This window comes from Vagococcus intermedius, assembly GCF_029144185.1.
GTDB classification, from domain to species: domain Bacteria; phylum Bacillota; class Bacilli; order Lactobacillales; family Vagococcaceae; genus Vagococcus_D; species Vagococcus_D intermedius.
The window spans coordinates 865,072-922,742 of the sequence record NZ_CP110232.1; the positions used below are offsets into that span (position 1 = coordinate 865,072).

Consider the following 57,671-nt stretch of genomic DNA (forward strand, 5'->3'; position numbering starts at 1 on the left):
CTAAAAAAATATTATGATAGAGATAAGGCAATGAAGTTAAGGCCTTATGACTATCATAGTAGAAAAGATTACTTTACTAACTATGGTAGAAATACCTTAGATATATACCTAACCTAATATGGAAGGGTAAAACTCAAAACCTAAAGGAGAGAATTAAACATGTCAATTATTACAGACGTTTACGCTCGCGAAGTCTTAGACTCACGTGGTAACCCAACAATCGAAGTAGAAGTATACACAGAAAGCGGAGCTTTTGGTCGCGGAATGGTACCTTCAGGTGCTTCAACTGGTGAATACGAAGCAGTAGAATTACGCGATGGCGATAAAGGCCGTTATTTAGGTAAAGGTGTTTCTAAAGCAGTTGACAACGTAAACAATGTCATCGCTGAAGCTATCATCGGATTCGATGTTAGAGATCAAATGGATATCGATAAATTAATGATCGAATTAGATGGTACTCCAAACAAAGCTAAATTAGGTGCTAATGCTATTTTAGGTGTATCTATTGCCTGTGCTCGTGCAGCAGCAGACTTCTTAGAAATGCCTTTATACCACTACTTAGGTGGATTCAATACTAAAGTATTACCAACTCCAATGATGAACATCATCAATGGTGGGTCACATGCTGATAACAGCGTTGATTTCCAAGAGTTCATGATTTTACCTGTAGGTGCTCCTACATTTAAAGAAGCATTAAGAATGGGTGCTGAAATCTTCCATAACTTAGCTGCTGTTTTAAAATCAAAAGGCCACAGTACTGCTGTAGGTGATGAAGGTGGATTCGCTCCTAACTTAGGTTCAAACGAAGAAGCTTTAGAAGTAATTATCGAAGCAATCGAAAAAGCTGGTTACAAACCTGGCGATGACGTTCGTTTAGGTATGGACGTTGCATCATCAGAATTCTATAACAGAGAAACTGGTTTATATGAATTAGCATCAGAAGGCCGTAACTTGACATCAGAAGAGATGGTTGCTTTGTATGAAGACTTATGTTCTAAATACCCAATCATTTCTATCGAAGATGGCTTAGATGAAAACGACTGGGAAGGTTTCAAACACTTAACAGAAAAATTAGGTAAAACAGTTCAATTAGTTGGGGATGATTTATTCGTAACTAATACTGAAAAATTATCTCGTGGTATCGAAGAAGGTATCGCTAACTCAATCTTAATTAAAGTTAACCAAATTGGTACGTTAACAGAAACATTTGAAGCAATTGAAATGGCTAAAGAAGCTGGTTACACTGCGGTTGTTTCTCACCGTTCAGGTGAAACAGAAGATGCGACTATCGCTGACATTGCTGTTGCAACAAATGCTGGTCAAATCAAAACTGGTTCTGCTAGCCGTACTGACCGTATTGCTAAATACAACCAATTATTAAGAATTGAAGACCAATTAGGCGAAACTGCTCAATATAAAGGTCTACAAGCTTTCTACAACTTAAGAAACAAATAAACTATTATAAAAATAACCTGACTAGTCAATCTAGTCGGGTTATTTTTTTATACTGTTAAAAAATAATAAGGCGTGTAAAATAAGAGGTAGTTTATAAAAATGAGGGGAAGGAAGATTAATAGTGACAAACTATCTATTTAAACCAGAAAAAGTAGTAGAGACAGATTTAATTATCCAAAACTATTGTCAGTCAATCAAGCCAACAGATAAAAAATACCGAGAATTAGCGAGCTCTTATTGTAATAATTTAGCTGTCCCACCAGGTGCTCTGGGACAATTAGAGAAAACATATCAAAAAATATATGGGATTGGTCGAGGCAAGGTCAATGTAGACAAACCTGGCGTCTTAGTCTATGTTTCGGATAATGGTATTTGTGAGTCTGGTGTGAGTAGTAATCCAGTTTCAACTACTTATCAAGTAGGAAAAAATATGCTAGAAGGCAGAGCTATCATTAATTTACTAACGAAACAAACTGGTAGCAAACTAGAAGTAGTTGATATAGGCTGTTTGACAGATATATCTGAACAGTGTGAATTTAAAGTTGGCTATAGTACAAAGAATTTTGACAAAGAGCCAGCGATGTCAAGATTGGAGGCAGGTAGAGCACTAATAGCTGGTATAAATAAAACAGAAGAAATAATTAAACAAGGTTGGAATATAGTAGGGACCGGGGAAATGGGCGTAGGTAATACCACGACCTCAGCAGCTGTCATCACTCTCTTATTGGATAGTGAGTTGGAGGAAGTCATTGGCTTAGGTGCAGGGCTAAATGAGGAAGGGGTTAGGAGAAAGCAAAAGATACTTCAAAAAGCGTTGGTGTATCATCAGCCCTTTAAAGATGGGATGGATGTCGCTAGAAAAGTAGGGGGATATGATATTTTAGCTATTGCTGGTACTTTTATCGCCTGTTCGAAGCACCAAGTTCCGTGTGTCGTAGATGGTGTTATCTCGATGGCTGGTTTATTAGTAGCCTTGACCTTTTCTGAGGCTGTTCTGGACTATACCTTTGTCTCACATGTCTCAATGGAACCAGGCTACCAATTGGCAATTAAAAAATTAGGCTTAGAGCCTTTATTTCACTTTGAAATGAGATTAGGTGAAGGCTCAGGTTGTCCTTTCTTCTTTCAGTTTATTCAAACAGCATGTTATACGATTCAGAATATGAGTAGTTTTAAAGAAGCAGGGTTAAATATCAAAGATTATGTAGATGTGAGAGACAAATATTAAAAAATAATGGGGAATAAACTAGAAATAGATAACATCACGTTCAATATTATCTATAATAGTTATTAACGATTGAATAACTAATTTTAAAATAAAATGGTTAATGTAATAGGTGTCCATGACATAAAGATAACTTTATATTTGTGAAATATTTTTAAAAATTAAAAATAAGATAAACATCGTTTGGACTGCTAAATTCTCCAAATAAGAATACGATAAGATTCTGTCTTTCTTAATAAGAAAGCTATTTTTAAAGACTAGGATTGTGATATAATGAGCGTGAAAAGAGAAGTTGTCGTTAGCGTCAACTTATTCTTTTAACTCAAAAAGAAAACGCTTTCTTTTTGAGCTCGAATCATAGATAGAGATACGGTAGGCAGTGACAGTTTAGTTTTCGATAGTGAGGGTGAGCGGATGGATTATAAAGTGATGGGGACTGCTGGGCATATTGATCACGGAAAAACGACTCTAATCAAAGCGTTAACAGGTATTCAAACGGATACAACTAAAGAAGAACAAAAAAGAGGGTTATCTATTAATTTAGGTTTTGCGTATCTAACTTTAAATCACGATAATAAGTTAGGGATTATTGATGTTCCAGGTCATGAAAAATTCGTAAAAAATATGTTAGCAGGCGTTGCGGGCATTGATTTTGTTTTACTTGTTGTTGATATTAATGAAGGTGTTATGCCTCAAACTAGAGAGCATATTGCTATTTTAAGCTTATTAGGTATTAAGGATTTTATTGTTGCTATTACTAAAACAGAAACAGTCGACAGTGAGTTTCGTGACATGCTAGTAGATGATATTAAGCAAGATTTACTGAGCTTAATTCCACAAGCAGCACCTTTTATTTTGACAGATGCTGTGACTGGCCTTGGTATACCTTTATTGACAAGGGAGATAATCAAGTTTATGCAAGTGATTAGGCCTGAGAAGAGCCACAGTTTGCCACGTTTAAATGTCGATCGTTCTTTTTCAATAAATGGTTTTGGGACAGTTGTGACAGGGACGTTAATCGATGGAAGGCTGAGTGTAGGTGATGAGGTCATTATTTATCCATCGGAAAAAAAGTGTAAGATTCGTTCTCTTCAAGTACACGAAGAACCTTGTGAGACAGTCTATCCAGGGCAACGAACAGCCTTAAATCTAACTAAAGTGAAGGTTAAGGATATTGGACGAGGTGATATTCTGACTAAAAAAAATAATATTGAACCAACTTGGATGTTAGATGTTAAAGTCCGTTGTTTAAATAATGATAAGTTTGCTTTAAAACTATGGGACCGTGTACATGTCCATATCGGAACGAAAGAGGTGATTGCCCGAGTTGTTCCTTTAGGCGTAGAAGCAATCCATGCCGAGGAGGAAGGATTTATTCAATTACGTTTAGAGGAGAAAGTCGCAGTCAAACAAGGGGATCGTTTGGTTTTAAGATCCTATTCACCTGTCACAACGATTGCTGGCGGAGTTGTTTTAGAGGCAAACCCAGCCAAGCATCGTCGTTTCAATGAACAAATATTAGCCAGTTTAGAGATAAAAGAGAGCGGTAAATTAGCAGATATTGTGCGAGATGTTTTGAAAAATCATACAAAATGGGTTTTAACATTAAAAGAAATTGCTAGTGAGCTAAATAAAAGCGGAATCTTGATTCAAGAAGCTTTGGGTGAGTTAATAGAACAAGATGAAATCAAGGTAATCGGTCCCGGTTTTATTACGACAACTCATTTCGAAGAAGGTAGTCAGATGATTTTGAAGCTAACAAGTGACTATCATACTGATAATCCCTTTAGTCCTGGGATACCTAAAGAAGAGTTTCGAGAAAAAATCCCTATGCTTAAATTAAAAGAGCTAGAAGAAATAATGGGGAAGTTAATTAAAGATGGTAAGATAGTACGTCAAGATGAATTTATAAAAATCAGAGAGTTCGAAGTGACCTGCACAGAGGATTTAAGAAATGAAAGAGTTGCTTTAGAGGACTTGATTTTAAAGCAAGGGTTACTTCCCCAGCCTTACGAAGAACTCGTAACCTTTTCTAAAAATGCCGAAGATATTCTAAATTCAATGTCTAATGACCAACTTATTTACCTTAATCAAACTATTGTTATCCATCGTCAAGTGTATGAACAAGCACTGAATCAAATTACTTTATTTTTAAAAGATAATACAACGATTACAATCGGAGATTTTAGAGATTTAATGGGCTCGAGTCGTAAGTATTCGATTTTATTTTTAGAATACCTAGACAAACAACATATTACTAAGCGTCAAGGTGAAGGGCGAATTTTAATTTAATCCAAGAGGAAAGGGATGTTTAAGATGATGAGTTATCAACTATTGACTGTTCAGTTTGACTGATACCGGTCCTCAATTGAACAGGTTTGTTCTAAATTGAAGCTTATGAATCTGAGACAACATTCAAATATAATTAACAGAGTTAGGTCTATTCCAAATTAAACATGTCATGTCTATTTTAGACATAAGTGTTTTTGGTTAGAACTAGCTCTAGTTAGCGTGGGGTGAACTAATGCTTATTGTGACAAATAATCCAATGATTACTAGTGATATGACAAATGTTCCAATTAGATTTAAAGAGATAGAGTACGTTCAAGTCTTATCACTTGTTAGAGCACTGATAGTTGATGAAAAAATGATATTGGTAACTCATCCGTTGAGTGGCAGTATTAAACCAAATGAAACAAAATATAAATCGATTATTCTAGAAGAATCAAAACAAAGAATGATTGATTTGGCTAGTTTGGAGATGATAGAGTCTGCTCAAGCGGTTTATGACAAATTCAATGAAATCCATCAAAGACCTAACTGGTCAGAAAAAATTTTAAAGGATTTTGCTTGGATTGACTTCTATATTATGCAAAGTACGTGCCAACGGATTGGTATAGCGCTTTAATTATTACGTCATTAAGGGAGGTGATGCGAGGAACTGTGAGGCAACTAGGTTAATGCAAGATCAATTTTTTAGCTTTAAAAATTGAAATGGGGTGAAGGAATGAAGTTAGAATTAGGAAACATCAAAATCAATGAAGTGGTACTTTCAGAATTCTCAAATATTGCATCAAATAGTCTTTCAATTAATGAAAAAGAAATTCAAACCATCGTTCTAGAAGATGATCGAATTGAAAGTTGTCACATTGAAATCGCTAATCCTGGTAAAAGTATTAGAATGACACCAGTTAAAGATGTCATCGAGCCACGGTGCAAAGTGAACTCGGCAAGTGGCGTGTTTCCAGGTGTTATTAATAAAGTATCGCTTGTTGGAAGTGGTCGAACACATGTCTTAAAAGGATGTGCTGTTACAACTATTGGTAAAATTGTTGGCTTTCAAGAAGGAATTATTGATATGACTGGACCAGGTGCAGAGAAAACACCTTTTTCAGAGTTGATAAATATTTGTTTGGTATTAGAACCAAAAGAAAATTTAGAACCTCATAGTTATGAAGAGGCAGCACGATTAGCAGGCTTGAGAGTAGCTGATTTTTTAGGGCGTTTAGGGCATGATATCGAACCAGATGACATCATTACTTATGAAACATTACCAATTTTTGAACAGGTCGCCCAATACCCAGATTTACCTAAAGTAGGTTATGTTTATATGTTACAAACACAAGGATTATTACATGATACATATGTTTACGGTGCCGATATGAAGCATGTCATTCCAACTATTCTGTATCCAACAGAGGTGATGGATGGGGCAGTTTTAAGTGGTAATTGTGTATCAGCCTGTGATAAAAATACAACCTATCACCACTTAAATAATCCAGTGATTGAAGACCTATATAATAAGCACGGCAAAGAGTTAAACTTTGTTGGCGTTATTATTACAAACGAAACAGTTTACCTTGCCGACAAGGAGCGTTCTAGTGATATGGTGGCAAAATTGACTGATTACCTAGGCTTAGATGGTGTGATTATTACACAAGAAGGTTTTGGCAATCCTGATACTGATTTGATTATGAATTGTAAAAAAGTCGAAGAAAAAGGAATTAAAACAGTTATTGTGACCGATGAATATGCAGGACGTGACGGTGCTAGTCAGTCCTTAGCTGATGCAGATAAACTTGCTACAGCAGTCGTGACAGGGGGAAATGCTAATGAAACAATTATTTTACCTCCAATGGAACGTCTAATCGGACAAACAGATTATGTTAATTCGATTGCTGGAGGTTTTGACGGCAGTTTAAAAGAAGATGGTAGTATTGAAGTTGAAATACAAGCAATTACAGGTGCGACAAATGAAATGGGATTTAATAAAATGTCAGCAAAAGGTAATTAATTATTGAGGAGGAAATTGATATGTCATTAGATAATAAAAAGGTCTTAGTAATCGGAGATCGTGATGGTATTCCAGGTTTAGCAGTAGAAGAATGTTTGAAAGGGACAAGTGCAGAGGTCGTTTTTTCATCAACAGAGTGCTTTGTCTGAACGGCTGCTGGGGCCATGGACTTGGAAAACCAAAAAAGAGTAAAAGAAGCCGCTGAAAAATATGGAGCAGAGAATGTTGCCGTATTAATTGGTGCCGCAGAATATGAAGCCGCTGGTCTAGCTGCTGAAACTGTGACAAACGGAGATCCTACGTATGCCGGACCTTTAACAAATGTTCAACTAGGCTTATCCGTCTATCATGTGCTGGAGTCTGAGTTTAAAGACTTTGTTGATGCAGATAAGTACGAGGAACAAATTGGTATGATGGAGATGGTGTTGGAGGTGGATGAAATAGTCGAAGAAGTGTCTGGCATTCGTGAAGAATTCGGGAAATTTGACTAAGGATAGTTATTTAATCATTTTATGAGATAAAAAGTCTAAAAGGAGGTTATTATGGCTAAATTTAGAGTAGTACATTATATCAACCAATTTTATGCCGGAATTGGTGGTGAAGAATTTGCAAATAAAGAACCCTTTAAAAAAGCAGAAATTATTGGTCCTGGTTTAGCATTTACCGCAGCCTTAGATGATGATATTGAAATAGTTGGAACGGTTGTATGTGGTGATAGTTATTTTGGAGAAAATATGGACAGTGCTTTGAAAATAGTATTAGAAATGATTCAATCCTTTGAACCGGATTTAGTAATTGCTGGTCCAGCTTTTAATGCAGGTCGATATGGTGTTGCTTGTGGTGCAGTAGGAAAAGGCGTCATGGAAGAATTAAAGATTCCTGTAGTAACGGGTATGTATGAAGAAAATCCCGGTTTAGATATTTATAAAAAGGACGCTTATATTGTCCCTGTTGGAAAATCTGCTGCGGCTATGCGTAAGTCAGTCAAATCAATGACACACTTGATTGATAAATTAGCTAAAGGTGAAGTCGTTGATCCGATAATAGATGGCTATCATGTACGACACCGTAAAAATTATCAAGCGGAAGAACGTGGCTCAAAAAGAGCGGTTGATATGTTACTACAAAAGTTAAAAGGTGAAGAATTTGTAACAGAATTTCCGATGCCAGAGTTTGATAATGTTGACCCAGCTGAGGCAGTTAAAGATTTAGCAACCGCTAAAATTGCATTAGTTACCTCAGGGGGGATTGTTCCTAAAGGGAATCCTGATCATATTGAATCGTCAAGCGCTTCAAAATATGGTGAATACGATATAACAGGAGTTGAAGATTTAACCGAGGATACTTATGAAACAGCTCATGGTGGCTATGATCCGGGATTTGCCAATAAAGATGCTGATCGTGTTTTGCCAGTTGATGTGTTACGCCAGTTTGTAAAAGAAGGAAGAATTGGTAGCTTACATAATTATTTTTATACAACGGTTGGCAATGGGACATCAGTTGCTAATTCTAAAAAATATGCAGCTGAATATGCGCAAAAATTAGTGTCTGCAGGAGTTCAAGCAGTTATCTTAACTTCAACCTGAGGGACCTGTACTCGTTGCGGTGCAACAATGGTAAAAGAAATTGAAAAAACAGGAATCACAGTTGTTCATATGTGTACAGTTGTCCCAATTTCATTAACAGTCGGTGCTAATAGAATTGTGCCAACCATAGCGATTCCACATCCTTTAGGTAATCCTAGTTTAAGTGCAGAAGAAGAGTATAAATTGCGTTATAGTTTAGTTGAAAAAGCACTAACTGCTTTAGAAACCCCGATTACAGAGCAAACAGTTTTTGAATAATAGAAGAACAAAGCCTACTATTACTAGTAGGCTTATAGTCTAAAATAAAAAATCCTGAAAAGAGGCTTAAAATATGGCTGAGATATATGATGTCATCATCATTGGCGGCGGCCCTGCAGGTTTAACAGCTGCCTTGTACAATGCACGAGCTAGGTTAAAGACCTTAGTATTAGAAAAAACAAAATTAGGTGGACAAATTGCTTTAACACATGAAATTGCTAATTTCCCAGGTGCAGTAAAAGGAGCAGGGGAAGAGCCATCAGGTGCTGAGCTGATTGCACGTATGACAGAGCAAGCACAACGTTTTGGTGCTGAAATTATTATTGGCAAAGAAGTGACTGATTTGTTGTTAGAAGGAAGTTTGAAACGTGTGAGTTGTTCAGACGGTACAATATTTCAAACAAGAAGCATTATTTGTGCTAACGGGGCAGTACCAAGAGAAATTGGTTGTCCAGGTGAAATAGAATTTAAAGGTAAGGGTGTTTCTTATTGTGCCACCTGTGATGGTGCTTTTTTTGAAGAGTTGGAAGTTTACGTCGTTGGCGGAGGTAATTCAGCTGTAGAAGAAGCCTTATTTTTAACTAGTTTCGCTAGAAAAGTGACACTCATTCAAAATTTAGATAAATTAACCGCTTCGGCGATTGCAATCGAACAAGCAAAAGCAAATGATAAAATACATTACATGTACCATACCGTAGTAGAGGCAATAAGTGGCGATGGTCTAGTGGAAGCTATGACTCTTAGGAATACTGAAACAAATGAAACATTTGTAGTGGAAGCTGACGATGAAGATGGAACATTTGGTATTTTTGTTTTCATTGGCTATGTTCCAACGACCGCACTCTATGAAGGAATGCTCGATTTAACAGATCAAGGATATATTGTCACAAACGACTTATTAGAAACAAGTATTTCTGGAGTTTTTGTGGCAGGGGATATTCGACCGAAACTATTGAGACAAGTCATTACGGCAAGTGGAGATGGTGCTACTGCAGCATTTTCAGCACAACGTTATTTAGAGACAAATGAATTAAATTAATAATTATAAGGAGGAATCAGAATGTTAGAACTTACATTGGAGTTATTTGAAACAGAGGTTATTGATTCTGAAAAACCAGTACTAATTGATTGGTGGGGAGAGACTTGCGAGACTTGTATCGCCTTAATGCCGATGGTTGAAGAGATGTCTGAACGATATGGCGATAGATTAAAATTTACTAAATTTAATACTTCTCAAAAAGGAGTTCGCCGTTTTTGTATTAAACATAAAATTATGGGATTGCCGGTGATTACAATTTATCAAGCAGGTGAAAAAGTAGCAGAATTGACTAAAGAAGATATTACGAGAGATAGTTTAGAAGAGTTGATTAAAAAATATATCTAGTATTATTAGATAAAAGCTGTTAGTAATAGGGAAGGCTAGAGTTTATCTTCTAGCCTTTTATCTAATGAGGAGGAATATTCATGAATTATGCAACATTAAAAGGTGCGAGCTACGTTTTAGTTCATACACCGGATATGGTTGAAAAAAATGGGACAACTCAAACGACAGAGAAGATAGTTAATCCAGATAGTGATTATTTAAAGAATTTCAATACCCATTTAAGAAGTTATGATGATGTCATTAATTATGCTCCTAATCAAACTTATATTGGAAACTTACCTCCTAAAAATTTAAAAGAATTACCTCAGCCTTGGATTAATACGCCTTATAAAGGAACAAGATATGGTAAGTTAGGTGAAATTATGCCCCAACATGAATTTTATGGTGTGATGCAAATTTGTGATGTGTTCGAATTAGTTCATTTGGAAAAAGAATTTGCGAGTAATGTTAGAAATGCTTTAGCAACAGAAGGCCTCTTCTTAGATGATTTAGACAAAATCAAAGAAGGAGTTACTGTTATGTGGTTAGAAGAACAATTAAAAGAAAACCACGCAGAAGGCTTGTATTTAAATAGTAAATTAGTAGGCTGTGTTTTAAGGGCACACGAGATTGATCTTAATTTGACTGCACATACTATGCTAGAAAATTTGGTGGTAAAAGCTAGTGGAGTAATTGCTCTTCGTCATCTTATTAAAACTAAAGGGATTAATCCAGAAGATATTGATTATGTTATCGAATGTAGCGAAGAAGCTTGTGGTGATATGAATCAGCGAGGTGGAGGGAACTTTGCTAAGGCAATTGCTGAATCAGCCGGCTGTTTGAATGCAACGGGTTCTGATTTACGAGGATTTTGTGCAGCCCCGACGCATGCTTTAATTACGGCAGCGTCACATGTCAGTTCAGGTACGTTTAAAAATGTGGTTATTTTAGCAGGTGGAGCGACGGCTAAATTGGGAATGAACGGAAAATCACATATCGGTAAAGGCTTACCTATACTAGAAGATGTATTAGGTGCATTTGCTGTTTTAGTCGGCGAAAATGACGGCCTTCATCCGGTTTTACGCTCTGATTTGGTAGGTCGTCACACTGTTTCTAGTGGATCCAATCCACAAGCTGTTACTACAGCTTTGGTAGCTAGACCTTTAGATAAGGCTGGTTATACCGTTCATGATATAGATGCCTATTCGGTTGAAATGCAAAATCCTGATATTACGAAACCGGCGGGTGCAGGTGATGTTCCTGAAGCTAATCTAAAAATGATAGCTGCGATTGGGGTTTTAAGGAAAGAATTAGAAAAAAAAGAATTAATGAATTTTGTTAAAGAGAAATCATTGCCAGGCTGGGCACCGACACAGGGACATATTCCAAGTGGTGTTCCTTACTTAGGTTACGCTTTAGATGATTTAATGACAGGTGATAAGACACGAGCAATGATTGTTGGAAAAGGCTCTTTATTCTTGGGGAGAATGACCAATTTGTTTGATGGTGTATCCATAATTATTGAACGAAATGACGGTAAATTCATAGAGGATAATAGACCGGATATGAAAGAAGAAGTAAAATCAGTTGTAGCGGATACTTTACGTCAATTTGCAGAAAGTCTGACTAATAAATAGGGGAGGGCTTAACATGGCTGAATTAAATAAAGTAATTAAAGAAGTATTGTTAGACTTAGCAGATTATGTTGAAATAGGACAGGCAGAACCCAAAGTCAGAATTGGGTTAACAATTGATGGAAGTGAATTAGGTTTAGCTAATATGCATCAAGCTGTCATAATGGCTTCACGTCAAACCAATTTTGATATTGTCGTGATAGGTTCAAAAGTAGATTGGCCAGAAGCTGAAACAATTGCTACTGATACCGAGCAGGCGACGTATGACAAAATGGAAGAATTGTTAGATAATGGTTATTTGTCGGCGTGCATCACCTTACACTATAATTTTCCCATTGGAGTAGCTACGGTTGGACGTATTGTCACACCAGCTTACGGTAAAGAGATGATTATAGCGACAACGACTGGTACGACTAGTACTAATCGGACTGAGGCTATGATTTTAAATACAATTAATGGTATTTCTGTCGCTAAAAGCTTAGGCATTAGGAAACCGACGGTTGGAGTGTTAAATATAGAAGGTGCTCGAGCTGTTGAACGAAGTTTACGTGAGATGACAGATCAAGGATATGCTATTAATTTTGGTCAAAGTGATCGTAGTGATGGCGGCAGTGTAATGCGTGGGAATGACATGTTAACAGGAACTGTAGACGTGATGGTATGTGATAGCCTGACAGGAAATTTAATCATGAAGTTAATGTCTGCTAACACTAGTGGAGGGAAATTTGAGACAACTGGTTATGGTTATGGCCCAGGTGTAGGATCTAATCATAATAGAAACATTTTGATTATTTCACGGGCTAGTGGCGCACCAGTTATTGCCAATGCTATGGCATATGCCTACCAGTTAGTCAAAGGAGATTTAATTAAATGTGTAGCTGCTGAATATAGGGCAGCTAACCAAGCCGGTTTAAAAAAAATTGTTGATAGCTTATCTGACAATAATGAACCTACCCAAGCTGAGGTTCTGGTACCGTCCAAAGAGATTGTCACATTTGAAATTACAGGCATTGATGTGATTGAACTGGAAGATGCCGTTCGTATTTTATGGGAAAATAACATTTATGCAGAAAGTGGTATGGGCTGTACAGGACCAGTTATTTTGCTTAATGAAAGTAATATAGTTAGAGCGACAGAATATTTAAGACAAGCTAATTTTATTAAATAGCATCATAAAAAACTACAAATTAAATTTTGTGGTTTTTTTATAGTGCTATTTAAAGTTTTTTTTATGCAAAATATGCTAGAGTATAAGTGGACATCATCTTTACATAAAGGAGTATTTATTATTATGGCTACCTCTCTAGATACTAAAAATAAAATAATTAAGACATTTGGGCAGTTGGCAACAGAACAAAAGGTTGAAAAAATAAATATAAAAGAAATAACAGAATTTTGTGAGTGCAATCGTCAAACATTTTATTATCATTTTTCTTGTAAAAGTGATCTTTTAAGTTATTTTTTTCAAATTGAAACCTTTGGGTGTCTATCTAAAACTCAGATTACCCAAGAGAATTGGATTGGCATAGTATCAGAATTTTTATTGAAAATTTCAACTAACAAAGAGATGTATTATAATATATTAAATTTTGATAGAGAAGTGTTTCAGAAGAATTTCTATGAAGCTTTTAAATCATTTTTCACTAAATATTTTAGTGGGAACAGAACTGCCTATAATAATGAGATATCTTATGCTGAATTTTTATCTTATGGTTTTTGTGGTATTGTGATGGATTGGATTTTAACTAAATGTAAGGAATCGTTAGAATTGATGATTGTAAACGTTGTAAGTTTAGTTAGAAGTATTGAAATAAAATAGATAAATCAACTTACACACTTGCTTAACATATAAGCTAAGCGGTGTTTTTTTATTTTAAATACAAAAACACACCAAAATGCATTTTTGGTGTAAACGAAATATATATGCATATGGATTGTTGTAGATTGATAAACAACTATTAAACCATTATTGTCTTTATAGATGTTATTTATTTATAAAAATATTTTAATTCATAGGTTTAGTTTTTTAAACGAGTTAAAATAGGAAGGTATAAACTTTTTATTTATAAATATAAGTAAAGTAAAAGAATTAAGTCTCTAATAGTGTTTTTTATGAAAATATCGTCTATTGTCTTTTTGTAATAAAATAAACAAAAACACATTTTTATTTATTTTATTAAACTTTTTTTTATGTAAAATAAGGTAACCTTCAAAAAGAGGGGGGCTATTTATATGTTATAGATAGTTCATTTACATAGGAGGAAAACATGAAAAGAATAGATTATACAAAACGAATGGCTGAAAAATCAAGCCATAAAACAAAGGCAAAAAATTTAGTATTAACCACAGCAATTTTAGGTAGCATGGGAATAAGCGCAACACAAAATTTTACATCCACACAAGCAGCTGAGGTAAGGGTGACAGATCAAGAAGCTTTGAATCAATTAACTGATGGTATGTCAACTTATTCAGATGGACGTTTAACTAATACTATTTCTGGTATTGATGAAAATGGTGGGAATATTATTGTTAGCACTAAAACAGAATTAAAAAAATGGAATTCTTCTATTAGTGGTGTAATACTTTTTGGAGATACTGTTTATGGAAAATTAACTATTCCACAAAAAATTGTTGAAGCAGTTAATGCAACAACAAATAATAATTTTTTACAGTATGTGTCTGTAGAAGTTACATATCCTAGTGGTAATGTAGCCTCAGTACCTGCAAAAAGTTTAAAAATGGTTGGAAAGACTAACTGGTTAGGTCAAGCGACAGGATTTAAAGATACAATTAGATTTAAATATCCTAAAGATTTCAAAGCAAGTCAAGGAGATTCTTTTTCAGCACGCATTACAATTAATTTAGACGAGTGGCATGGTGATTCAACAACCAAACTTGTTGAACGGGAAGATATTTTTTCATTTGCGTATAAGGCAGATGCTAATAGTAAAGGTTTACTGTATAGTTCGCCTAAAGGTAAGTATAGTTTAAGTGGCGAAACATTTTTAGAAGATAGTTGGGTTGAAAATAAAGTCGAAAAGACAACTATTAAAAGTGATGATCCTGAAGGTAAAATTGTTATTGGAAATGGACTGCAAGATTTTAAAAATGAACATAAAACTGAATATGTGGTAGAACTATATATTAATGATGAATATTTTAAAGATGTAGAAATGGACGAAAGTGGTGACTGGAAGTATAACTTTGGTGATGGCGTTAAAGATGGTGATGTCATCAAAGCGATAGTTCGTGGTGATGAAACTGAAATTAACGTCAACGGTGATAAAACGACAAAATATTCAAAAGCAAGTTATTATACAGTAGGTGAATCTATAAGTTTTGAAGATTGGGAAGTATTTGAACCAGTTATTGATGAAGCGCTAGATGGGGATGCTCAGATTACTGGTTCAACACCAATGCAAAATTTACAAGCAGATAGAAGTTATGAATTAAAAGTATCTGTCAATGGTGAAGAAATTTATACACAAGGCTTAGATGGTGGACCTGAAAAATGGTTTATTAACTTATCAGATACATTAGATGTAAATGATGAAATCACAGCTGTTATTACCGGTTCGGAAGATGTAACTAAACAAGAAAAAAATGAACCGTTAAAGATTAAAACAAAAACAAGTAGTCGAGCAATTGAAATTGTTAAACCGCTAGATGATGGTGATGGTGATTATAAAAATTGGGAAGTCATAGCTCCTAATATTGATCAAGGTGTTAAAGGCGATACTAAGGTAACTGTAACGGTTCCGAGACAAAGTAAATTGAATGACCGAACATATGAAACGACAGTATATTTACCCGAACAAGATGGAAAAGGCAAATTAGAAATTGGAAAATTTGAAACAGGTCCTGAAGGCGGAACTAAAGTATTTGATATTTCAAATATCCATCCCCTTGCAGTAGGTGAAAAAGTTGAAGCTTTTACAACTGGTTTCCAGGAATCAGAAAAACAAGGACAAGATGAAAAAGAATCAGAAATTACGGTAATGACAGTCGTAGATGAAGACTGGGAAATAGTAGACCCATCATTTGATGAAGTTAAGGCAGGCGATAAAGGAATAACTGTAACGATTCCAGAAGAACCCACTAATAATGAACAAGAATATGAATTAGAAATCAAAGTTAATGGTGAAATTATTGCTACTGTTCCAGTGAAGCCTGGTGAAGAACAATATATAGACCTATCTGAATATTTACCAAAAGGGCTTAAAGAAAACCAACAGGTTTCTATTCAATTGCATGGTAAAGATAAAGATGGAACTAAACATGATAGTAAAGTGATTAAACAAGAAGTAGCTGGTGAGTCTGATTCAGATTCAGATAGTGATTCAGATAGTGATTCAGATAGTGATTCAGATTCAGATTCAGATTCAGATTCAGATTCAGATTCAGATTCAGATTCAGATTCAGATTCAGATTCAGATTCAGATTCAGATTCAGATTCAGATTCAGATTCAGATTCAGATTCAGATTCAGATTCAGATAGTGATTCAGATTCAGATAGTGATTCAGATTCAGATAGTGATTCAGATTCAGACTCAGACTCAGACTCAGATTCAGATTCAGATGGTGAACATGGAAACGGTGGAAACGGATCTAACGAAAACGGAGGAAAAGGTGCTAACGGATCTAAAGCTAATGGCGGAAAAGGTTCTAACCAAGGTAAATTACCACAAACTGGTGAAGAGTCTAACGGTGTTGCTTTAGGATTAGGTGCAGCTTTAGTTGCAGCTTCTGGTGCATTCGTGTTCTTCAGAAGAAAAAAATAATAGACGTTTTAGAGAGAGCTAAGTGATTAGCTCTCTCTATTTTTTATCGTAATGATAGCGTATACATGGTATGCTTGAGAAAATAGATTTAAATAGGGGGGATTTATTTGAAAAAGCGATTTCGAGAAGAAGGATTCATCTTATCTGGTGAGACTGGAGAATTTAATGCGATAACAGATGTTGAAGGGGTAGAGGTTGGGTTTGAAACTATCCTAATGGGTAGCCAAAGTGACTATAAAGGGGATTTTTCTGATTTTGCTAGGACAGGAGTAACTGTTATACTTCCTAGGGGAAAAAAACGAAGTGTTGTTTTTGCTGGTAGACATGATTTAAATGGAAATGGTGAAATGACAGGTTCGCACTGGATTGATGATTCAGGATTCTTACATGGTGGGATAGGTATAACCAATACTCATAGCGTTGGAATTGTTCGAGATACACTGGCCAAGTGGATGGTAACAAATAAGTTTTATTATCCACTTATATCAAATGGGCAGGAAATTAAAAATTGTAGTTTTTTTTATCCTGTTGTGGGTGAAACCTGGGATGGTATGTTAAATGACATTAATGGATTTCATGTCAAAGAAGAACATGTAATGAAAGCAATATCTTGTGCTAAAGGTGGAATGGTATCAGAAGGTAATGTTGGCGGTGGTACCGGTATGAAATGTCATGGTTTTAAAGGAGGAACAGGGACGTCATCTAGAGTAGTTAAAATTGAGGGGAAAGCCTTTACTGTTGGGGCTCTAGTCCAAGCAAATCATGGATCAAGAGAAAAATTTAAAGTTTATGGCGTTCCAATTGGAAAACGAATTGAAGGGTATCAAGCTTCTGTAGAGTCCCCCGCGCCAAAGCCCGGTTCTGGATCTATTATTGTTGTTTTAGCAACGGATGCGCCTTTAACACCTATTCAATTAACTAAGCTATGTAAGCGTGTATCTATTGGTATAGGCAATTTAGGAGGGGGTTGTGAAAATGGATCAGGTGATATTTTTTTAGCCTTCTCAACCGCAAATGAAGAGGCCTACACGACAAGTTTAAGTAGCATGGTGGTATTGGGTGATGATTGTCTTGATTCGTTGTACACAGCAGTGGTTGAAACAGTTGAAGAATCTATTTTAAATGCCTTGTTTGCAGCAGAAAGTATGGTAGGTCGTAATAGAAATAAGTATCATGCTATTCCCCATGATCTTGTTAAGAAGTTAATTAGACAATATCGACCAGACTGTTTGAGTAAGTAGCTCATTGCTTCTTATATAGCGGACTTTTTTATATATATTCTGAGTTTTATGGTACTATTTAATGGGAGTCTTATCAAAGATTGCTAGTATTATTTTATAAAGTATGCTAGAATTTATAAGATAGTAATATGGATATATCAGGGGAGGTTTCAACACGTGTATAATATTTTATTAGGAGCTATGATTGTTCTATCAATTTTAATCATTATTGCTGTTATGATGCAGCCTAGTAAACAAAATAGTGCAGCTAGTGCTTTTACAGGAGGCGCGGACCAATTATTTGGTAAACAAAAAGCGCGTGGGTTTGAAGCTTTTATGCAAAAGGCAACAACTGTTTTAGGTGTGTCTTGGGTAGCAATCGCTTTAGTTTTAGCCTATTTATCATCTAAGTAAAAAATAAAAGCCTCCTGTTTTGAACAGGAGGCTTTTTTAGGTACAATAGAGGTAGAGTTCTAATTAAATAACAAGATATTGGAGTGGTTGGATAATGAAGAAGAAAATGTTACTACCGAAAACGACATATTTTGAAGGGGGTCCAAGAGGAATTATCCTCTTACACGCTTACACAGGAAGTCCAAATGACGTAAGATCATTAGGTCGTTATTTAAATAATGAAGGATACTCTGTCCTTTTACCATTATTTTCCGGTCATGGTACGATGCGCCCAGAAGATATTTTAGAGGAAGGGCCAGATTCATGGTTAAAAGATTTGGAAGATAGTATTAACTGGATGAAAGAGCAAGGATTCGAACAGGTAGCAATTATGGGCTTATCAATGGGCGGAATGTTTGCAATGAAAGGGATCATTTCTTATCCAGATTATGTTATAGGTGGTGGACCGATGTGTACTCCTTTAAATCCAGGAGCAAGTACAAATATAATTCCCACATTTTTAGACTATGCACAGTTTGTGATGAAAAAAGATGGGGCAACGGAGTCTGAGATTGTAAGACGCCTGCCAAGTGTAAAAGAAAAGCAAATAGCACAATTGAGTGAGTTGAATAGTTTTATCAATGAAATATTTGATAACTTACCTCATGTAACCCAACAAATATTACTGGTTCAAGCTGGGAAAGACCAGATGATGAATCCCGATGATGTTTATGTTGTGGAAGAGCAATTAAAACAATCGGAATCAGAAGTGAAGTGGTATCCAGAAAGTGGACACGTTATCACTGTTGGTCCAGAAAAAAAACAATTGCAAGAAGATATTTTAGTGTATTTAAATAATTTGAAATGGTGCCACTAGTTATTAATTATTAATAATGAGGTAGGTGGTACAAAAAGGAGATAAAATGAAAGAAACAATAAAAGATAAAATTATTCTTTTTTTGGAAACTAACTCTAAAAAAAGTTTTTCAGTAGAAGAGATTAGTGACGGATTAGGTTTTAATAAAGGTGAGGATTTTAAATTAATTGTTCATACAATTGCAAGTATGGAGAGAGAAAAAAGCATCATTTTTACTAAAAAAGGCAAGGTTAAATTACCGATGAAAGAGGTATTAATTGAAGGAACTTTTCGAGCAAATGAACGCGGATTTGGTTTTGTAACAGTCGAAGGGGAAGAAAGTGACATTTATGTTGCTAAAGAACATACCGGTTACGCTCTAAATGGAGATACAGTTGCTTTAGATATTATTCAACCAGCTAATCATTTAGAAGGAAAGACAGCGGAAGGAAAAATCAAAGAAATTATCCAAAGAGCCATGACTCAAGTTGTCGGTGAATTTGTGGCATACAATGAAGATGAGCGTCAAGAATCTGATTTATATGGCTATGTTATTCCAAAAGATAAAAAAATGAGTAATTATAAAATATTTATCCCAGCTGAGGGTGTTCAACCTGTTGATGGCATGATATGCGTGGTTGAAGTGACGCATTATCCAGAACCTGGTTTTCCTACTGCTTTGGAAGGCTTGATTAAACAAACTGTTGGTCATAAAAATGATCCTGGTATGGATATTTTGAGTATTGTGATGCAACATGGTATTCCTACTAAGTTCCCTGATGAGGTCTTGTCTCATGCAGACGAAGTACCTGATACTATTTCAGAAGAAGATTTAGAAGGACGGGTGGATCGCCGAAATCAATTATTAGTGACGATTGACGGTGCGGATGCAAAAGATTTAGATGATGCCGTCACTGTCAGAAAACTAGATAATGGTCATTACTTTTTGGGAGTACATATCGCTGATGTATCTCACTATGTGACAGAAGGTAGTCCAATGGACATAGAGGCCGCAGACAGAGCAACGAGTGTCTATTTAACTGATCGCGTTATCCCTATGATTCCCCATCGTTTATCGAATGGGATTTGTTCATTAAATCCACAAGTTCCACGTTTAGCGATGAGTTGCGAAATGGAAATAAATCAATCTGGACATGTTGTCAGTCATGATATTTTTCAAAGTGTTATTCAAACTAAAGAACGTATGACCTATACAGCAGTCAATCAAATTCTTGAAGATGAAGATGCTGAAACTTTAGCAAAATATGAAGCCTTAGTTCCGATGTTTAAAGAAATGGGTGAACTACATAAAATTTTAGAAGGAATGCGCATTGAACGTGGTGCTATTTCTTTTGAAGATCGTGAAGCTAAAATCTTGGTAGATGAAATGGGTCATCCTGAAGGAATCGAATTGCGTGAAAGAGGGTTAGGTGAACGTTTAATTGAATCATTTATGCTAATGGCAAATGAAACAGTTGCAAAACATTTTTATGATCAAAAACTACCGTTTATTTATCGGATTCACGAGCAACCAAAAGAAGAAAAAATTCAACGTTTCTTTGAGTTTGCAACTAATTTTGGTATTTTAGTTAAAGGAACAAAAGAAGAGATTTCTCCAAAAGAACTTCAGAAGGCTTTAAATCAAGTCAAAGATCAACCTGAGGAAGCAGTTATAAACAAAATGTTGCTTCGAAGTATGCAGCAAGCTCGTTATAGTGAAGACCCAGTTGGACATTTTGGTTTAGCTGCCGAGGATTATACTCACTTCACTTCACCTATTCGTCGGTATCCTGATTTAATGGTTCATCGTTTGATTAAATCTTATTTAACCCAACCAGTAGCTGAAGAAACAAAAGCTAAGTGGTCGGAACTACTTCCTGAAGTTGCTATTCATAGTTCTCAAATGGAGCGTCGAGCTGTTGAGGCGGAGAGAGATACCGATGCTATGAAGAAAGCAGAATATATGATGGATAAAGTTGGAATGGAATTTCCAGGTGTGATTGGTTCGGTGACTAAATTTGGTATGTTTATCGAGTTGCCTAATACAGTTGAAGGTTTGATACATATTAGTAAGTTACCTGAATATTTCCACTTTGTCGAAAGTCATTTAGCTTTAGTTGGTGAAAGAACTGGGACAACGTATCGAATTGGCCAAAAAGTAGTCATTAAAGTAACAAAAGCAGATCCAGAAACAAAAGAGATTGACTTTGAGTTGGTTTCTGTTGAAGAGGTTACAGACCAAGAAAAAATCACACTGCCAAAACAGGCCGGCAGACCACGTCGAAGTGGGAGACGTAACAATACGTCTAAACCAGATACCGATAAATTGAAAGTAAAATTAAATACAAAACCAAAAGGTGCTAAAAAAAGTTCAGGCACGCAAGGAAATAAAAAAGGTAAAAAACCTTTCTATAAAGAAGTAGCAAAGAAAAATAAAAGTAACCGTAAGAAAAAAAAGATTAAATAGTTGGAGGCGGTCATATGCCAAAAGGCGAAGGTAAATTAATTGCTCAAAATAGAAAAGCACGTCATGATTTTGCTGTTTTAGATACGATAGAAGCAGGTATGGTGTTACAAGGGACTGAAATCAAAGCAATTCGGGCTGGTCGAATGAATTTAAAAGATGGGTTTGCCAAGGTACGAAATGGTGAAGTTTTTTTACATAATGTTCATATAAGTCCTTATGAGCAAGGAAATTTATTCAATCATGAACCTCTGAGAACCAGAAAATTATTGATGAGAAAAAAACAAATAGATAGACTAGTAGGAGAAACTAAAAATGCAGGGATAACCCTTGTTCCATTAAAAGTCTATATTAAAAATGGTTACGCTAAAGTTTTAATAGGGATTGCTAAAGGTAAAAAGTCTTATGATAAACGAGAAGATTTAAAACGTCGTGACATTAATCGGGAGATTGAACGAACACTGAAAAATCGTTAAAGTTAATATTGTGTGAAAAAAAGTAAAAGTTACCTATACGATTTTTTATATTTACATATAGGTAGCTTTTTTATATAGGTCCATTAATTAATAAAACCCTTATTTTTCTAGGAAAAAAACGTTTTTTATAAGTTATTTTTCAACAAAAGAGTCAAAAGGGCTAAAACTGACGAATTATTTCACATAATTCTTTAAAAAAAGATAAAACTTTGTTACGATAGAGGCGGACATAGGTAATAATGTGAGAGAAGCATGAAAATAGCATCAATAATATATTCTAGGAAGATGGCAATTACTAGCATTTTAACTTATGAATGTGAGAAAAATACTTAACTTATATGGTAAAACAAAAAAAAAAAAGGTTTTATCTATATTTTCATGAAAAAACTTTGTATTTTTCTAACAATGGTGGTATTATAATCATTGTTAAACAGCAATAAGTAATAGATTGATAAGTTAAAACTTATAGTTGCTTGCTCAATTATTATTTTTGTTGTGACGAAATCTTCTCTTTGGAAAAGAGGTGAAGTAATATGAAGGAAGCATCCTGGATTGTTAATATTGCAGGTTTTGATTTTGATGTAACAGTATGTTCTATGGTTTTATTGACTTGCATAATCATCTTTGGTTTTGTGATGTACTGTTCTAGAAATCTTCAACTGAAACCAACAGGGAAACAGAATTTGCTAGAAATGGTAATTGATTTTGTTAGAAATATTTTAGCAAGTAATTTACCAAGTAAAGAAGTTAATAATTATCATTTATTGGCCTTTACATCTTTTCTATTTGTTCTCGTTTCTAATATTCTGGGATTAGTGACAAAAATCGGTATTCATAACACTCAGGGAGAAGAAATCAGTTTGTGGAAAAGTCCAACAGCCGATCCGTTAGTGACATTAACGTTGGCAACAATGATTATTTTGTTAACTAACTATTTCGGTGCCAAAAAATTTGGTTTTAAAGGCTATATCGATAACAGCTTTTTCAAACCAGTTAAATTTTTAATGCCAGTCAAATTGATGGAAGAGTTTACTAACGTCTTAACGTTAGGTTTGCGTCTGTATGGTAACATTTATGCAGGTGAGGTACTATTAACTCTTATCGCTAATACTGGCGCTAGCAAAGGGCTAGTGACATTCATTCCGATGATTCCACTGGAAATGATCTGGATTGGATTCTCAATCTTTATCGGCGGTATCCAAGCTTACGTGTTTGTCACGTTATCAATGGTTTACTTGTCTCACAAAATCGCAGAAGAGCACTAATTTAAGTAATGAGTCAACAAATTAAAAACTAAAAAAAGTAAAAACAATAATCATCAAGATTATTTAGGAGGAAATATAATATGAATTTCATCGCAGCATCAATCGCAGTATTCGGATCAGCCATCGCAGCTTCTTATGGTAATGGTAAAGTAATTTCTAAAACAATCGAATGTATGGCACGCCAACCAGAAATGTCAAGTGAATTAAAAGGAACAATGTTTATCGGTGTTGGTTTGATCGAGGCCGTGCCAATTCTAGGTGTGGTTATCGCTTTATTATTAATTTTCTTATAAAATAAAACACGAAGGCAGGACGCCGAAAGCATCGGACAACCGTCTCTGCTTTCTTTCTATTACAATGAAATGCTAATTAGGGCAATGTGCGTGTTATAAGAAGATCTAAAAACTAAGCACAGCTCAATCGGTATAAATGGGAGAGGAAGTGCGAGCGATTATGATTAACAGTTTAGTTATTGGGAATGTACCAACAACTACGTTTACGACTATGGCTTTTGTCAGTTTGTCATTCATCATTCTACTATTTTTGATTAAGAAGTTTGCCTGGGAAGCAATTAGCAACATGCTTGAAGAACGTGCAAATAAAATTGCAAGTGATTTAGATGGTGCTGAACAAGCAAAATTAGAAGCAGATGCTTTGGTTCAAAAAACTGAAGATGAGCTAACAAATGCCAGATCAGAAGCTGCAGCAATTATCAAAAGAGCTAAAGAAAATGCTGAAAACAGTGCTAATAGTATTGTTTCAGATGCAAAAAAAGAAGCGCAAAATTATCGCGAGAAAGCACAACGTGATATGACTCTTGAAAGAGAGCAAATCATCGAGTCAGCTCGTCGTGAAGTTGCCGATTTATCTATTCAAATAGCCACTAAAGTATTGAAAAAAGAATTAAATAAAGATGTTCATGATGATTTAATTAATTCTTATATTGAAGGGCTGGGAACGCAAAATGAAGACTGAAAATTTAACGATTGACAGACGATATGGACGAGTTCTATACGAAACAGCTAAAGAAGAAAAACATTTAGATGAAACGTATCAAGAATTAGTTGTTTTGCGTGACGTGTATGAAGATGTTCCAGAACTTGGTCAGATTCTAAGTGATGATCGCTTGGAACCTTTTGAAAAAGTTGAAATCTTACATGATTTAGATAAAGATTTTAGCGAGACGGTATCAAAATTTTTACGTGTCATTTATGAATATGGCCGTATGCAAGAGATTCCTCAAATTATTGAAGAATTTGAATTTTTATACTATGAAAATAAAGGTATTCTATTAGCCGATGTCACATCTGCTATTGAATTATCAGACAAACAAGATGAAAAATTAAAAGAAAAAATTGCAAAGAGCTTTGATTATGAAACAGTAATTTTACGTAAGAAAGTAGATCCTAATATTTTAGGTGGCTTGGTTATCACAGCGGCTCATAAAGTCATAGATAACAGTGTACGAACTCAATTAGCTTCAATGCACAAAGAGCTCCTTAAGTAAGGTAAAAGAGAAAAAAGAGGTGAAAATGAATGAGCATTAAAGCAAAAGAAATTAGTTCGCTCATTAAACAACAAATCGCCAATTATGCCGATGCTTTAGTCGTGGACGAGGTCGGTGTTGTAACTTACGTTGGTGATGGTATCGCGCGTGCTTATGGCTTGGAAAACGCTATGAGTGGTGAATTATTAGAATTTTCAAATGGTTCATTCGGAATGGCTCAAAACCTTGAATCCAACGATGTTGGGATTATCATTCTTGGGGATTTTGAAACTATCCGTGAAGGTGACAAAGTTAAACGTACAGGTAAAATCATGGATGTTCCAGTTGGGGAAGCCTTAATTGGACGTGTCATTAATCCATTAGGACACCCAGTTGATGGTTTAGGGGACATTAAAACTACTAAAACTCGTCCCATTGAAGCTGCAGCACCTGGTGTTATGCAACGTCAATCAGTTGGCGAACCATTACAAACTGGTTTAAAAGCAATTGATGCTTTAGTCCCAATTGGTCGTGGACAACGTGAATTAGTTATCGGTGATCGTAAGACAGGTAAAACGTCTATCGCAATTGATACTATTATTAACCAAAAAGATCAAGATATGATTTGTATTTATGTTGCAATTGGTCAAAAAGAATCAACTGTTCGTACCCAAGTTGAAACATTAAAACGTTATGGTGCAATGGACTATACGATTGTTGTTACAGCTAGTGCGTCTCAACCAGCGCCGTTGTTATATATCGCACCATATGCTGGTGCAGCGATTGGTGAAGAATTCATGTACAATGGTAAACATGTTTTAGTAGTTTATGACGACTTATCAAAACAAGCAGCAGCTTACCGTGAGTTATCATTACTATTAAGACGTCCGCCAGGTCGTGAAGCATATCCAGGGGATGTCTTCTACTTGCATTCACGTTTATTAGAACGTGCAGCTAAGTTAAGTGACGATTTAGGTGGTGGTTCTATGACTGCTTTACCATTCGTTGAAACACAAGCAGGAGATATCTCTGCTTATATCCCAACAAACGTTATTTCAATCACTGATGGACAAATTTTCTTACAAGATAATTTATTCCATTCAGGTGTCCGCCCAGCCGTAGATGCTGGATTGTCAGTATCACGTGTTGGTGGTTCTGCACAAATTAAAGCAATGAAACAAGTTGCCGGAACATTACGTCTTGATTTAGCAAGTTTCCGTGAATTAGAAGCCTTCACTCAGTTTGGTTCTGATTTAGATGCTGCTACTCAAGCAAAATTAAATCGTGGTCGTCGTACTGTCGAAATCTTAAAACAAGATTTACATAAACCATTAGCTGTGGAAAAACAAGTAACGATTCTTTATGCGCTGACTCATGGTTTCTTAGATAGTATTCCAGTTGATGATATTTTACGTTTTGAAAGTGAGTTATTTGACTATATCGATGATAATCATCCAGAGTTATTTGCTCACATTCGTGACACTAAAAATCTTCCTGAGACAGCACCATTTGATGCTGCAATCAATGAATACAAAGAAATCTTTAGTGCATCAAGCAAAGTAACTAGCGAGAGCACAGCTAACGCATAAAAGGATGGTGAGTTTGTGTGGCTGAATCATTAATTGAGATCAAAAGAAAAATTGCCTCTACAAAGAAAACCAGTCAAATTACTAGTGCTATGCAAATGGTCTCAGGTTCTAAATTAAATAAATCTGAATCATCTTCTCGTAATTTCCAACGTTACTCAACTAAAGTACGTGAAGTTGTGACACACTTAGCTGCGACACAATTGGAAATTATCGAAAACGATGCGGCTTCAGGTTTTACAGGTGATTTGAATCGTGAAGATTACCATAGCATGTTACTTTCTCGTCCAGTCAAAAAAACCGGTTATATTGTCATCACTGCTGACAAAGGGTTAGCAGGCGGTTACAATAGCTCAGTTATCAAACAAACGTTGTCTATCTTAAGCGAAGACCACCGCAGTGATGATGAGTATGTCATGATGGCAATCGGTAGTGCTGGAGCCGAGTTCTTTAAAAACCGTGGTATGAATATAGCTTATGAGTTACGTGGGTTAAGTGATCAACCAACATTTGATGAAGTTCGTAAGATTGTTAAAGCAGCTGTTCAAATGTATGAGAACGAAGTATTTGATGAACTTTATGTTTGTTATAATCATCACGTTAACTCATTAGCTTCTCAGTTCCGTGCAGAAAAAATGTTACCAATTTCGGATTTAGATGCAGGAGAAGTAAAAACGTATGAATTAGAATACATTTTAGAGCCTAGTGCTGATGCTATTTTAGATACGTTATTACCTCAATATGCTGAAAGTCTAGTTTATGGTGCTATTTTAGATGCAAAAACAGCTGAGCATGCGGCGCGTATGACTGCAATGAAGAGTGCAACAGATAATGCAAAAAATATTATTGACGAATTAACTATTTCATATAACCGTGCCCGTCAAGCAGCGATTACCCAAGAAATTACGGAAATCGTTGGTGGGGCAGCGGCATTAGAGTAATAACGGGAGGAATGTGAAATGAATACAGGCAAGATTGTTCAAGTTATCGGTCCCGTTGTCGACGTGGAATTTTCATCAGATCAATCACTACCAGACATTAATAATGCCTTGGTTGTTTACAAAGCAGATTCTAAACAAAAAGTTGTTTTAGAAGTTGCCCTAGAGCTTGGAGATGGAGTAATCCGTTCAATCGCTATGGAATCAACTGATGGGTTACAAAGAGGAATGGAAGTTCTGGATACAGGAGCTTCAATTTCAGTACCAGTTGGTAAAGAAACATTAGGACGTGTCTTTAACGTTTTAGGTGAAACAATTGATTTAGAAAAACCATTCGATGATGACTGTGAAAAAAGTAGTATTCATAAAAAAGCACCAACTTTTGATGAATTAGCTACAAGTACAGAAATCTTAGAAACAGGGATTAAAGTTATCGACTTATTAGCACCGTATTTAAAAGGTGGTAAAGTTGGACTATTCGGTGGTGCCGGTGTTGGTAAAACCGTCTTAATCCAAGAATTGATTAATAATATCGCTCAAGAGCATGGTGGTATTTCAGTATTCTCTGGTGTAGGGGAACGTACTCGTGAAGGGAACGACTTATACTTTGAAATGAAAGAATCAGGTGTTATTGAAAAAACAGCTATGGTATTTGGTCAAATGAATGAGCCACCAGGTGCACGTATGCGTGTTGCTTTAACAGGTTTAACTATTGCGGAATACTTCCGTGATGTTGAAGGGCAAGATGTATTACTGTTTATTGATAATATCTTCCGATTCACACAAGCAGGTTCAGAGGTATCAGCCTTACTAGGTCGTATGCCGTCAGCCGTTGGTTACCAACCAACCCTTGCAACTGAGATGGGTCAATTACAAGAACGTATCACATCTACTAAAAAAGGGTCAATTACGTCTATCCAAGCGATCTATGTACCAGCGGATGACTATACCGATCCGGCGCCGGCAACTGCTTTCGCCCATCTAGATGCCACTACTAACTTGGAGCGTCGCCTAACTGAAATGGGAATTTATCCTGCGGTAGATCCATTAGCTTCAACATCTAGTGCCTTGGCACCTGAAATTGTAGGTGTTGAACACTATAAAGTAGCGACAGAAGTTCAACATATCTTACAACGTTACCGTGAATTACAAGATATTATTGCTATCCTAGGTATGGATGAATTATCAGATGATGAGAAAGTCTTAGTTGGCCGTGCTCGTCGTATCCAATTCTTCTTATCACAAAACTTCCACGTGGCTGAACAATTTACTGGTCAACCAGGTTCATATGTTCCAGTTAAAGAAACTGTCCGTGGCTTCAAAGAAATTCTTGATGGTAAACATGATGAATTACCTGAAGAAGCATTCAGAAGCGTTGGTAGCATTGAAGATGTAATTGAAAAAGCTAAAACATTAGGTTATTAGAATGGGGGTAGGACTATGACTTACCTAAAAGTAGAGATAGTTACTCCAGACGGTCTTAGTTATACTTGTGATGATGCTAAATTAGTTGTCGTTCGAACAATAGATGGTGAGTTGGGAATTATGCCAGGTCATACACCAATTATTGCACCGTTGGCAATTGATGAGGTTCGTGTTAAAAAAGAACGCGAAACGACAGAACAAGATATCATTGCAACAAATGGTGGAATAATGGAAGTTCGTGATGACGTATTATCTATTATTGCTGACAGTGCTGAGAAATCGACTGATATTGATGTTCCTCGTGCAGAACGTGCGAAACTTCGTGCAGAAGCTCGGATTGAAGAAGCGAAAAAAGAACAAGATATTGATCGTTTACGTCGTGCTGAAGTTGCACTAAGTAGAGCTATAAATCGTATTAATGTATCTAAAAAATAATCAAAAAGAGCAGGTCTATCAAGACTCTGCTCTTTTTTTTATTGTATATTTGTGATACACTGTACATTGCGATTATGTTTATGAAAATAAAAGATGAAAGGAAGCGAAAATAATGCAAGTTTTTGGGATAGAAGCAATCGTCAGACTAACTAGCCATTTCGCATTTGTTTACTTAGCTTTCTGGTCATTACAGTCACTTAAAACAGAAACTTTTTTTAAACGAGCAAATCCTACACAAATTAGGATGATATTGGTGTTATTTGCGATTGTAATCGGCTTTACTGCAAGTTCGTTTTTTATGGAGTGCTTAACATTAATAAAAAACTTTTTGTTAACAATGCTCTCATAGTGGGTTGAATATAAAAAATACTATAGTATAATATAATCGAGCGTTTATTATACTAAATGAAAAATTTCTTGAAAATATCTTTGGAGGGAACAAAATGGATCAAATTCTTGTTCGTGGTGGCAACAAATTAAAAGGAACAGTTAAAATTGAAGGGGCTAAAAATGCAGTTTTACCAATATTGGCTGCTGGTTTATTAGCAGATAAAGGGACAACGGTTTTAGATAATGTCCCAGTTTTATCAGATGTTTTTATGATGAAAGAAGTTATTCATCATTTAAATACAACAATTAAATTTGAGCAAGAAAAAAATAGAATAACAATTGACGCAACAGGTCAATTATTAGTTGAGGCGCCATATGAATATGTTAGTCAAATGAGAGCCTCAATCGTTGTCATGGGTCCGTTATTAGCCCGTAATAAGCATGCCCGTGTGGCAATGCCTGGTGGTTGTATGATTGGGTCACGCCCAATTGATTTACATTTAAAAGGCTTTGAAGCTTTAGGTGCAACAATTACACAAGAAAATGGCTATATCGAAGCCTACGCTGAACATGGCTTGAAAGGCGCACATATCTATTTTGATTTCCCAAGTGTTGGAGCAACTCAAAATATTATGATGGCCGCAGTTAAAGCAGAAGGTACAACAATAATTGAAAATGTTGCTCGTGAACCTGAGATTGAAGATTTAGCTAACATGTTGAATAAAATGGGTGCTAAAATTTCTGGTGCGGGAACTGAAACAATGACAATCGAAGGTGTTGAGTCATTAACAGGGGTTAACTATACGATTGTTCAAGATCGTATTGAGGCAGGAACGTTTATGGTTGCTGCAGCAATGACCCAAGGTGATGTTTTAATTTTGGATGCAGTGGCAGAACATAATAGTCCATTGATTTCTAAATTACGTGAGATGGGTGTAGAAATTACCCAAGAAGAAGAGGGGATACGTGTAGTAGGACCTGAAGTTTTAAAATCGACAGATATTAAAACATTGCCTCATCCAGGTTTCCCAACGGACATGCAAGCGCAGATGAGTGCGCTACAAGCTGTAGCTGAGGGGACAAGTGTTGTAACTGAAACGGTCTTTGAAAATCGTTATCAACATTTAATCGAAATGGCAAAAATGGGAGCAGAGTTCAAAATCGACAATAATGTTGCCTATATTTATAATCGTAAACAATTACATGGTGCAGAAGTAGCAGCAACTGATTTACGTGCAGCTGCGGCGTTAGTATTAGTTGGCTTGGTAGCGGAAGATCAAACAAAAGTAACGCATCTTGAGTATTTAGATCGTGGTTATCATGACTTCCATAAAAAATTAGCTGCTTTAGGGGCAAATATTGAACGTGTTAATCCAGCTAAAGTTTCAACACCTGAAAAACAAACAGTTTAATAAGGAGATTAGGTTATGGGGAGTTCAACGAAATACGTTTTAAAGCAAGTTTTCAAAATTTTATTAATTATTGTGTTATTAATTGCCTTATTTGTTATTGGATTAATGATTGGGTATGGCATGATTGGTGATGGTGAAATGAATAAGGTTTTTGAACAAGAAACGTGGACTCACATTCGTGATTTTTTTAAATAATAAAAAGCTGTGGCATTTGCCATGGCTTTTTATTATGAGTCAAACTAATAGAAATCACCCGTAAAATTTGGGATAATGATAGCAATCAAGTAATGGAGGGATATTGAATGAAGCGTATTGTATTAGGCCCAGTTAGATTTTATCAACGTTATATTTCACCAGGTTTACCTAGACGTTGCCGCTATCATCCGACTTGTTCAGAATATATGGTAGATGCTGTTAATTACCATGGGGCTTTTAAAGGCTTTCTAATGGGGCTAGGACGAATTTTAAGATGTCATCCATTTATTCAAGGCGGAATTGATTATATTCCTTTAAAATTCAGTCTCAGAAGAAATCATGATGAAGAATATCATGGACCATATGATAGAAAGGAAAAATAAGATGATAATAGAAGTTAGCGAGAAACAAGAATTACCTTGGGAGTTATTATTGTTGGCAGATCCTGACAAAAAAATGATAGAAAAATATATTTATGAGTCGCAAGTGTTTATCTATCAAGAAAATAAGATGACTCTAGGTGTTGTTGTTATTAAAAGGCAGGATAATGGTTATTATGAAATTATGAACACAGCAGTATCTAAGGATGCTCAAGGTCGTGGTATAGGAAAAATAGTGCTGAACGACATGTTGAAGCTCATAGGAGCATCTGAAAATAAAGGGATGAAAGTGAGAGTCAAAACTGGTGAAACCTCTACACCCGCCTTAAACTTATATAAATCTTGTGGGTTTCATGTGACAGAAATTGTAAAAGATTATTTTTTAAAACACTATGATGAACCTATTTATGAAGAAGGACAGTTATTAAAAGACCAAATAATTCTAGAGAAATTGGTCTAGATGAGTTATACTAATAATGATAATTAAATGAAATGAGGGGTTAAAATGTCAGTATTAGTATTTGATTGGGGCGGTACAGGTGTCAAACATGCGTTATGGAAAAATGAGCAGTTAGAGCAACAAGGAATATTTCCAACTCCAAGTACATGGGCTCAGTTAAAAAACGAAATGAAAGCGGTACAGGGGACGTATGAAGGCGAAAAGCTAGAAGGAGTCGCCATTAGTGCTCCAGGGGCAGTAGACAGCTCTGAGGGCGTTATTAATGGCATTAGCGCGATCCCATATATTCATCATTTCCCTATTCAAGAAGAGCTGGAAGCATTTTTTGATTTACCAGTTTCATTAGAAAATGATGCGAATGCAGCTGGGATAGCCGAAGTATGGAAAGGTGCTGCTAAAGATTTAAAAGATGTGCTGTTTGTTGTTTTAGGTACAGGTGTAGGTGGTGCTGTTATCAAAAATGGAAAAGTAGAGACAGGCTCTCACTTATATGGTGGCGAATTCGGTTTAATTTATATGGATGAAGATAATACATTTAGTGCCGTAGGGACAGCTGTTAAAATGGCAAATCGCTATTGTCAACGTAAAGGTGTAGCCGAAGGAACATATTCAGGAAAAGAAGTCTTTGCTTTTGCTCAATCTGGAGATGAACTTGCTAAAGAAGAAGAAGAAAATTTCTATAATTATGTTGCTCGAGCAATTTTTAGTATTCAATTTACGATGGATCCAGAATGTATTGTTATTGGCGGAGGAGTATCCGCTAAACCAGGTTTAAAAGAAGAGATAGATAAACGTGTTAAAACATTGTTTAATCACCATGGTATTACTGATTTCTTTCCTAAGATTGAGATGTGCGAATTTAAAAATGATGCGAATTTAATTGGTGCAGTCGCTACATTTTATCAAATGAATAGGTAATAAAAAAACACTTATCTAAGTAGATAAGTGTTTTTTTATGTTAGTAGTAACATGACTACAGTCATTAAAATTAAGCTTATAATAATGCTGATTGATGAGATGAATCCGGCTGTTTCTTCTTTGACGCCTGCTTCAACACTGTTAATAACAGAGAATGTTGGGATAGGTGCCAAGCAAATAATAGTTAAAACAATTTTAAGTAATTGATTATTAATAGGTAAAATAAAATAGAAAACACAGGCTAATATTATAGCAAAAAAATAGCGCCAAATAAGAATTTTTTTGACGGTAAGCCAATCTTTTTTTGGTAATAACAATTCCATATAAATTCCAATCATTAATAGTGATAAAAAGCCATTTGCCTTTGAAAAAGGTTCTAAAATATTGATAATGACGGATGGAAGAGTTATATTAGTTACTTTTAAAATAAACATAAACAAATAGGTTAAAAATGGAATAGATGAAAATAATGTAGCGGTTAAAAGTTTAATCGCCCGATTTGGCTGATAAGTAGGTTGACTACTTTCAACTAAAATTTTTGAACCACCGGCTAGCATGATACAGTTTCCCACATCAAACATAAAAAGATAGGGAATTGCTTGGGGATAAAAACTCTGAACAAAAGGCAGCGTAAAATTTCCAATATTATATCCAGTAATGCAATACATTAAAAGAATTCTATCTAATTGTGGCTGGTTTTTCCAAAGATACTTCCCTAAAAAAACAAGTGTAAAGTTCATTATTATGGCAATAATACAGAGTTCTATAAAGGTATTACTCATTTTCATAGGATTTAGCCCAATAATAATAGTAGCCGGTAGAGTGATCGTCATAATAATTGTTGATAAGATAAAACCATCTGTTTTTTTTACTAATCCTACTCGTTTTAACGTGTAGCCGGCTAATATTATAAGTAATAAACTGAGGGCATTTAATAAAATTGTTAACATATATCTCCTCCTTAGTAACCTATTATGAAACTTATCCAACATTTCTGCAACTATCTAGTTAACAATAGTCTGAAATTGTGGTATCTTGTATAAGATAGACGAACAAGGAGAGATGTAAAATGAAGAAAAATAAAGATATCGAAGTAGCTGTTGCAGAAAAAAGTAAAAATGCTAAAGGGCAAGCAGCAGAAGTTCATGAATTAACAATTGGAAAAAAAGTTATCGGTGAAATCGAAAAACTTGAGGAACGTAAATTTGTAGTAAATATCGAGGGTGAAGGACCTAAATATGTGAAGTCTTTTGATGAAGGATATGAAGTTTTGATTAGTCATTGGAATCTTTTTCAATAAAATTGACAAAAAATCATAAAAAAGCTTGCAAGTTTTCACAAAATTTTGTATTATATTGAAGTCGGGTTAATAAACCCCGATTTTGGAGGAATAGCGAAGTGGCTAAACGCGACGGACTGTAAATCCGTTCCTTAGGGTTCAGTGGTTCGAATCCACTTTCCTCCATTTAAATAATGGGCTATCGCCAAGCGGTAAGGCAACAGACTTTGACTCTGTCATTCGTTGGTTCGAATCCAGCTAGCCCAGTTTTGAGTTTTTTTTATTAAATTGTTATTTTATAAAAATTATCCATTTATTTTAAAAAATGAATAAATACTATAAAAAAGCTTGAAAGTTTCTCAAAAATGAGTATTATAGTGTAGTAGGGATAATTATCCTAGCTTTTGGAGGAATAGCGAAGTGGCTAAACGCGACGGACTGTAAATCCGTTCCTTAGGGTTCAGTGGTTCGAATCCACTTTCCTCCATTTTGTTTTATACGGCGATTGTGGCGAAGTGGTTAACGCACCGGATTGTGGCTCCGGCATTCGTGGGTTCGATTCCCATCAGTCGCCCCTTTTATTATTGGGCTATCGCCAAGCGGTAAGGCAACAGACTTTGACTCTGTCATTCGTTGGTTCGAATCCAGCTAGCCCAGTTTTAAAACACCCCGAGTTTTTTTTTTTTGGAAAATTTAAAATTAAAAAAAATTAAAAAAGACTTGCAAGTTTCACGAAAATTTTGTATTATATTGTAGTCGGGTTAATAAATTCGATTTTGGAGGAATAGCGAAGTGGCTAAACGCGACGGACTGTAAATCCGTTCCTTAGGGTTCAGTGGTTCGAATCCACTTTCCTCCATTTAAATAATGGGCTATCGCCAAGCGGTAAGGCAACAGACTTTGACTCTGTCATTCGTTGGTTCGAATCCAGCTAGCCCAGTTTTATGACATCTTAGGATGTCTTTTTTTTTGAAGTAAAATGAGGAAAGTTAATCTTAGATAAGTAATCTGAAATTAAACTTATTTTCAATTAAATTACAAAGTAGTCAAGAAAGATACAAATGTAAGCTAAAATTTAATAACGTAAAAGCTGAAGATAATTATCTTCAGCTTTTTTTATTAAAAAACTTGATTTTTAGGATTAACAAGTTTAAAGTTTAGGTATACCGAAAAAGGTTTGAATGAATAAAGGAGTGAGTACTATGTCAAACAATAAAGAACATCAACATTTTTTAACAGAAAAATTAAATGGGCTAAGCTTACCTGAGATTAATAATTCGGTCAGTATACCTAAAAATGCCAGCTTTTTTAAGAAAGTATTAGCTTATTCTGGTCCAGGTGCCTTAGTAGCAGTAGGTTATATGGATCCAGGTAACTGGGTAACATCAATTGCTGGTGGCGCACAATATGGCTATTTACTGCTGTCAGTTATTTTGGTTTCAAGTTTAATAGCGATGTTACTTCAGTACATGTCGGCTAAGTTGGGGATCGTGACAGGTCTGGATTTAGCTCAAGCTACGAGGATGAAAACAGGTCGTAAACTAGGGTTTATTTTATGGATCATTACTGAATTAGCCATTATGGCGACCGATATAGCAGAAGTAATTGGGAGTGCGGTTGCTCTAAATTTATTATTTGGAATTCCATTATTGTTAGGAGTTATTATTACGGTTCTAGATGTATTTATCTTATTGATGCTAACACGTTTAGGTTTTAGAAAAATTGAAGCAATTGTGATGACATTGATTCTAACTATTCTGGGTGTTTTCTTATATGAAGTTATATTAGGTCAGCCTAATATGAATGATCTGATGCATGGGTTTGTTCCTCAGAAGCAAGTTTTTACAGATAAAGGTGCTTTATTTTTAGCATTAGGTATTGTAGGTGCAACAGTTATGCCTCACAACTTGTATTTGCATTCTTCAATTGTTCAATCAAGGAAATATGATCGTGATAACAAAGAAGAAATCAAAGAAGCAGTTAAGTTTGCCGGCATTGATTCTAACTTGCAATTGTTAGTGGCATTCGTTATTAACTGTTTACTTTTAGTTTTAGGTGCCTCTATGTTTTTTGGACAAGGAGATAACCTCACAACTTTAGGCTCACTTTATCGTGCTCTTAATGACAATCAAATTGTAGGTGCTATTGCCTCACCAGTGTTGAGTGTTTTGTTTGCAGTTGCTTTATTAGCTTCTGGTCAGAACTCAACGATTACAGGTACTTTAACAGGCCAAATTATCATGGAAGGGTTTATCAAAATGCAGATGCCAGTTTGGGCTAGACGTTTGATAACGCGTTTACTAGCAGTGATACCCGTGATTATTTGTATTATAATGTTTGGTGGGACAGAGGAAGTAGTAGAAAAATTGTTGATTTATACACAAGTATTTTTAAGTGTCGCCCTACCAGTTTCTATGATTCCTTTAACCCTGTTTACTAGCAGTAAGGAGTTTATGGGTGAATTTAAAAATTCTTTATGGATGACATCTTTAGCCTGGTTTGTCACAATTGCCTTAACTATTTTGAATATTAATTTAATTATGACAACTTTTTAATTAAATGAAAAAAGTACTCGTTTGAAAGCGAGTACTTTTTTTCTTTACTTAATATACCTGAGGGGGTATAATCCTAATACCCGCATGGGTATTTAAGGAGGGACTATTTTGAGTAATAAAAAAATTGTTATTATAGGTGGGGTTGCTGGTGGTGCAACAGCAGCAGCACGTATACGTAGATTAAGTGAGGAATCTGAAATAGTTATATTTGAAAAGGGAGCTTATATTTCTTTTGCTAATTGCGGCTTACCTTATCATATTGGTGGAACTATTCAAGAGCGCGATGATTTATTATTACAAACAGTAGACGGTATGACCGATAACTATCGTATTGATGTCAGAATTCAGACTGAGGTATTAAGAATCTTGCCTGATGCTCGATTAGTAGAAGTTATTAACCATCAAACAGGGGAAACCTATCAAGAAAGTTACGATGAATTAATTATATCAACGGGCGCTAAGGCAATTATTCCGCCGTTTGATGGTTTAAAAGAGGCAGATAATATCTATACACTTCGCAATATACCAGATATGGATAGTATTATAGAACACATTGAACATAAGTCAGTGAAAACTGCTGTGGTAATTGGTGGCGGTTTTATTGGTCTAGAAATGGTTGAGAATTTAGTTGAGAGAGGGATTGAAACATCCCTTGTTGAAATGGGTCAACAGGTAATGCCTTCAATTGATTATGAAATGGCCCAAATTATTCATCAGCAATTAAATCTTCACCAAGTTAATGTCGTTTTAAACGATGGTGTTGCCCATTTTGAAAATAAAGGTCATAAAATTATTTTACAAAGTGGTAACACACTGACAGCAGATTTAATAATATTAGCTATTGGAGTATCACCTGAGAGTACACTAGCAAGAGAAGCTGGAATAAAGTTAGGAATGAGGAATGCGATTAAAGTTTCTCGCCAATTTGAAACAAGTAGACCTCATATTTATGCGATTGGTGATGCCATCCAAGTCTCGGATTATGTGACAGGTAAAGATACTCTTATCCCTTTAGCTTGGCCAGCTAATCGACAAGGTCGTTTAGTAGCAGACCATTTATTTGGGAAGAAAGTTGCCTATCCTGGAACATTAGGTACTGCTATAGCTAAAGTCTTTGAGCTTACGGTAGCCTCAACTGGTCAAAATGAAAAAAATCTTATTAAACAAGAAATAGCTTATCAAGCCATACATTGCCATCCAAATTCACATGCTAGCTATTATCCAGGGGCAACTCCCATTGCTTTAAAACTATTATTTTCACCTGATGGTAAAATTCTAGGGGCACAAGGAATCGGAAGTGAGGGTGTAGCGAAACGGATTGATGTGATTGCCACTGCTATGCATTATCAACAAGATGCTCGTAGTTTAGCAGGGTTAGAATTAGCTTATGCTCCCCCTTATTCTTCAGCTAAAGATCCTGTGAATATTTTAGGTTATATGGCTGAAAATGTTCTAGAAGGGATTGTGACTAATATCCAGTGGTCAGATGTGCCCAAATTAGTAAAAGAGCAGGCGTTTATATTAGATGTTCGAGAGGAGTTCGAAGTTGCTATAGGTAAAATTGATGGTGCTATGGTTATTCCATTATCTAACTTGCGACAACGACTAAACGAACTACCAAAAGACAGAATTATCTATGTTTATTGTCAGGTAGGTCATAGAGGCTATAATGCTTGTCGAATTTTAATTGCGAATGGATTTGAGGTTAAAAATATTGATGGTGGTTATAAAACTTACAAACAGTCAATTTATCAACTAACTAAGTCAACTGCTAATCCTAATAGGGAACATAAAAAGGAATTAAAAGTGTCGAGTTCCACAAATGTTAATCAAGTGTCGACAGAAAATGTTGTTAAGGTCGACGCTTGTGGGCTACAGTGTCCTGGTCCTATCTTAAAAGTTAAACAAACGATGGATAAATTAGTCCCAGGTGAGGTTTTAGAAGTAGTTGCTAGTGACTTTGGCTTTTCTGCCGATATAGCAGCATGGTGTCATAGTACCAATAATAACTTACTGTCTAATGAAATTGTTGCTAACCGGGTAATTGCTCGTTTACAAAAAAGTAAGGAGTCAAATACGACCGATCCTGTTACTTGTTCTTTGAATCAAGATAGAGGATCACAGTTGATTGAGTCGGATAATAATGCGACGATGGTCGTCTTTAGTGGTGATTTAGATAAGGCTTTAGCCTCAATGATAATTGCCACAGGAGCCGCCGCGATGGGTAAAGAAGTGACAATGTTTTTTACTTTTTGGGGATTAAGTATTCTAAAAAAAGAAAATGTTAAAGTCCCGAAGAAGGGTATGGCTAAGATGTTCGATAAAATGCTGCCCAAACATGCTAATCGCTTACCTATTTCTAAAATGAATATGTTAGGAATGGGATCAAAAATGATTAAAGATGTTATGAAAAAGAAAAATGTTGATTCGTTACCGCAGATGATAAAAAATGCGGAAGACGCTGGTGTTAAATTTGTCGCATGTACCATGAGTATGGATATTATGGGTATTTCTAAAGATGAGTTGATGGATTCTGTAGAGTACGGTGGCGTGGCAGCTTATTTAGGGGATGCAGAAAAGAGTCATCTAAACCTCTTTATTTAAACGGACGCATATTTAAACTATCAGTAAAGATAGATAGAATTTTATAAAAATAATTAAATAACGTGAAAGTTTTGCTTAAAAAAGTTATAATTAAGATATAAATTTAACGATGAGCAAAAAGGAGAGGTTATTTATGAATGTTGAAAGGTTAAAAGAAAAAATTTATCATAACTATAAAGCACTAAAAGAGGCAAAAGAAGTAAAAATCAATCAGGACCCCATTGCAAAAAAAACAGCTAGCCCACAGGCTTTAACGGAAGAAGTGGGGGTTGAAATTACTAATCCAACTCAACATGCCATTAAATGGCGTTCGAAAGGTCATTAATCGTTCAATAAAAAAATCGCTATCTAAAAAGATAGTGATTTTTTTATTTCGTCTACATCTTCATGAAACCGTTGACAATGCTTTAAGGTTATCGTATATTAATGGTATATTATAAAACAGATAGCTTTGGATAGTTATTGCGTAAGGCAAGCTAAACCTAATTTATTACACTAACGGGATTATTATATCCTTTTAAGTGTTATGAATTAGGTTTTTCTTATAGGATCGATCAATAGAGGTGAGGTGACGGAACAGTGCTTATAAAAAAAATCTTGAACAATAATGTTGTTGTCTCCATAAATGAGACACAGGAGGAAATTATTGTGATGGGAAGAGGGTTGGCTTTTCAAAAAAAAGTAGGCGATTTAGTCTTAGAGGATAAGATAGATAAATTGTATAAATTAACTGACCCCAAAACATCAAACCAGTTACAAGAACTAATCACACACATTCCGCTAGATTTTTTCCAACTTGCAGATAAAATTATAAATTTAGCTGAAGATAAACTAGGGACAGTTTTAAACGAAACAGTTTATATTGGCTTGACGGATCATTTATATAGTGCAATCACCCGCAAAGAAGAAAACATCAGCGTAACGAACTTTCTTTTATGGGATATCAAACGCTTTTTTCCTAAAGAATTTGAAATAGGCATAGAAGCAACGGCCTTAATTTACCAAGAGACAAAGGTTCAACTATCAGAGGATGAAGCTGGCTTTATCGCGCTACATCTTGTTAATTCTCAGCTTGGATATGAGACAAATAATATGGAGAAGATGACCTTGCTCATGCAGGAAATCACTAATATTATTAAATATTTTTATAAGATAAATTTTGATGAAGAGTCAGTCTATTTCACTCGCTTTATTTCGCATTTACAGTTTTTCTCTTATCGACTTATTTCTAAAACAGCTTATAAAGCAGATGAAGAAGATGATTTATTAGATATTGTTAAGCACAAGTATGGGACAGCCTATGAATGTGTCTTAAAAATCAGTGAATTTATTGAAACAAAGTATCATTATACTGTTTCAAAAGAAGAGCAATTATATTTGACGATTCATATTATTAAAATTGTGTCAAAAAGTATTAGTACACCAGATAATTGAAGATTAAAAATCTTTGATCATAAATTTATTACATTAGATAGGAGGTTTAGGATAAATCAGTGTATCAGTAATAATTGGATAGTGACATTAAGTTGGCTAAACCTAATAAATAGCTAATATCTATTAGGAGGAATTATTATCATGGGAAAATATTCAGAACTAGCAAAAGAAATAGTTGTACAAGTTGGTGGTAAAGATAACATCCGAAGTTTGACTCATTGTATTACCCGCTTACGTTTTAAATTAAGAGATGAGGCTAAGGCCAATGATGATTATTTGAAAAATATGGAGGGTGTTGTGACTGTCATGAAAAGTGGGGGTCAATATCAAGTAGTCATCGGAAATCATGTTCCTCAAGTCTATGACGAAGTTCTAGCTTTAACAGGGTTAGGTGTGGATCAAATTGAAGACGACAATGATGAAGAGAAACAAACTTTATTCAACCGTTTGATTGATACGATTAGTGGCTGTTTCCAACCCTTTTTAGGTGCTTTAGCAGCTGCTGGAATGATTAAAGGTCTGAACGCTCTGTTCTTATTTTTAAGTTTATATACGCCGGAATCTGGGACATATCTTGTATTAAACGCCATAGGTGATGCTATATTTATGTTTATGCCTATTATGATTGGGGCAACTTCGGCCAAACAGTTTAAAGTAAATCAATATGTTGGGATGGCAATCGGGGCTGCACTGTGTTATCCAGCCATTCAGAAAACAACTTTATCTGCTGGTGAGGCAATGGGAAGTTTTTTAGGGGCAGATTATTATAGTAATTTTTTAGGGATGCCTTTTATTCCTAATGATTATCTTAGTAGTGTTATTCCGGTAATAGTGATTGTATGGTTCGCAAGCTATGTGCAAAAAATAGCTAAAAGAATTGTACCAGAAGTTATCCAAACTTTCTTTGTTCCATTTTTTATTTTACTTGTTTCTTTACCAATTGGTTTCTTAGTAATTGGCCCAATTATTACAGGACTATCTAATCTGTTAGGAAGCGGGTTTCAATCGTTATATGATTTTTCTCCGTTGCTGTTAGCGATTTTAGTAGGTTTTTTCTGGCAAGTCTTAGTTATTTTTGGTCTACATTGGAGTTTAATACCGTTAGCGTTAATGAATTTAGGGATGTACGGTTACGATACTATTTTAACCGGAACATTTGGAGCAGGTTTTGCTCAAACAGCTGTCGTGATGGCGATGTATTTCAAATTTAAAAATGAAACAGACAAAAAAATGTGTATCCCAGCTATTATTTCAGGTATGTGTGGTATCACTGAGCCAGCTATCTACGGGATTACCTTACCTCGTAAGAAACCTTTTGTATTTTCAATGATTGGTGGCGCTGCTGGTGGTGCTGTTATGGGGGTAATGGGTGCTAAGGGTTATACATCAGGTGGTCTGGGGATTTTTGGTGTTGTAAATTATATCAATCCTGAAACAAATGATGCCACAGGCATGTACGCTTCATTTATCACGATTATTGTGTCAATGGTTATTGGTTTCACTTTAACTTATTTCTTTTGGAAAGATGATAGTGTGGTTCAACAGCCAACAGAACAAGTTAAGAATAAGGCAAGTAGACAAGATATTATGAGTCCTTTAACTGGTAACTTTATGCCGTTAAGTCAGATTAAAGATCAAGCTTTTTCTATGGGCTTGCTAGGTAAAGGTGTCGCAATTTTGCCAACTAAAGGTCAAGTAGTAGCACCGTTTTCTGGTACAGTTACTACTTTATTCCCAACTAAACATGCTATTGGTTTGACATCAGAAGATGGGATGGAACTTTTAATTCATGTCGGAATGGATACGGTTCAATTAGATGGCAAATTTTTTAGAGCCCATGTTGAGCAAGGTGAAGCTGTGAAACAAGGACAATTATTATTAGAATTTGATATTGAAAAAATTAGCCAGGCAGGGTATTCCTTAGAAACACCAATTGTTATTACGAATACCAATGATTATTTAGATATTATAACGAGCGAGGAGTCAACAATCCAATCAGGTGAAAAAATTTTAACAGGATTAGTTTAATTATACTTATATAGAGAGGATGTTAGTTATGGGATTTAAAAAAGATTTTTTATGGGGTGGCGCAACTGCTGCCAATCAATGTGAAGGTGGTTATAATGAAGGAGGCCGTGGTTTAGCCAATGTTGATGTTGTGCCGATTGGTAAAGATCGTTTCCCAATTTTACTTGGAGAAGTGAAGAATTTTGATTTTAAAGAAGATCATTTTTATCCTGCACAAGAAGGGATTGATATGTACCATCGTTATAAGGAAGACATTGCTTTATTTGGCGAAATGGGCTTCAAGACTTACCGATTATCCATTGCGTGGTCTCGTATTTTTCCTAAAGGAGACGAATCTGAACCAAATGAGGAAGGATTAGCTTTCTACGAAGATTTATTTAAAGAATGCCATAAATATGGGATTGAACCGCTAGTTACAATTACGCATTTTGATTGTCCGATGCATCTAATCAAAGAATATGGTGGGTGGCGTAACCGTAAACTTGTGACTTTTTATGAGAATTTATGTCGTGTACTTTTTAATCGTTACAAAGGTTTAGTGACGCATTGGTTAACCTTTAATGAAATTAATATGATCTTACATGCGCCATTTATGGGAGCAGGACTTTATTTTGAAGAAGGAGAAAATCAAGAAGCAATTAAATATCAAGCAGCTCATCATGAGTTAGTAGCCAGCGCGTTGGCTACTAAAATTGCTCATGAAGTGGACCCCAATAATAAAGTTGGCTGCATGCTAGCGGCAGGGTTAAATTATCCATACACATGTAAGCCAGAAGATTATTTTAAATCTTTAGAAACGGATCGAGAAAATTATTTCTTTATTGACGTTCAATCTAGAGGTGCCTATCCAACCTATGCTTTAAAAGAAATGGAACGTAAAGGGATTGAGATACCTTTTATAGAGGGAGATACTGATTTATTAAAAGAACATACCGTTGATTTCATTTCATTTTCTTATTATTCTTCAAGAACCGTATCAACTGATCCAGAGGTTAATAAGCAAACAGAAGGAAATATTTTTGCTTCTATTGAAAATCCATATTTAGAAGCGAGTGAATGGGGTTGGCAAATTGATCCACTTGGATTTAGATCAACGATGAATGCGTTATACGATCGTTATCAAAAACCTTTGTTTGTAGTAGAAAATGGTTTAGGTGCAATCGATACACCAGATGAAAATGGTTATGTATCGGATGAGTATCGTATTGATTATATGCGTCAGCATATTGCAGCGATGAGAGATGCAGTTGAATTGGATGGCGTTGATTTAATGGGTTATACAAGTTGGGGCTGTATTGATTTAGTGAGTGCTGGCACAGGTGAAATGAAAAAACGTTATGGCTTTATCTATGTTGACCGTGATAATGAAGGAAATGGGACTTTAAAGCGTAGCAAGAAAAAGTCATTTGACTGGTACAAACAAGTGATTGCAACCAATGGAGAAAATTTAGCTTAGTTATGAAAATAGCCCCCTTAAGGGGGCTATTTTATTTGTTGTAAGTGTTTATATTGTACAAAACGTCCGCAAAAATATTATAATATTATCATATTAAGAGATGAGGGGATGATTATATGAAACGTTTAGAAGGTAAAATAGCCATTATCACAGGGGGAGCATCTGGTATTGGGGAAAAAACAACTCAACGATTTTTAGAAGAGGGAGCTCAAGTGATTGTTTGTGATATCAATGAAAAATCAATGGAGTATCTATCTGATGTGCCTAACGTTACTACAAAAAAACTAGATGTTAGCTCTGAAGATAACTGGGAACTGGTTATTGCAGAAATTATGGAAACCTATGGACGTATTGATATTTTAATTAATAATGCGGGAATTTCATCTGATAAAGGACTAGAGAATACAACTGAAGCTGATTGGGAATTGCAGCATAAAATTAATAGTTGGGGACCCTTTGTTGGGATGAAAAAAGTCGTGCCTTTGATGAAAGAAGCTGGTAAAGGTGTCATTGTGAATACCGCATCTTATACGGCTTTAATTGGAGCAGGAATTAATGCCTATACAGGTTCAAAAGGATCAGTTAGAGCGGTCACTCGTGCTGCAGCCGCTGAATTAGGAACTTTTAATATTCGTGTTAATTCTGTTTATCCAGGTGTCATTGAAACGCCCATGTCAGCCGCTGTTAAGGAGCATAAAGAGGCGATGGATTTTCTGGTTGCCAATACTCCACTAAAACGTTTAGGACAACCCGAAGAAGTTGCTAATGCTATTTTATTTTTAGCATCAGATGAAGCCTCATATATTACAGGAACTGAATTAGTTGTAGATGGTGGTTATTCAGCTTAATACTTTTGAGTAAGAACTCCTTTAAGAGGGGTTCTTTTTCTGTGGGCTAGTGATGAGATAAACTAGCAACTTTAGGGGTAAAATGATAAAATAAATACATTAAAGATGAGAGTAGGGTTTCGTATGACAGAGTTTGTAACAGTAAGAACATTAGTAAACGAACTACAATTAGAAGTCGTTTGTGGTGAAAACTATTTAGATAAAAAAATTATTACAAGTGATATTTCACGTCCTGGTTTAGAACTAACAGGTTATTTTAATTATTATCCCCATGATCGTGTCCAGTTATTCGGGCGTAAAGAATCAGCATTTTCAGAAAAAATGATGCCAGAAGAACGTGCAATGGTTATGCGTCGTATGTGTCATAAGGAGACCCCAGCTATTATTTATGCTCGTGGAATTGAACCGCCGGTTGAGTTGATTGAGGCAGCTGAGGAACGCCAAACACCTATCTTGGTATCACCCTTGACGACCTCGCGTATCTCTGGTGTTATTTCAACATTTTTAGAAAGTAAGCTAGCAAAAAGAACATCTATTCATGGAGTATTGGTAGAAGTTTATGGCTTAGGTGTTTTAATTCAAGGAGATAGTGGGATTGGTAAAAGCGAGACTGCTTTAGAACTAATAAAAAAAGGGCACAGGTTAATAGCGGATGATCGGGTAGACGTTTATCAGCAAGATGAACGTACGATTATTGGTGAGCCTGCTCGGATATTAGAACATCTTATTGAAATTAGAGGAATTGGGATCATTGACGTTATGAATTTATTTGGTGCTAGTGCGGTCAGACCTCATGGTCAAGTTCAGTTAGTTGTCTATTTGGAAAATTGGAGTAAGGACAAACAGTTTGATCGCCTAGGTGGTGCTAATGAAACCATGCAGATTGCCAATGTTGATATTCCTAAAATTTCTATTCCCGTCAAAACAGGACGAAATGTGGCAATCATTGTTGAGGTAGCAGCGATGAATTTTCGTGCAAAAACAATGGGATATGACGCAACTAAAACATTTGAAAATAATTTATCGGCTTTGATTAAAGAGAACTCTGATCAAGTATAGGTAATCAAAGGAGGAATAAGTTATGACTGTTTTAGCACAAATTAACCCCGTTGCCTTTAATTTATTTGGGTTAGAAGTAAAATGGTACGGTGTCATTATTGTCACAGGTATGATGTTAGCTGTTTGGTTAGCTAGCCGTGAAGCCGTCAGAGTTGGGCTTAAAGAAGATGATATTATTGATTTCATGTTTTGGGGACTGCCGCTGTCTTTATTAGGGGCCAGAGCGTATTATGTCGCTTTTGAATGGCAGTATTATTCTCAAAATCCAGCAGAAATTTTAGCAATAAGAAATGGTGGTTTAGCAATCTACGGTGGGTTATTGGCCGGAGGTATTGTCATGTATTTCTTTACTCGTTCACGTTATATTTCTTTTTGGAAGTTTTTAGATATAGCAGCACCAAGTGTGATTATTGCCCAAGCAATTGGTCGTTGGGGTAATTTTATGAATCAGGAAGCTTACGGTGGTCCTACAACCCGTCATTTTTTAGAATCGCTGCATTTACCTGATTTTATTATTACTAATATGCAAATAGAAGGGGTTTATCATCATCCAACTTTTTTATATGAAAGCAGTTGGAACCTGATTGGCTTTATTCTGTTGCTCGCTCTGCGTCACAAGCATAATTTTTTCAAAGAAGGCGAAATTGTATTAAGTTACGTGATGTGGTATTCGTTAGGACGTTTCTTCATTGAAGGGATGCGAACAGATAGTCTATGGGCTTTTAGTGGGGCTATTCGCATTTCACAATTATTATCAGTCATTTTGTTTATCAGTTCTTTAGGGTTATTCATTTATCGCCGAACTAAAGTAAACCCACCATATTATGACAGAAGCAAAGGGGGATAACTTAGAATGAGCTTAAAAGCAGTATTATTTGATTTTGATGGTACTTTAGCAGATAGTAATAAGTTGATTACTGATTCATTTCTACATGTATTAAACCCTGCCTTTCCTGGGAAATATGATGAGGAGTCGGTTCAGCGATTTAATGGTCCATCGTTAGACGCAGTTTTAACAGAGCTTTTTCCAAATAATTCAGAAGAAATGATCGAAAAATATCGTACTTACAATAGTGACCATCATGACGAACTTTTAACGACGTTTCCTAATGTGAAAGAGTCACTTGAGACACTTCAAAAGGCAGGTCTTAAATTAGCGATTGTTTCAACAAAAAGTAATGTTAACTTGATCCGTGGTTTAGATTTGTTAAACTTGACGACTTATTTTGATGTGATTGTGGGGAATAGTGATTATACCCATTTTAAACCTCATCCTGAACCTTTGGAGGTTGCTATGAACGCTTTAAAAGTAGATGCGTCTGACTGTATAATGGTTGGCGATAACTCTCATGACATTGAAGCAGCTCACAATGCAGGTGTGACTAGTGTTTTTGTTACTTGGTCTAAAAAATCAGAAAAAGAGATTGCCAAGTATAATCCTAACAAAAAGACCCATTCTATGTTAGAATTAACCCAATGGATTCTAGAAAAATACGATGGAGGAAATGCATAAAATGAAGCAAAAAATTGCAGTTTTAGGCCCTGGATCATGGGGAACAGCTTTAGCCAAAGTATTGGTAGAAAATGGGCATGATGTGACTATTTGGGGCAATAAAAAAGAACAAGCAGAAGAAATTAATACAGCACACACTAACAAAAATTATTTGCCAACAATCACTTTACCCGAAGGGTTGAAAGCAACTACTGAGTTAGCTGTTGCAGTGACAGGAGCAGATGCTATTTTATTTGTTGTTCCGACGAAAGCGATTAGATCAGTTGCGTCTGATTTAGTAGCGGTTATGGACACAAAACCTGTTATTATACATGCGAGTAAAGGACTAGAACAAGTAACGCATAAACGTATTTCAGAAGTTTTATTAGAAGAGATACCTGAGGATAAGCGTCAAGATGTTGTTGTTTTATCAGGTCCTAGTCATGCAGAAGAAGTTGCAGTCCGTGATATTACAACTATTACAGCTGCAAGTAAAAATTTAGTATATGCGGAATATGTTCAAACCTTATTCATGAACGATTATTTCCGTATTTATACCAACACGGATGTAATTGGTGTTGAGACGGGTGCCGCTTTAAAAAATATTATTGCTCTTGGCTCAGGTGCCATTTCGGGATTAGGTTTTGGGGATAATGCCAAAGCAGCTATTATGACCCGTGGATTGGCTGAAATTAGTCGACTAGGGGTTGCAATGGGAGCCGATCCGCTAACTTTCATCGGAATGAGTGGTGTAGGGGATTTGATTGTAACATGTACAAGTGTTCATTCACGTAACTGGCGTGCTGGAGATTTACTAGGTCGTGGGCACAACTTAGAAGAAATACTAGCCAATATGGGGATGATTGTAGAAGGTGTTTCAACTACTAAAGCTGCCTACGAATTATCTCGTGAATTAGATGTTGAGCTACCGATTACAGAAGCGATTTATAGTGTTCTTTATGAAAATCAAGATGTTAAAACAGCAGCTCGTCAAATCATGTTACGTGATGGTAAATCTGAAGAAGAATTTTAATCCCTATTAGAGTCGTTTTTAAAGGAGAAATATCTGATGACGCAAATAGTAAAAAAAGCGATTATTCCAGCTGCGGGTTTAGGAACACGATTTTTACCAGCTACTAAAGCAATGGCTAAGGAAATGTTACCAATAGTTGATAAACCAACTATCCAATTTATTGTTGAGGAAGCTCGTGCTTCAGGGATTACAGATATTTTAATCATTACTGGTAAAGCTAAACGTCCTATTGAAGATCATTTCGATGCTAATTTTGAATTAGAAGCGAATTTAAAAGATAAAAAACAGCTAGAGTTATTGAAATTAGTAGAAGAAACAACGGATGTCAACTTATATTTTATGCGTCAATCTAAACCAAAAGGGTTAGGCCATGCAGTCTCTTTAGGGAAGACTTTTGTAGGTGATGATCCATTTGTTGTAATGTTAGGGGATGATCTAATGATAGATGATCTGCCTTTGACTAAGCAACTTATAGATAATTATGAGGAAACAAAAAGGGCAACACTGGCTGTAATGGAAGTCCCTCGTGAAGAGACATCTAAGTATGGTATTATTAGCCCACTTTCAGAAGTACGAGATGGCCTATATGAGGTTGATTATTTTGTGGAAAAACCAATGCCTGATAACGCTCCTAGTAATTTAGCTATTATTGGTCGTTACTTATTGACACCAGCTATTTTTGATATTTTAGACCATCAAGCTCCCGGAGCAGGTGGTGAAATCCAATTGACTGATGCTATTGATACTTTAAATCAGACCGAACAAGTATTAGCTTATTTATTTGCTGGAGAGCGCTATGATGTAGGTGATAAATTTGGATTTATGAAGACAAGTATCACGTATGGCTTAAGACACCCTGAAGTTAAAGATCAATTGCGAGAGTTTATCATTGGTCTAGGAAAAGAGCTAACACAAGAAAACTAAATAGTTTTTGGAAAAGACCAATTGGACGATTCCAATTGGTCTTTTCTTAGATAATAGTATTAGAGTTTAGAAAAGGATGAGTAATTAAATGGAAATAAAAACAGCAGTTTTACATATCTTAGATTTAGAAGGCGGGTCGTTGATTTGTTCGAAAGCACCTTTAACGCTTAGTGACTATGCGGTCAAAACATATTTGGCGGGCTGCTTGAAAAAATTTCAAACAGCTGATTTAAAAACAGGGCACTTACCGACTAATAACGATATTGTAGCAATTCTCAGAGACCCTAGTTTAGATTTTATCGGACAAAGTGAAGCAGTAGCCATGATTTTACATGACTGCTTAAAACAAGGTCAAGAAATACCTGGCGGGGATTTACTTTGTTTCATCGGAGAACAAACCAATCAAGCATATTTTGGTGTATTTAAGTTAAATTACAAACCTGCCTATACCCATTATGTTGATTATGAAGGTGAAAATTTATTTAATAATTTAATTATTAACCAAACTATCTTGCCGAATGTGACCCAAAAAGTCGAAGAAGGGTTTTGGATTAATCTAGACACGTTAGAATTCGAATTAATCGAAAAAAAATATTCATTTGATGGACAAAAAACTTTTTATTTATCGGACTTAATTTTAAAAGCAGAGGTGACACCAACGGTTCAAGACAATTTGAAAATTGTAAAAAAAGCGGTTAAAGAAATTGCAGATAAATACAATGAAGAAAAATATGTTAGTTTTTCTAATGTACAACAAGCAGTGTATGAAAGTATCGAGACCGAAGGGAAATTGAGCAATGAAAAAATAGCAGAAGCTGTTTTTGAAGGAAATCACTCTGCCAAAGCTGACTATTTAGAACGAGTAGAGCAGACTAAGTTTGTTGAAGATGTCCCGATAAATGTTCCTAAGTATGAAAAAAAATATAGTAAACAAAAACTTAAACTAGCTAATGGCATTGAACTGACTATCCCTATAGATGTGTATCAAGATAAAGAGTTGATTGAATTTATAAATAATCCGGACGGAACGATCTCTGTCATGATTAAAAATGTAGATGATATTATCAATAAATTTTAAAATAAGAGCCGTACTACCTCATTTTTTTGGTAGTACGGCTCTTATTTTTTAGATATGATCGCGGTAAAGACTGACTACTTTCCCTAAGATATTAACATTTTCAAGAATGATGGGGTCGAGTGTATCGTTTTCAGGTTGTAAGCGAACATGGTTTTTTTCTTTATAAAATCTTTTACAAGTAGCCTCTGAGTCATTGGTCATCGCAATGACCACATCCCCATTAGAAGCTGAGGTTTGTTTTTTTACGATGACTTGATCACCATCTAATATGCCAGCGTTAATCATACTTTCTCCACGAATAGTTAGCATGAATAAATTGTTATCATCATTGTGTAAGTTAGGTGGTAGAGGAAAGAAATCTGAAGCTTCTTCGATAGCCAAAATCGGTTCACCAGCGGTCACCGTCCCTAAAACTGGGATTGAGTCATCTTGTATCCCAATTAATTCTAAACCTAAAGGAGTGACTTCTAAAGCTCTTGGTTTGGTTTTGTCACGTTGAATTAACCCTTTTTTTTCTAAACGTGATAAGTGACCATGGACAGTAGAAGTTGAGGAGAGATTAACTGCAGTTCCGATTTCACGTACAGTAGGTGGATATCCTTTTTCTGTCACGTGTTTATAAATATACGTTAAAATTTCAGGTTGTCTTGATTCTCTCGGTTTTGTCATATTAGGACTCCTTAATTAATTTATTAATTAGCTTAATTTTATCATAGAGAGTAGGACAAATCAAACAGATGTTCGTATGTTTGCTAGAGTGTTCTTGATTAGTTGTTTTTTTAAAAAAAATAAGCTAGTATAAAGGAAATTAGGAGGGAATTAATTTATGTTATCAAAAGAAAAAATGGCACGTATTAATGAATTGGCAAATAAAGCTAAAGGTGAGGGGTTAACTTTAGCGGAACAAAACGAACAAAAAGCCTTACGCGAGGAGTATTTAGAACGTTTCCGCGGAGGAATGCGTAATCATATTGAGGGCATGAAAGTTGTCGACCAAGAAGGTAAAGATGTCACACCAGACAAATTGAAAAGTATCCAAAAAGATAAAGGGTTACACAACCGTCATATTGAAGAATAATAGGTAAACGCTTATTTAGTGATTGCAATTTACCCTAGATAAAGGTAAAATAGACCTATAACTTTTTAAGGTAAAAATAACCTAAAAACAGGAGGAATACATTCATGTTCGATAAAATTGATGAATTAGGCGTTAACTCAATCCGTACCTTAAGTATGGATACTATCCAAAAAGCAAACTCAGGTCACCCAGGATTACCATTAGGGGCTGCACCGATGGCATATGCTTTATGGACTAAACATTTAAAAATCAACCCAAGTACGTCAAGAAACTGGGTAGATCGCGACCGTTTCATTCTTTCTGCTGGTCATGGTTCAGCAATGTTATATAGCTTATTACACTTAGCGGGTTACGATGTAAACCAAGATGACTTAAAAGGATTCCGTCAATGGGGTAGCCGTACTCCAGGACATCCAGAAGTAAATCACACTGATGGTGTTGAAGCAACAACTGGTCCTTTAGGCCAAGGCATTGCTATGAGTGTTGGGTTTGCGATGGCTGAAGCTCATTTAGCTGCAACTTACAACAAGCCAAACTTGAAAATCGTAGATCATTACACATATGCTATTTGTGGAGATGGTGATTTAATGGAAGGTATCTCACAAGAAGCAATGAGTATGGCAGGACACATGAAATTAGATAAATTAATCGTATTATATGATTCAAATGATATTTCATTAGATGGTCCATTAGATAAATCATTTACTGAAGATGTGAAAGGCCGTGTTGAAGCAACTGGATGGCACCATATCTTAGTTAAAGATGGTAACGATTTAGAAGCTATTTCTAAAGCAATTGAAGAAGCGAAAGCTGAAACAACAAAACCAACAATGATCGAAATCAAAACTATCATCGGTTTTGGTGCGCCAAACGAAGGAACAAACAAAGTTCACGGTGCCCCACTTGGAGCTGACGGTATTGAAGCAGCTAAAAAAGCTTACGGATGGGATACACCTGAGTTTGAAGTACCTGCTGATGTTAAAGAGCGTTTCAAACAAGAAATTAACGCTAAAGGCGAAAAAGCTGAAGCTGAGTGGAATGAATTATTTGCTAGCTATAAAGCTGAGTACCCAGAATTAGCGCAACAATTTTTAGATGCTTATGCTGGTAAATTACCAGAGAACTGGGATTCAGAAATGCCAACATTTGAAGTAGGCGATGATGCTCTTGCAAGTCGTATTACAAGTAAACAAATGATTCAAGCATTAGCTAAAACTGTTCCAACTATCTGGGGTGGTTCTGCTGATTTATCATCATCAAACAATACAATGATGGCAGAAGAGAAAGATTTTGAACCTGGTCAATACGAAGGACGCAACATCTGGTTTGGTGTTCGTGAATTCGCAATGGCAGCAGCTATGAATGGAATTGCATTACACGGTGGAACTCGCGTATATGGTGGAACTTTCTTCGTATTCGTAGATTACTTACGTCCAGCTATTCGTTTAGCAGCAATCCAAGGTGCACCAGTAACTTACGTCTTAACACATGATTCAATTGCTGTTGGGGAAGATGGTCCAACTCATGAACCTATCGAACAATTATCAAGCTTACGCAGTATGCCTAACTTGACAACATTACGCCCAGCTGATGGTAACGAAGTACGTGCAGCTTGGAAACTTGCAGCATCATCTACTGACCGTCCAACAGTTTTAGCGTTAACTCGTCAAAATTTACCAGTTTTAGAAAATTCTAAAGAGTTAGCTGAAGCAGGTGTTGCTAAAGGAGCTTACGTTATCTCTGCTCAAAAAGGCAATCAACCAGAAGGTATTTTAATTGCGACAGGTTCTGAAGTTGCTCTAGCTGTTGAAGCTCAAAAAGAATTAGCAGCACAAGGTAAAGATGTATCAGTAGTTTCAATGCCAAGTATGGATCTATTTGAAATGCAAGATGCCGCTTACCGTGAATCAGTTCTACCAAAAGCTGTCACTAAACGTGTCGCAGTTGAAATGGGCTCATCATTTGGATGGGAACGTTATGTAGGATTCGAAGGCAAAACGGTTACTGTTGATAAATTTGGTGCAAGTGCACCAGCTTCAAGAGTATTACCAGAATATGGTTTCACAACTGAAAATGTTGTGGCCACTTACAACTCATTATAAGAGAAAAAAACTAAGGGGGAAGCCCTTAGTTTTTTTTGATTTTTTTATGAAAAAAATCGGTAATAAAATATAACATAAGAATTATAAAAGATTTTGTGCTAAAATATAACAAGTAAAGTTAACAAAATCAGGAGGAACTAATTTTGAATAAAAAAGAAATTTTAAGCACTATTTATTGGGTAATTGGTGTGGTTGCAGTGATGATGTTAGTTAGAAAATTTATTGTGACCCCAGTTGTCGTATCTGGAAAATCAATGGATCCTACAATGGAAAATCGTGAAAGAGTTTTTGCTTTAAGGCAAGGTGATATTGAGCGTTTTGATATTGTCACGTTTCCTGCCCCAGATCAAAAGGGGAAAAATTATATTAAACGTGTGATTGGTTTGCCTGGCGATAAAATTCGTTTTGAGAAAGACCAGTTATTTATCAATGACAAAGAAGTCTCTGAACCATACTTGGATGAGTATAAAGATAAACTAGTTATGGGAGATTATCTAACAAAAATTCTTAAACCAGATGGTTCTGCTACAAGTGTCTTTGATCTGAACACCTTATTTGATGAAGAAGTAGTTCCTAGTGGTAAATTATTTGTAATGGGAGATAATCGTCAAATTTCTAAAGATAGCCGATTGATTGGCTATATTGATGAGAAAGATATTTCTGGAAATGTTAAATTTTCATTTTGGCCACCAAGTAAATTTGGTAAAGTAAATTAATTCAAAAGTCACTTTCTAACTGATTAGAGAGTGACTTTTTTATCATTTTTGCTTAGAATAGGCGTTTTTATTTGTAATTATGATACACTTAATTTATCACAAAAGAAGGATGTGAGTAAATGGCATTAGAATTTATCTACGGACCGGCAAGTTGTCATCACGAAGAACCTTTAGTTGAACGAGCTCGAGATTTTTTAATTAAAGATGAAAACAATCAAGTTTTTTATTTAGTTCCAAACCATGTCAAATTTGAAACAGAGGTAGCTGTTTTAAATGATTTACATAAATTGTCACCTTTCAACAAAGCCAAAACAATGGCGATGATGCGCTTACAAGTTTTTAGTTTTACGCGTCTAGCTTGGTATTTCTTACAAAATACAGAATATTATCAAGACGAGCAGCTAACGGAAGCTGGTAATCATATGCTAATAAGAAAAGTCTTGTTAGATGAAGCAGAAAATCTTCATGTTTTTAAAGGAGAAGTAGGTCAGCCAGGTTTTATTAAGCAATTAGCAGAGTTATTTAGTGAGTTACAAGAAGGTAAAATTGAGGAACCTGATATCGAGGAGCTGCTTAGTGAATTAGGAGAAACAGCTAAAGAAAATGATTTTAAGAAAAAACTAAAAGAATTTTACTTATTATATCAAGTCTACTGCCAACAGTTAGGTCAAAGACAAGTTGGTATGACACAGTCAATCAGCTATTTAGCAGAGTATCTAAAAGACTATGATTTAAGCAATATGATGTTTGTTATTACAGGCTATTCACGTTTCACTGCCAGAGAAAAAGAATTAGTTGAGATACTTATTCGAAAAGCTGGGGAAGTAAAAATTGATTTAGTGTTAGATAGAGCCCATGTCACCAAACCTCCAGAGGGCTTAGACATGTTTTTTGATACGGGAAAACTGTATTATGAATTATATCAATATGCTCGCCATAATCAAGTGAAACTATTGAGAGATTACCATTTGAAATGTGATCAATCTCAACCGTTAACCCAACTAGATATTGCTTGGAGAGAGTCACAGAAGTTAACCCCTAATAAAGAAGTTCATCAACTATCTGAGTCATGTGTCCATCTTTGGGAAAGTGAAACACCTTTTGCAGAGATCAGTCAAGTAGCGAAAGAAATTAGAAAATTAATTGCAAGTGGCTATTGCCGTTATCAAGATATTGAGATTTTAAGCCGAGATTTACCGAGTTACCAGGCTTTAATCGAACCTGTTTTCTCTAGCCATGAAATTCCTTTTTATTTAAATAGTGAATTAGAGATGAGACATCATCCTTTAGTTGAGTTTTTAGAAACATTATTTTTAATTAAAAAACGTTACTTTAGGTACAGTGACATCATGCGATTTTTAAGAACAGAATTGTTTGTTCCTCAAGAAGAAAGTCTCTTATCATTGAAAGACTGGCAATATCAACGACAATGTCATCGTTCACAGGTTGATTTGACGGAAAATGTTGTCTTAGCTTATGGTTACGAAGGTCATGCTTGGGTTAAAGAAAAAGATTGGGTTTATGTTCAATACGATTTTGAAGAGTCAGAGGAGCGACTTGATGAAAATAGAAAAGGTCAAGAAAGTTCCAATGTTATCCGACGCCACATAAGGGATTATCTCGTTCCTTTTTACGATAGGCTAGACCAAGCTAAAACAGGGTTAGAGGCCGCCAAATTATTATATGATTTTTTATTGACGAGCGGTGTTGAGCGAGAATTATTATATTGGCGTGACCAAGACATTGAAAAAGGGCATTTGGATCAGGCAAAAATTCATGAACAAACATGGCAAGCTTTTGTTATTTTATTAGATGATTATGTCAAAATATTGGGTGATGAAGTATTTAATTTTGATGATTTTTATATGATAATTAAAACTGGTTTAGAGGGGCTGACTTACAGTAAAGTACCAACAACCTTAGATCAAGTAACGGTTTCTTCTTTAGACTTAATCCATGCTCAAAAAAATAAAGTTACCTTTGTTATTGGTACAACTGATAATGTATTACCCAAAAAAATTGAAAATAAAACATTATTATCAGATGATGAACGACAACTGTTTTCAAATTCATTAACAGATGGCAAGTTTTTAAGTAAAAATACGCAGTCTGATTTGGCAAAAGAGCCTTATATCGCGTATCTAGCTTTTCATTCAACAGATGGCAAATTATATATCACGTACCCGAGATCAAATGATCGAGTAAAAGAAATAAAACCATCTCCTTATGTTAATGTTATACAACACGCACTTAATTTGGAAATTGAACCACGATACAATAGCCCAAGTGTTGAGCATTTTTCCTTGAATCAGATTGGTACATACCGAACTTTGTTGACAGATTTGGTCAATTTGAAAAGGCGGGCTTTGGAAGAGAAACAAGAGATAGCCAATACTTGGCAAGTACTAGAAACAATCCTTGGCAAACAACCTCAGTATAACCTTTTAAGTAGAAAAATATTCAAAAGTTTAAAACATAAGAATATTTCGGAGCCATTAAAGCCAGAGTTAGTAACGTCTTTGTATGGCGAAACAATTTATGGTTCGGTTTCTAAAATTGAAAACTTTAACCAATGTCAATATAAATATTTTATGACCTATGGCTTAAAATTAAGAGAACGTGATCGATTTGAATTGAGTCCCGCGGCTACGGGTGATTTTTATCATGATGCTTTGGACCATTTATTTAAAGCATTAATTACTAAAAAGTTAGTATTAAGCGAATTGACAACAAGTCAATTAACCGAACTAACAGAAGAAGTGTTACAAAGAATTTTAGGTGACGCTAAATTTACTATTTTAACGGCAAGTAATCGAATGAATTATATTCGTTATCAACTCAGTGAAACAATAAAAAGAGTGAGTCGTGGTTTACAGCGTCAAAGTCAAATTGCCGGTTTTTCAAATGTGAAAACTGAAGTTATGTTTGGTCAGTTAGTTCAGGAAAAAGGGTTAAATAGTTTACTCATACCATTAGACAATCATAAGAAAATGGAGATTAGAGGTAAAATTGACCGATTAGATAAAATTGAAACTAAGGATAACACTTATTTAGCCGTTGTCGATTATAAGTCAAGCGATCATAGCTTTGATTATCGTGATGCTTATTTTGGTTTAGCCATGCAAATGATTACTTACTTAGATGTTGCGT

At 35.5% G+C, this 57,671-nt stretch carries 52 protein-coding genes and 7 tRNA genes (1 of these 59 running past the window's edge); 57 read left to right on the forward strand and 2 right to left on the reverse strand.

The features are described 5' to 3' along the window. The first annotated feature begins 159 nt into the window (after positions 1-159). The 32 genes from eno to OL234_RS04160 all read left to right on the forward strand — a co-directional run bounded on the left by eno (position 160) and on the right by OL234_RS04160 (position 32,835). The gene (gene eno / locus OL234_RS04005; RefSeq protein WP_275469870.1) at positions 160-1,455 is read left to right on the forward strand and encodes a phosphopyruvate hydratase; all 1,296 of its coding nucleotides are present in this window, start codon (positions 160-162) and stop codon (positions 1,453-1,455) included. A 121-nt stretch (positions 1,456-1,576) separates the two neighbouring features. After that, positions 1,577-2,683 carry a nicotinate-nucleotide--dimethylbenzimidazole phosphoribosyltransferase gene (cobT, locus tag OL234_RS04010; protein WP_275469871.1) on the forward strand — a complete coding sequence of 369 codons (1,107 nt, stop codon included), beginning with the start codon at positions 1,577-1,579 and terminating at the stop codon, positions 2,681-2,683. 411 nt (positions 2,684-3,094) lie between these two features. Further along, entirely contained in the window at positions 3,095-4,972 is a 1,878-nt protein-coding gene (gene selB, locus OL234_RS04015; RefSeq protein ID WP_275469872.1) for a selenocysteine-specific translation elongation factor, read from the forward strand. A 232-nt stretch (positions 4,973-5,204) separates the two neighbouring features. Further along, on the forward strand, positions 5,205-5,588 hold the full coding sequence (locus tag OL234_RS04020; RefSeq protein ID WP_275469873.1) for a GrdX family protein: 384 nt from the start codon (positions 5,205-5,207) through the stop codon (positions 5,586-5,588). Between the two features lie 99 nt (positions 5,589-5,687). Beyond that, a complete protein-coding gene (locus tag OL234_RS04025; RefSeq protein ID WP_275469874.1) occupies positions 5,688-6,974 on the forward strand; it encodes a glycine/sarcosine/betaine reductase component B subunit in 1,287 nt (428 codons plus the stop codon). A gap of 20 nt (positions 6,975-6,994) precedes the next feature. Then, positions 6,995-7,465: a glycine/sarcosine/betaine reductase complex selenoprotein A gene (grdA, locus tag OL234_RS04030; protein ID WP_275469875.1), complete on the forward strand. Its 471-nt coding sequence runs from the start codon at positions 6,995-6,997 to the stop codon at positions 7,463-7,465. 51 nt (positions 7,466-7,516) lie between these two features. After that, positions 7,517-8,818: a glycine reductase complex selenoprotein B gene (gene grdB / locus OL234_RS04035; RefSeq protein ID WP_275469876.1), complete on the forward strand. Its 1,302-nt coding sequence runs from the start codon at positions 7,517-7,519 to the stop codon at positions 8,816-8,818. Positions 8,819-8,891: 73 nt separating this feature from the next. Beyond that, positions 8,892-9,857 carry an NAD(P)/FAD-dependent oxidoreductase gene (locus OL234_RS04040; protein WP_275469877.1) on the forward strand — a complete coding sequence of 322 codons (966 nt, stop codon included), beginning with the start codon at positions 8,892-8,894 and terminating at the stop codon, positions 9,855-9,857. 21 nt (positions 9,858-9,878) lie between these two features. After that, complete coding sequence (gene trxA, locus OL234_RS04045; RefSeq protein WP_275469878.1) at positions 9,879-10,202, forward strand: thioredoxin TrxA; 324 nt, start codon at positions 9,879-9,881, stop codon at positions 10,200-10,202. An 80-nt stretch (positions 10,203-10,282) separates the two neighbouring features. Further along, the gene (grdC, locus tag OL234_RS04050; protein WP_275469879.1) at positions 10,283-11,818 is read left to right on the forward strand and encodes a glycine/sarcosine/betaine reductase complex component C subunit beta; all 1,536 of its coding nucleotides are present in this window, start codon (positions 10,283-10,285) and stop codon (positions 11,816-11,818) included. 13 nt (positions 11,819-11,831) lie between these two features. Next, positions 11,832-12,983 (forward strand): glycine/sarcosine/betaine reductase complex component C subunit alpha, encoded by a 1,152-nt coding sequence (gene grdD / locus OL234_RS04055; protein WP_275469880.1) that lies wholly within the window; start codon positions 11,832-11,834, stop codon positions 12,981-12,983. Positions 12,984-13,106: 123 nt separating this feature from the next. After that, a complete protein-coding gene (locus tag OL234_RS04060; RefSeq protein WP_275469881.1) occupies positions 13,107-13,634 on the forward strand; it encodes a TetR/AcrR family transcriptional regulator C-terminal domain-containing protein in 528 nt (175 codons plus the stop codon). 448 nt (positions 13,635-14,082) lie between these two features. Next, complete coding sequence (locus OL234_RS04065; protein ID WP_275469882.1) at positions 14,083-16,596, forward strand: LPXTG cell wall anchor domain-containing protein; 2,514 nt, start codon at positions 14,083-14,085, stop codon at positions 16,594-16,596. Between the two features lie 107 nt (positions 16,597-16,703). Beyond that, on the forward strand, positions 16,704-17,837 hold the full coding sequence (locus tag OL234_RS04070; RefSeq protein ID WP_275469883.1) for a DmpA family aminopeptidase: 1,134 nt from the start codon (positions 16,704-16,706) through the stop codon (positions 17,835-17,837). Between the two features lie 156 nt (positions 17,838-17,993). Next, entirely contained in the window at positions 17,994-18,230 is a 237-nt protein-coding gene (gene secG / locus OL234_RS04075) for a preprotein translocase subunit SecG (protein WP_275469884.1), read from the forward strand. Positions 18,231-18,324: 94 nt separating this feature from the next. After that, a complete protein-coding gene (locus OL234_RS04080; protein WP_275469885.1) occupies positions 18,325-19,086 on the forward strand; it encodes an alpha/beta hydrolase in 762 nt (253 codons plus the stop codon). Positions 19,087-19,132: 46 nt separating this feature from the next. After that, positions 19,133-21,532: a ribonuclease R gene (rnr, locus tag OL234_RS04085; protein ID WP_275469886.1), complete on the forward strand. Its 2,400-nt coding sequence runs from the start codon at positions 19,133-19,135 to the stop codon at positions 21,530-21,532. Between the two features lie 14 nt (positions 21,533-21,546). Next, entirely contained in the window at positions 21,547-22,005 is a 459-nt protein-coding gene (gene smpB / locus OL234_RS04090; protein ID WP_275469887.1) for an SsrA-binding protein SmpB, read from the forward strand. 533 nt (positions 22,006-22,538) lie between these two features. After that, positions 22,539-23,270: a F0F1 ATP synthase subunit A gene (atpB, locus tag OL234_RS04095; protein ID WP_275469888.1), complete on the forward strand. Its 732-nt coding sequence runs from the start codon at positions 22,539-22,541 to the stop codon at positions 23,268-23,270. A gap of 80 nt (positions 23,271-23,350) precedes the next feature. Next, complete coding sequence (atpE, locus tag OL234_RS04100) at positions 23,351-23,563, forward strand: F0F1 ATP synthase subunit C (RefSeq protein ID WP_275469889.1); 213 nt, start codon at positions 23,351-23,353, stop codon at positions 23,561-23,563. 160 nt (positions 23,564-23,723) lie between these two features. Next, positions 23,724-24,245, forward strand: coding sequence for a F0F1 ATP synthase subunit B (atpF, locus tag OL234_RS04105; RefSeq protein WP_275469890.1), 522 nt, complete (start codon positions 23,724-23,726; stop codon positions 24,243-24,245). Beyond that, entirely contained in the window at positions 24,235-24,777 is a 543-nt protein-coding gene (atpH, locus tag OL234_RS04110) for an ATP synthase F1 subunit delta (RefSeq protein ID WP_275469891.1), read from the forward strand. The genes atpF and atpH overlap by 11 nt, the downstream gene beginning before the upstream one ends. A gap of 29 nt (positions 24,778-24,806) precedes the next feature. Next, complete coding sequence (atpA, locus tag OL234_RS04115; RefSeq protein ID WP_275469892.1) at positions 24,807-26,345, forward strand: F0F1 ATP synthase subunit alpha; 1,539 nt, start codon at positions 24,807-24,809, stop codon at positions 26,343-26,345. A 17-nt stretch (positions 26,346-26,362) separates the two neighbouring features. Further along, a complete protein-coding gene (locus tag OL234_RS04120; RefSeq protein ID WP_275469893.1) occupies positions 26,363-27,283 on the forward strand; it encodes a F0F1 ATP synthase subunit gamma in 921 nt (306 codons plus the stop codon). A gap of 18 nt (positions 27,284-27,301) precedes the next feature. Beyond that, on the forward strand, positions 27,302-28,705 hold the full coding sequence (gene atpD, locus OL234_RS04125; RefSeq protein WP_275469894.1) for a F0F1 ATP synthase subunit beta: 1,404 nt from the start codon (positions 27,302-27,304) through the stop codon (positions 28,703-28,705). Positions 28,706-28,720: 15 nt separating this feature from the next. Further along, positions 28,721-29,140, forward strand: a complete 420-nt coding sequence (locus OL234_RS04130; RefSeq protein ID WP_275469895.1) for a F0F1 ATP synthase subunit epsilon — start codon at positions 28,721-28,723, stop codon at positions 29,138-29,140. A 112-nt stretch (positions 29,141-29,252) separates the two neighbouring features. Further along, positions 29,253-29,489 (forward strand): DUF1146 family protein, encoded by a 237-nt coding sequence (locus OL234_RS04135; protein ID WP_275469896.1) that lies wholly within the window; start codon positions 29,253-29,255, stop codon positions 29,487-29,489. 94 nt (positions 29,490-29,583) lie between these two features. After that, positions 29,584-30,882 (forward strand): UDP-N-acetylglucosamine 1-carboxyvinyltransferase, encoded by a 1,299-nt coding sequence (gene murA / locus OL234_RS04140; RefSeq protein WP_275469897.1) that lies wholly within the window; start codon positions 29,584-29,586, stop codon positions 30,880-30,882. Between the two features lie 15 nt (positions 30,883-30,897). Continuing rightward, positions 30,898-31,077 carry a DNA-directed RNA polymerase subunit beta gene (locus tag OL234_RS04145; RefSeq protein ID WP_275469898.1) on the forward strand — a complete coding sequence of 60 codons (180 nt, stop codon included), beginning with the start codon at positions 30,898-30,900 and terminating at the stop codon, positions 31,075-31,077. A gap of 107 nt (positions 31,078-31,184) precedes the next feature. Further along, positions 31,185-31,460, forward strand: a complete 276-nt coding sequence (gene yidD, locus OL234_RS04150; RefSeq protein ID WP_275469899.1) for a membrane protein insertion efficiency factor YidD — start codon at positions 31,185-31,187, stop codon at positions 31,458-31,460. Beyond that, positions 31,441-31,917, forward strand: a complete 477-nt coding sequence (locus OL234_RS04155) for a GNAT family N-acetyltransferase (protein ID WP_275469900.1) — start codon at positions 31,441-31,443, stop codon at positions 31,915-31,917. Before yidD ends, OL234_RS04155 begins: the two co-directional genes overlap by 20 nt. A 45-nt stretch (positions 31,918-31,962) precedes the next feature. Next, a complete protein-coding gene (locus OL234_RS04160) occupies positions 31,963-32,835 on the forward strand; it encodes an ROK family protein (RefSeq protein WP_275469901.1) in 873 nt (290 codons plus the stop codon). Positions 32,836-32,870: 35 nt separating this feature from the next. On the opposite strand, the gene OL234_RS04165 is transcribed toward OL234_RS04160, so the two are convergent. Then, positions 32,871-33,785: an AEC family transporter gene (locus OL234_RS04165; RefSeq protein WP_275469902.1), complete on the reverse strand. Its 915-nt coding sequence runs from the start codon at positions 33,783-33,785 to the stop codon at positions 32,871-32,873. 119 nt (positions 33,786-33,904) lie between these two features. Here OL234_RS04165 and OL234_RS04170 point away from each other — a divergent pair, with 119 nt between their 5' ends. From OL234_RS04170 to OL234_RS04270, 21 genes are all read left to right on the forward strand, one after another. Further along, complete coding sequence (locus OL234_RS04170; protein WP_275469903.1) at positions 33,905-34,135, forward strand: DUF2969 family protein; 231 nt, start codon at positions 33,905-33,907, stop codon at positions 34,133-34,135. Positions 34,136-34,219: 84 nt separating this feature from the next. Continuing rightward, positions 34,220-34,300 (forward strand) — tRNA-Tyr (locus OL234_RS04175). Between the two features lie 9 nt (positions 34,301-34,309). Beyond that, positions 34,310-34,381 (forward strand) — tRNA-Gln (locus OL234_RS04180). A gap of 139 nt (positions 34,382-34,520) precedes the next feature. After that, a tRNA-Tyr gene (locus tag OL234_RS04185) sits at positions 34,521-34,601 on the forward strand. Positions 34,602-34,615: 14 nt separating this feature from the next. Continuing rightward, positions 34,616-34,688: transfer RNA gene (locus tag OL234_RS04190), tRNA-His, on the forward strand. Between the two features lie 11 nt (positions 34,689-34,699). Next, positions 34,700-34,771, forward strand: a tRNA-Gln gene (locus tag OL234_RS04195). 121 nt (positions 34,772-34,892) lie between these two features. Further along, positions 34,893-34,973: transfer RNA gene (locus tag OL234_RS04200), tRNA-Tyr, on the forward strand. A gap of 9 nt (positions 34,974-34,982) precedes the next feature. Further along, positions 34,983-35,054, forward strand: a tRNA-Gln gene (locus OL234_RS04205). Between the two features lie 262 nt (positions 35,055-35,316). After that, a complete protein-coding gene (locus OL234_RS04210; RefSeq protein ID WP_275469904.1) occupies positions 35,317-36,669 on the forward strand; it encodes an Nramp family divalent metal transporter in 1,353 nt (450 codons plus the stop codon). A gap of 108 nt (positions 36,670-36,777) precedes the next feature. Further along, positions 36,778-39,273, forward strand: coding sequence for a CoA-disulfide reductase (locus OL234_RS04215; protein WP_275469905.1), 2,496 nt, complete (start codon positions 36,778-36,780; stop codon positions 39,271-39,273). Between the two features lie 133 nt (positions 39,274-39,406). After that, positions 39,407-39,598, forward strand: a complete 192-nt coding sequence (locus OL234_RS04220) for a hypothetical protein (protein ID WP_275469906.1) — start codon at positions 39,407-39,409, stop codon at positions 39,596-39,598. Positions 39,599-39,852: 254 nt separating this feature from the next. Further along, entirely contained in the window at positions 39,853-40,707 is an 855-nt protein-coding gene (licT, locus tag OL234_RS04225) for a BglG family transcription antiterminator LicT (RefSeq protein ID WP_275469907.1), read from the forward strand. A 141-nt stretch (positions 40,708-40,848) separates the two neighbouring features. Continuing rightward, positions 40,849-42,735: a beta-glucoside-specific PTS transporter subunit IIABC gene (locus OL234_RS04230; protein ID WP_275469908.1), complete on the forward strand. Its 1,887-nt coding sequence runs from the start codon at positions 40,849-40,851 to the stop codon at positions 42,733-42,735. Positions 42,736-42,763: 28 nt separating this feature from the next. Further along, positions 42,764-44,191, forward strand: coding sequence for a 6-phospho-beta-glucosidase (locus tag OL234_RS04235; RefSeq protein ID WP_275469909.1), 1,428 nt, complete (start codon positions 42,764-42,766; stop codon positions 44,189-44,191). Between the two features lie 116 nt (positions 44,192-44,307). Continuing rightward, positions 44,308-45,039, forward strand: a complete 732-nt coding sequence (locus OL234_RS04240) for an SDR family NAD(P)-dependent oxidoreductase (RefSeq protein WP_275469910.1) — start codon at positions 44,308-44,310, stop codon at positions 45,037-45,039. Positions 45,040-45,162: 123 nt separating this feature from the next. Continuing rightward, a complete protein-coding gene (hprK, locus tag OL234_RS04245; protein WP_275469911.1) occupies positions 45,163-46,098 on the forward strand; it encodes an HPr(Ser) kinase/phosphatase in 936 nt (311 codons plus the stop codon). Positions 46,099-46,120: 22 nt separating this feature from the next. After that, positions 46,121-46,945: a prolipoprotein diacylglyceryl transferase gene (lgt, locus tag OL234_RS04250; RefSeq protein WP_275469912.1), complete on the forward strand. Its 825-nt coding sequence runs from the start codon at positions 46,121-46,123 to the stop codon at positions 46,943-46,945. A gap of 6 nt (positions 46,946-46,951) precedes the next feature. Continuing rightward, a complete protein-coding gene (gene ppaX, locus OL234_RS04255) occupies positions 46,952-47,611 on the forward strand; it encodes a pyrophosphatase PpaX (RefSeq protein ID WP_275469913.1) in 660 nt (219 codons plus the stop codon). A gap of 1 nt (position 47,612) precedes the next feature. Next, on the forward strand, positions 47,613-48,623 hold the full coding sequence (locus OL234_RS04260) for an NAD(P)H-dependent glycerol-3-phosphate dehydrogenase (protein WP_275469914.1): 1,011 nt from the start codon (positions 47,613-47,615) through the stop codon (positions 48,621-48,623). 36 nt (positions 48,624-48,659) lie between these two features. After that, a complete protein-coding gene (gene galU / locus OL234_RS04265) occupies positions 48,660-49,547 on the forward strand; it encodes a UTP--glucose-1-phosphate uridylyltransferase GalU (RefSeq protein ID WP_275469915.1) in 888 nt (295 codons plus the stop codon). Positions 49,548-49,635: 88 nt separating this feature from the next. Then, positions 49,636-50,625: a nucleoid-associated protein gene (locus OL234_RS04270; RefSeq protein ID WP_275469916.1), complete on the forward strand. Its 990-nt coding sequence runs from the start codon at positions 49,636-49,638 to the stop codon at positions 50,623-50,625. 48 nt (positions 50,626-50,673) lie between these two features. On the opposite strand, the gene lexA is transcribed toward OL234_RS04270, so the two are convergent. Beyond that, on the reverse strand, positions 50,674-51,294 hold the full coding sequence (gene lexA, locus OL234_RS04275; protein ID WP_275469917.1) for a transcriptional repressor LexA: 621 nt from the start codon (positions 51,292-51,294) through the stop codon (positions 50,674-50,676). A 157-nt stretch (positions 51,295-51,451) separates the two neighbouring features. Here lexA and OL234_RS04280 point away from each other — a divergent pair, with 157 nt between their 5' ends. The 4 genes from OL234_RS04280 to OL234_RS04295 all read left to right on the forward strand — a co-directional run. Next, positions 51,452-51,703: a DUF896 family protein gene (locus OL234_RS04280; protein WP_275469918.1), complete on the forward strand. Its 252-nt coding sequence runs from the start codon at positions 51,452-51,454 to the stop codon at positions 51,701-51,703. Between the two features lie 104 nt (positions 51,704-51,807). Continuing rightward, on the forward strand, positions 51,808-53,805 hold the full coding sequence (tkt, locus tag OL234_RS04285) for a transketolase (protein ID WP_275469919.1): 1,998 nt from the start codon (positions 51,808-51,810) through the stop codon (positions 53,803-53,805). 143 nt (positions 53,806-53,948) lie between these two features. Continuing rightward, entirely contained in the window at positions 53,949-54,521 is a 573-nt protein-coding gene (gene lepB / locus OL234_RS04290; RefSeq protein ID WP_275469920.1) for a signal peptidase I, read from the forward strand. Between the two features lie 119 nt (positions 54,522-54,640). Then, on the forward strand, positions 54,641-57,671 hold the 5' portion of the coding sequence (locus OL234_RS04295; protein ID WP_275469921.1) for a PD-(D/E)XK nuclease family protein. Its footprint extends 557 nt past the window's final position; only the first 3,031 of its 3,588 coding nucleotides appear in the window; the start codon lies at positions 54,641-54,643; the stop codon falls past the right edge of the window.

Coding starts and splice junctions, on each gene's coding strand:
- OL234_RS04135 (WP_275469896.1), top strand. CDS start 29,253: ATGCAAGTTTTTGGGATAGAAGCAATCGTCAGACTAACTAGCCATTTC.
- galU (WP_275469915.1), top strand. CDS start 48,660: ATGACGCAAATAGTAAAAAAAGCGATTATTCCAGCTGCGGGTTTAGGA.
- OL234_RS04165 (WP_275469902.1), bottom strand. CDS start 33,785: ATGTTAACAATTTTATTAAATGCCCTCAGTTTATTACTTATAATATTA.
- eno (WP_275469870.1), top strand. CDS start 160: ATGTCAATTATTACAGACGTTTACGCTCGCGAAGTCTTAGACTCACGT.
- grdC (WP_275469879.1), top strand. CDS start 10,283: ATGAATTATGCAACATTAAAAGGTGCGAGCTACGTTTTAGTTCATACA.
- OL234_RS04230 (WP_275469908.1), top strand. CDS start 40,849: ATGGGAAAATATTCAGAACTAGCAAAAGAAATAGTTGTACAAGTTGGT.
- tkt (WP_275469919.1), top strand. CDS start 51,808: ATGTTCGATAAAATTGATGAATTAGGCGTTAACTCAATCCGTACCTTA.
- OL234_RS04260 (WP_275469914.1), top strand. CDS start 47,613: ATGAAGCAAAAAATTGCAGTTTTAGGCCCTGGATCATGGGGAACAGCT.
- OL234_RS04080 (WP_275469885.1), top strand. CDS start 18,325: ATGAAGAAGAAAATGTTACTACCGAAAACGACATATTTTGAAGGGGGT.
- rnr (WP_275469886.1), top strand. CDS start 19,133: ATGAAAGAAACAATAAAAGATAAAATTATTCTTTTTTTGGAAACTAAC.
- OL234_RS04170 (WP_275469903.1), top strand. CDS start 33,905: ATGAAGAAAAATAAAGATATCGAAGTAGCTGTTGCAGAAAAAAGTAAA.
- OL234_RS04155 (WP_275469900.1), top strand. CDS start 31,441: ATGATAGAAAGGAAAAATAAGATGATAATAGAAGTTAGCGAGAAACAA.
- OL234_RS04065 (WP_275469882.1), top strand. CDS start 14,083: ATGAAAAGAATAGATTATACAAAACGAATGGCTGAAAAATCAAGCCAT.
- atpE (WP_275469889.1), top strand. CDS start 23,351: ATGAATTTCATCGCAGCATCAATCGCAGTATTCGGATCAGCCATCGCA.
- ppaX (WP_275469913.1), top strand. CDS start 46,952: ATGAGCTTAAAAGCAGTATTATTTGATTTTGATGGTACTTTAGCAGAT.
- OL234_RS04130 (WP_275469895.1), top strand. CDS start 28,721: ATGACTTACCTAAAAGTAGAGATAGTTACTCCAGACGGTCTTAGTTAT.
- murA (WP_275469897.1), top strand. CDS start 29,584: ATGGATCAAATTCTTGTTCGTGGTGGCAACAAATTAAAAGGAACAGTT.
- OL234_RS04280 (WP_275469918.1), top strand. CDS start 51,452: ATGTTATCAAAAGAAAAAATGGCACGTATTAATGAATTGGCAAATAAA.
- trxA (WP_275469878.1), top strand. CDS start 9,879: ATGTTAGAACTTACATTGGAGTTATTTGAAACAGAGGTTATTGATTCT.
- atpA (WP_275469892.1), top strand. CDS start 24,807: ATGAGCATTAAAGCAAAAGAAATTAGTTCGCTCATTAAACAACAAATC.
- OL234_RS04220 (WP_275469906.1), top strand. CDS start 39,407: ATGAATGTTGAAAGGTTAAAAGAAAAAATTTATCATAACTATAAAGCA.
- OL234_RS04210 (WP_275469904.1), top strand. CDS start 35,317: ATGTCAAACAATAAAGAACATCAACATTTTTTAACAGAAAAATTAAAT.
- yidD (WP_275469899.1), top strand. CDS start 31,185: ATGAAGCGTATTGTATTAGGCCCAGTTAGATTTTATCAACGTTATATT.
- atpF (WP_275469890.1), top strand. CDS start 23,724: ATGATTAACAGTTTAGTTATTGGGAATGTACCAACAACTACGTTTACG.
- atpB (WP_275469888.1), top strand. CDS start 22,539: ATGAAGGAAGCATCCTGGATTGTTAATATTGCAGGTTTTGATTTTGAT.
- OL234_RS04235 (WP_275469909.1), top strand. CDS start 42,764: ATGGGATTTAAAAAAGATTTTTTATGGGGTGGCGCAACTGCTGCCAAT.
- OL234_RS04025 (WP_275469874.1), top strand. CDS start 5,688: ATGAAGTTAGAATTAGGAAACATCAAAATCAATGAAGTGGTACTTTCA.
- lexA (WP_275469917.1), bottom strand. CDS start 51,294: ATGACAAAACCGAGAGAATCAAGACAACCTGAAATTTTAACGTATATT.
- OL234_RS04060 (WP_275469881.1), top strand. CDS start 13,107: ATGGCTACCTCTCTAGATACTAAAAATAAAATAATTAAGACATTTGGG.
- OL234_RS04145 (WP_275469898.1), top strand. CDS start 30,898: ATGGGGAGTTCAACGAAATACGTTTTAAAGCAAGTTTTCAAAATTTTA.
- OL234_RS04020 (WP_275469873.1), top strand. CDS start 5,205: ATGCTTATTGTGACAAATAATCCAATGATTACTAGTGATATGACAAAT.
- atpD (WP_275469894.1), top strand. CDS start 27,302: ATGAATACAGGCAAGATTGTTCAAGTTATCGGTCCCGTTGTCGACGTG.
- OL234_RS04240 (WP_275469910.1), top strand. CDS start 44,308: ATGAAACGTTTAGAAGGTAAAATAGCCATTATCACAGGGGGAGCATCT.
- atpH (WP_275469891.1), top strand. CDS start 24,235: ATGAAGACTGAAAATTTAACGATTGACAGACGATATGGACGAGTTCTA.
- grdD (WP_275469880.1), top strand. CDS start 11,832: ATGGCTGAATTAAATAAAGTAATTAAAGAAGTATTGTTAGACTTAGCA.
- OL234_RS04270 (WP_275469916.1), top strand. CDS start 49,636: ATGGAAATAAAAACAGCAGTTTTACATATCTTAGATTTAGAAGGCGGG.
- OL234_RS04160 (WP_275469901.1), top strand. CDS start 31,963: ATGTCAGTATTAGTATTTGATTGGGGCGGTACAGGTGTCAAACATGCG.
- lgt (WP_275469912.1), top strand. CDS start 46,121: ATGACTGTTTTAGCACAAATTAACCCCGTTGCCTTTAATTTATTTGGG.
- hprK (WP_275469911.1), top strand. CDS start 45,163: ATGACAGAGTTTGTAACAGTAAGAACATTAGTAAACGAACTACAATTA.
- selB (WP_275469872.1), top strand. CDS start 3,095: ATGGATTATAAAGTGATGGGGACTGCTGGGCATATTGATCACGGAAAA.
- smpB (WP_275469887.1), top strand. CDS start 21,547: ATGCCAAAAGGCGAAGGTAAATTAATTGCTCAAAATAGAAAAGCACGT.
- OL234_RS04040 (WP_275469877.1), top strand. CDS start 8,892: ATGGCTGAGATATATGATGTCATCATCATTGGCGGCGGCCCTGCAGGT.